Source organism: Microvirga sp. VF16 (assembly GCF_016864375.1).
GTDB lineage: Bacteria > Pseudomonadota > Alphaproteobacteria > Rhizobiales > Beijerinckiaceae > Microvirga.
Genome location: NZ_CP069354.1, coordinates 113987 through 170662, shown reverse-complemented (window position 1 = coordinate 170662; position 56676 = coordinate 113987). Strand labels below are relative to the sequence as shown.

Below are 56676 nucleotides of genomic sequence, written 5' to 3'. Positions count from 1 at the left end.
CACCGCTGTATCGGCGGGAAGCGCTCCGCTCTCAAGAGGGTCCCAGGGCAACTTGGGGCCCTCATGTGCTTCTAATTATACCTAAAGGGTCTTTTCTATAAGCTTGTTTGACTAAAACAGGCTCCAGAAGCATAAAAGCGTCCGAGATACCAAGCTTGTTCGTATTTGGCGTAGGTGCTTCTTTCCTGAGAAGCGAAAATGCACAAAAATCAGATGCTTGAATCAGCAAGCTCTTGGAAGAGTCTCTATAAACTGGATCTTCGATAATTTTCTCAATTGGGATGTTTTTGGCAGTCGATCCGTCATTCCATGTGCCGAGTTTACTAATTATATAATTATGTCTCCTCATGCGACGCACTAGCTTATCATAATTTTTTCCTTCATCTGAGAATATTATACAGGAACTATTTGATTTGCTCATGTTAACATTGATCCTATTGAGCAATCTCTCAAATAAAATCATTTCATCCTTCTTAGAGCCGCAAGCATTAAAGATCTGGACTTGAGGTAACTTAATTATCTCCTCTAAAAATAGGCGGAAAATGCGGGCTCGCGTAATTTTTAGAACAGTATTGTGAGCAATATTTCCGCGCCCACCTATCCAGTCTGTTGCATGCATTTCAATGCTTGAAAATATACCCTCAGATTTGCGGATAGAACGCCGAAATTCAATAAGTTGATTTAGAGCTTGGAGCCAATGATTGGCAGGGATGCATAAAGCGGAAAAGCAACAAAGGACGTTGTCTTTTGAGTCATCGATATAGATGAGATGCATAGATCGGTATTACGCAAAAACACAGATAGTACTATGAAAGAACATTATGCCTGCTTATGTCAAGAAAAAGGGGCGGTTTCAAACCGCCCCTTTTCATTTATTATCTGATTTAGGCTCTTACTCGCCGGCCTGCTTCTGCTGATCGCGCTGGGCGCGCTCGGCTTCACGCTCGGCCTTGAGCTGCTCGGTGATGTCCTCGCCGGTCTCCTGGTTGACGACCTTCATGGAGAGACGGACCTTGCCGCGCTCGTCCATGCCGAGGAACTTCACCTTCACCTTGTCGCCCTCTTTCACGACGTCGGTGACCTTGCCGACGCGGTTCTTGGCGAGCTCGGAGATGTGGACGAGGCCGTCGCGGGAACCGAAGAAGTTCACGAAGGCGCCGAATTCCATCACCTTCACCACCGTGCCCTCGTAGATCGTGTTGACCTCGGGCTCGGCGACGATGGAGCGGATCCAGTTATAGGCGGCCTTGATCGACTTGCCGTCGGCGGACGCGATCTTGATCAGGCCGTCGTCGTTGATGTCGATCTTCGCGCCGGTCTTCTCCACGATCTCGCGGATGACCTTGCCGCCTGAACCGATGACTTCGCGGATCTTGTCGACCGGGATCTGCATGGTCTCGATGCGCGGGGCATGCTCGCCGAGCTCGGCGCGCGGCGCGGTGAGAGCCTTGTTCATCTCGGCGAGGATGTGCGTGCGGCCGGCCTGAGCCTGCTCGAGCGCGACGCGCATGATCTCTTCCGTGATGCCGGCGATCTTGATGTCCATCTGGAGCGAGGTGATGCCCTGCTCCGTTCCGGCCACCTTGAAGTCCATGTCGCCAAGGTGATCCTCGTCGCCGAGAATGTCGGACAGGACCGCGTAGCGCTCACCCTCGAGGATGAGACCCATGGCGATGCCTGCCACCGGGCGGCGCAGAGGAACGCCTGCATCCATCAGCGCCAGCGAGGCGCCGCAGACGGAGGCCATCGATGAGGAGCCGTTCGACTCGGTGATCTCCGACACGACGCGGATCGTGTAGGGGAAGTCGTGAGCGGCCGGCAGCATCGGGTGGATGGCGCGCCAGGCGAGCTTGCCGTGGCCGATTTCGCGGCGGCCGGGCGAGCCCATGCGGCCCGTCTCACCGACGGAATAGGGCGGGAAGTTGTAGTGCAGCAGGAAGGTCTCCTTGCGGGTGCCCTCCAGCTCGTCGATGAACTGCTCGTCCTCGCCGGTGCCGAGCGTGGTCACGACCAGCGCCTGGGTCTCGCCGCGGGTGAACACGGCCGAACCGTGGGTGCGCGGCAGGACGCCGACTTCCGACACGATCGGACGGACGGTCTTGAGGTCGCGACCGTCGATGCGGGTGCCGGTGTCGAGGACGTTCCAGCGCACGACCTTGGCCTGGGCTTCCTTGAACACGGCCTTAACCTTCTCGGCCTCGAAGCGGGCTTCGCCCTCGGCAGGGCAGAGCGCGTCGAACACGCGTGCCTTCACGGCGTCGACGGCAGCATAGCGATCCTGCTTCTTGGTGAGCTTGTAGGCTTCGCGCAGATCCTTCTCGGCGATGTCGAGAACGGCCTTTTCCACCTCGGACACGTCCGCAGGCTGGTAGTCGCGCGGCTCCTTGGCGGCCTTCTCGGCGAGGCGGATGATGGCCTCGATCACCGGCTGGAAATGCTTGTGGCCGAACATCACGGCGCCGAGCATCACGTCCTCGGGCAGCTCCTTCGCCTCGGACTCGACCATGAGCACGGCGTCGGCGGTGCCGGCGACCACGAGGTCGAGGGAGGTCTGGTCCATTTCCTGCAGCGGCGGGTTCAGCTTATACTGGCCGCCGATATAACCGACACGGGCAGCGCCGACCGGTCCCATGAAGGGCACGCCGGAGAGCGTGAGAGCAGCAGAGGCGGCCACCATGCCGACGATGTCAGGATCGTTCTCGAGATCGTGCGAGAGCACGGTCACGACGACCTGCGTGTCGTTCTTGTAGCCCTCGACGAAGAGGGGGCGGATCGGACGGTCGATGAGGCGGGAGACCAGAGTCTCCTTCTCGGTCGGGCGGCCTTCGCGCTTGAAGTAGCCGCCCGGGATGCGGCCGGCGGCATAGGTGCGCTCCTGGTAGTTCACCGTGAGCGGGAAGAAATCGATGCCGGCCTTCGGCTCCTTGGCCGAGACGACGGTGGCGAGAACGGTGGTTTCACCGTAAGTGGCGACGACGGCGCCGTCGGCCTGGCGGGCCATCTTGCCCGTTTCGAGCACGAGCTTGCGCCCGGCCCAGATCAGTTCTTCGCGTTGAATATCGAACATGGCGTGTCTTTCATGACAGCGGGGCGGGGGCTCGATGCCATGAGCAAGACGGCGAGAGGCTCGCGCCGGCGGACAAGCCCGCCTTACAAGCCTCTTGCGATCCTGCCATGGTCATCGTGTCTGCCGCCTCCTTTGAAAACACCGGGACTTGAGTCCTCGCAGTGTCGGAGAAATCCGTCCGGAGCCGGGCTCCGGACGGAAGTTTTTCAAAAAGCTTAGCGGCGGATGCCGAGCTTCTCGATCAGCACCTTGTAGCGGTTCTCGTCCTTCTTCTTCAGATAGTCGAGAAGCGAACGGCGCGACGACACCATCTTCAAAAGGCCACGACGGGAGTGGTTGTCCTTCGTGTGGCTCTTGAAGTGGCCGGTCAGGTTGTTGATCCGCTCGGTCAGAATGGCGACCTGCACCTCGGGGGAGCCGGTATCGCCAGCCTTCTGGGCGAATTCCTTAACAAGCGCGTTCTTGCGCTCAGCCGTAATCGACATCGTCAATCCTTTCAGGTTGGCTTTATCAGGAGACCTTGGCCTTCAGGGCTTCAGGTCGGGGGCATCCGGAAGGGCCGGGCCGGGATGTCGTCCAGCGCGGTCCGAACCCGGACGCGTCTTTTGCGGCATGAGCCGTCAAAAAGATGGCGCACCATACACGAAAAGCGCCCAAGTGCCAGAGAAATCATTTTTCTCAAGCGGAGCAATGGGATGGCTGATCGGTGATGCCCTTCCAGGCTCTTTGCCGTCATGGCCGGGCTTATCCCGGCCATCCACGTTTTATGGCCTAAAGACGTGGATCACCGGAACAAGTCTGGGGATGACGGGTGAGGGTGTGTCAGACCCCCAGATTGAACACTCGGTGGGGCACGAGTTCGCCGCGCTCCACGTCGCCGACGGCAATGAGGATTCCGTTGCAGGTGGCATAAACCTTGCCAGACAAGGGTGCCTCGCGGCCGCGTAGGATGATGGACTGGCCGCGCATGAGGCGGCCGGCCATGTCGCGGCTGACCGTGATAGAGGGGATTTCGCTGAGCGCGATCTCCACCGGGCGCAGGGCCGCCGGATCGATGGCGATGTCGTCGACCATCACGGCGTCATGCTCCGTGAAAGGACCGACGCGGGTGCGCCTGAGCGCCGCGATATGGCCGAGGCAGCCGAGCGCGCGGCCGAGATCGCGGGCGATGGCGCGCACATAGGTGCCCTTGCCGCAATCGGCCTCGATCACCGAGCGGTTGCCCACATGATGGATCAGGGAGAGGCGATCGATCTCCACAGTGCGGGGCTGGAGTTCCACCACCTCGCCGTCGCGGGCGAGATCGTAGGCGCGCTCGCCGGCGATCTTGATGGCCGAGAAGCGCGGCGGCACCTGCTGCACCTGGCCGGTGAAGCGGGGCAGGAATGCCTCGATCTCGGACGGATCCGGCAGCCTGTCCGTCCGCTCGACCACTTCGCCCTCGGTGTCATCGGTCGTGGTCTCCTCACCCCAGGCGACTGTGAAGACGTAGGATTTGCGCCCGTCCATGACGAAGGGCACGGTCTTGGTCGCCTCGCCGAGCGCAATCGGCAGGATGCCGGAGGCAAGCGGGTCGAGAGTGCCGGCGTGCCCCGCTTTCTTGGCGGACAGGCCGCGCTTCACAACAGCAACCGCATGGGTCGAGGTCATGCCAACGCCCTTGTCGAGGATGATCCATCCATTGACGTCGCGTTTCTTCGGGCGGTCTCCGTGAGGCCTCCGCTGCGGGCGTTCTTCGTTCATCGCACTTACTCGCTGTCGTCTTCGGAGGTGTCGGTTGCGGGCTTCACCGTATCGCGGGCGACGCGCTCGGAGCGCAGCAGCGCGTCGATACGTGCGGCCTCGTCGAAACTCTCGTCGCGGCGGAAGCGCAGGTCGGGTGCGAATTTCAGGTTGACCCGCCGGGCCACTTCCTGGCGCAGCAGCTTCTTGTTCTTGTCGAGCGCCTTGAGCACCGCTTCCTCGTCCTTGCCGCCGAGCGGCATGATGTAGGCGGTCGCGAGCTTGAGATCCGGCGACATGCGCACTTCCGGAATGGTGATGACGTTGCGCGTCAGCACATCGTCCTGCAGGTCGCCTCGGGAGAGGACCTCCGCAAGCGCATGGCGAATAAGCTCGGCCACGCGCTGCTGGCGCTGGGAGGGTCCGGTGGTTTGTTCGAAACGTTTAGCCATTTTTACTTCTCCGGGATTGGACCGGACCATCGTGCAAGGCGGCGTGGCAGGTCGCCGGCCACCTCGATTCAGTAGGAACTCTGCCCATTAAAGCGAGATCACCGGGACAAGCCCGGTGATGACGCAATGTTCAGGGTGGGAGTAGCGAAGCGGCTTACAGCGACCGCTTCACCTCTTCCACGCGGTAGCACTCGATCAGATCGCCGACGCGCATGTCCTGGTAGTTCTCGAAGGACATACCGCATTCCTGACCGGACGTGACCTCGCGGGCGTCGTCCTTGAAGCGCTTGAGCTGTGAGAGCTTGCCTTCGTGGATCACCACGTTGTCGCGGATCAGGCGGACATGGGCGCCGCGCTGAACCACGCCGTCGAGGACGCGGCAGCCGGCGATCTTGCCAACCTTCGACACGTTGAACACCTCGAGGATCTGCGCCTCGCCGAGCCGCTCTTCGCGCAGCGTCGGAGCGAGCAATCCGGACATCGCCGCCTTCACGTCATCCACGAGGTCGTAGATGATGTTGTAGTAGCGGATCTCGATACCGGCACGCTCGGCCGCCTCGCGCGCTTCCTTGTGGGCACGCACGTTGAAGGCGAGGATGATGGCGCCCGAGGCTTCCGCCAGGGTGACGTCGGATTCCGAGATGCCGCCGACGCCCGCCTGGACGATGCGGGCCGCAACTTCCTCGTTGCCGACCTTCTCGAGAGCACCCACGATCGCTTCTGCCGAACCTTGGACGTCGGCCCGGACCACGAGCGGGAATTCCTTGCGGCCCGCTCCGGCCTTGAGGTCGCGCATCATGTCGGCGAGCGTGCGTCCGGACGAACCCATGCGGGCCGCCTGACGCTCGCGCTTCTGGCGGGTGCGGTACTCGGTGACCTCGCGGGCGCGGGCCTCGGACTCGACCACCGCAACGCGGTCGCCCGCTTCCGGCGTGCCGTTGAAGCCCAGGACCTCGACCGGGACGGAGGGACCGGCTTCCTTCACATTGGCGCCGAGATCGTTGATCAGGGCACGCACGCGACCCCACTCGGCGCCGGCCACGACGATGTCGCCGGTGCGGAGCGTGCCGCGCTGCACGAGCACGGTCGCCACGGGACCACGGCCGCGATCGAGCTTCGCCTCAATGACGGTGCCTTCCGCCGACCGCTCGGCATTGGCCTTGAGCTCGAGGATTTCGGCCTGGAGCTGAAGACCTTCGAGCAGGGTCTCGAGACCCTGGCCGGTCTTGGCGGAAACCTCGAATTCGAGGGTCTCGCCGCCCATCGACTCGACGACGATGGAATGCTGCAGCAGCTCGGTGCGGACCCGCTGCGGGTTGGCGTCGGGCTTGTCCACCTTGTTGATCGCCACGATCAGCGGCACGCCGGCCGCCTGCGCGTGGTTGATCGCCTCAATGGTCTGCGGCATGACGCCGTCATCGGCCGCCACCACCAGCACGACGATATCCGTCACCTTGGCGCCGCGGGCGCGCATGGCCGTAAAGGCCGCGTGGCCGGGCGTGTCGATGAAGGTGATCTTGCCGCCGAGCGGCGAGGTCACCTGATAGGCGCCGATATGCTGCGTGATGCCGCCGGCTTCGCCGGAGACCACGTTGGTCTTGCGGATCGCGTCAAGCAGCGAGGTCTTGCCGTGGTCGACGTGGCCCATGATGGTCACGACCGGCGGCCGGGTGACGAGGTTCTCGTCCACATCCGGCGTATCGAAGAGGCCTTCCTCGACGTCCGATTCCGCGACGCGCTTCACCGTGTGGCCGAGCTCCTCCGCGACGAGCTGCGCGGTATCGGCATCGATCACGTCGGTGATCTTGTGCATCTCGCCCTGCTTCATCAGGAACTTGATCACGTCCACGGCGCGCTCCGACATGCGGTTGGCGAGTTCCTGGATAGTGATCGTCTCAGGAATAATCACCTCGCGGGCGATCTTTTCCTTCTGTTCCACCTGACGGTGGCCCATGAGACGCTGATTGCGGCGACGGAAGGAGGCGAGCGAGCGGGTCCGCTCATCCTCGCCCGAAGTCGCGTTCGCCAGGGTCAGACGGCCGCGGCGCTTTTCCTCGCCGGGGGCTGCCCGAGGCGTCTTCGGCAGGGCTGCGGGCTTGGCTGCAACGCCAGGACGGCGGATGGTGCGTGCACCCTCGTCGTCATCCATCACCACAGCGCGAGCAGCAACGGGCGGAGTTGTGCGAACATTCGGCTTCGCGGTTTCCGGATCGGGCGCGGCCGGCGCGGCCGGGCGCGCCATATGGTTCAGGCTCGGCGGGCGGCCACCCGTGGTGCCGACGCCGGGGCGAGCATAGCCGCCTGAACGGGGGCCATCCGAACGTGGGCCGGAGGGACGGGGTCCATCGCCGCGTGGGCGATCCGAACGGGCGCCGTCCTGACGCGGAGCGCCGGACCGGGCTGCCGGAGCAGATCCTTGAGCCGGACGCGGCGGAGCGGCCTCTTCGCCCAGACGACGGCGAGCCTCGTCCTCGGCGCGGCGCTTGCGCTCCTCGTCCTGACGGCGACGGTCTTCCTCTTCGCGCTTGCGGGCCTCGGCCGCTTCACGCTCCTTGGCCTCGATGGCCTCGCGCTCGACGCGGCGAACCGCTTCCTCGGCCTGACGGCGACGCTCTTCCTCGTCGCGGCGGCGGGCATCGGCCAGCGCGTTCATGCGTGCATCGCGCTCCTGCTCGGAGAGCGTCTGCAGCACCATGCCACCGGAACGGGGGGTGTTCGGAGCGCTGCGCTGCGGGCGGCCACCTTGAGCCGGGGCAGCCGGCTTCGGAGCCGGAGCGACAGGCTTGGGCGCGCTCGCGGGTGCCGCGGCCTGATGCGTCGCGGGTCTGTCTTCCTTGGCCCCGCCGGGACCGACAGCAGGGCGACGCTTGACCGTCTCCACCACGACCGACTTGGACCGGCCATGGGAGAAGCTTTGGCGCACCGTGCCTTGCTCGACAGGGCGCTTCAGAGAAAGCGTCTTGGACGACACATGAAGAGTCTTGTCGCCCTGGTTTTTCGTATCACTCATTCCGCTAAAGTTCCTGCGGGTTCAAAATCGTGGGTTCGCCGGTCTCGTTTCCGAGGCCAGTTTGATCGGCGCCGAGGCCGCGAAAGACGCGGTAACGATGCCAGCGGTTCAGAAAGCCGTCGCTCCCAGCGCCCGCGACGAGGGCAGCATGTATCACATGTGACCGGCCTAATGCCAAATCCAATTCGTCATTCGACAATTCTTGGATGACCGGAAAGCTAGATATTGCCTCGCCGAGGCGTTTACGCAACTGGTTTGCCAATTTTCTTCGCCCATCTTCGGCCGCCTCTGCGGCATGAATAAGGGCGACGACGGGTTTATCTGCGATGGCCGACTCGACCTTGAAGAAGCCGGTGACCACCGCGCCCGCCTTGTTGGCGAGCGACAGGCCCTGACGGAGATCGTCCCGGAGAAGACGCTCGATATCCTGGGCCAGGGTCTCCGGTGCCCTGGCCTCGGTCTTGAAGGCGCGGGAAAAGAGGCGACGTTTGGCCGCCTCTTCCACCATGTCAAAACGGGCCGTGACCCAGACGCCGCGGCCCGGCAGCTTGTGCCGGAGGTCGGGCACGACCTGGTTGTCGGGCCCGAGGACGAAGCGGATCAGTCCCGCGGGGCTTTGAGCCTCGCGGGTGACGATGCAGGTGCGCTCCGGTTCATGCCGCGGCACGGGTGCTGACCTCGCTCCATCATAGCCGTTTTAAGACGGCTGAGCTTCGGTCTCGGCCTCTTCGGCCGATCCCTCGGTCTCAACGATCTCTTCCGGCTGCTCGATCCAGCCCGCCTTCACGCGGGCGGCCATGATCATGTTCTCGGCGTCCGCACGGGAGACGTCGAAACCGTCGAGCGCACCCTTGTAACGGGTCGCCTCGGCGCCGCGGCCTTCCGTCCAGCCGACGAGATCGTCGGTGGCGCAGCCGGCCAGATCCTCGACATTCTTGATGTCGTTCTCGCCGAAGGCCACCAGCATGGCCGTGGTGACGCCGTCGATCTCCTTCAGATCGTCGGCGACGCCAAGCTCCTTGCGACGCGTCTCGTTCTCGGCCTCGATACGGGCCAGATATTCCTGGGCGCGGCTCTGGATCTCGGCTGCGGTGTCCTCATCGAAGCCCTCGATGGAGGCCACCTCGGCAGCGTCCACATAGGCGATTTCCTCGACCGAGCGGAAGCCTTCGGAGGCAAGGAGCTGGCCCACCACCTCGTCGACGTCGAGCGCATTCATGAACAGCTCGGTGCGCTCGGCGAACTCCTTCTGGCGACGCTCGGATTCCTCAGCCTCGGTGAGAATGTCGATGTCCCAGCCGGTGAGCTGCGAAGCCAGACGCACGTTCTGGCCGCGGCGGCCGATGGCGAGCGACAGCTGATCGTCGGGCACTACCACCTCGATGCGGTCGGCTTCCTCGTCGAGCACCACCTTGACCACTTCAGCCGGCTGCAGCGCGTTGACGATAAAGGTCGCCTGATCCGGGGACCAGGGAATGATGTCGATCTTCTCGCCCTGGAGTTCGCCGACCACCGCCTGGACGCGGGAGCCGCGCATGCCGACGCAGGCGCCGACCGGATCGATGGAGGAATCGCGCGAGGTCACGGCGATCTTGGCGCGGGAGCCCGGATCGCGGGCAACCGCCTGGACCGAGACGATGCCGTCATAGATCTCCGGCACTTCGGAGGCGAAGAGCTTCGCCATGAACTGCGGATGGGTGCGCGACAGGAAGATCTGCGGCCCGCGGGCCTCGCGGCGCACATCGAAGAGATAGGCGCGGATGCGATCGCCCGGACGGAAGGTCTCGCGCGGGATCAGCTCGTCGCGGCGGATGATCGCTTCGCCACGGCCGAGATCGACGATCACGTTGCCGTATTCGACGCGCTTGACCGCACCGTTCACGACCTCGCCGATGCGGTCCTTGTATTCCTGATACTGACGGTCGCGCTCGGCGTCGCGCACCTTCTGCACGATCACCTGCTTGGCCGACTGGGCGGCGATGCGGCCGAAATCGAAGGGCGGCAGGGTATCGGCGATCACGTCGCCGACCTGGGCCGCCGGGTTGTGGCGGGTACGGGCCTCGGCGAGGGTGATCTCGCGGGAATCGTTCTCGACCGCGCCGTCATCGACCACGAGGAGGTGGCGGGCCAGGCGCAGCTCGCCGGTCTTCCCGTTGATCTCGGCATGGATGTCGGTCTCGGCACCGTAGCGGGACCGGGCCGCCTTGGCGATGGCATCCGCCATGGCGTCGAGCACGATCTGCTTGTCGATCACCTTCTCGCGCGCGACCGCATCGGCGATCTGCAAGAGTTCAAGCCTGTTGGCGCTGATAGCCATCGAGGTCGCTCCTTAATTCGGTTTCGTCTTATCGGACGGGTCGCGCGACTCCGGCGCTTCCACCACATCCGTGTCTTCATCAAGGTCGTCCGTGGTCGGCGCCGTTCCGCGGCGCAGCGATTCACGGATCAGCTCATCGGTGAGAACGAGGTGCGCCTCGCCAAGATCCGTCAGGGGCACGCGGGCGATGGGCTCGAGGCCCTCCTTCACGTCCGGCAGCTCGATCACGAGCATCCCGTCCTCCACGCCCCGGAGGAAGCCGCGGAAACGTTTGCGGCCCTCAACCGGCACAGCCATCTCCACCTTGGCCTCGTAGCCGCTCCAGCGTTCGAAATCGCTGGTACGCACGAGCGGGCGATCGATCCCCGGCGAGGAGATTTCCAGGTGATAGGCCGTGGCGATGGGATCCTCAAGATCAAGAACCGGCGAAATCCCCCGGCTCACAGTCTCGCAATCGCTTACCGACATGGTGCCGTCCGGCCTCTCGGCCATGATCTGCACCGTGCATCCATTCTGGCCGGTGACCCGCACCCGCACCAGATTGAAGCCCAGATCCTCGATTACAGGCTCGACGATGGCCGCCACCCGGGCAGCGACGCCGTTCTCCGTAATCAGCCGCTTGTCGCGTTCGTTTGTCATGGCTCTCCGCACGCTCCGGCGTTCAAGCAATAAAAAAGAGCGGACCCCGGGGGGCCCACTCTCGACCAGCAGCTTGACGCTGCAACCAGAGCTGACGTCAGAGATATACCGATTCAAGTCAAAAAATGCAAGGGTCCTGTCAGCATCCCTTGACATGGGACGGATCGTCGGCTCCTCCGGAAAGCTACGCTATCGTGGCCTGTCTTAAGCTATGATAGGCAGGACCTCCTTCGGAGGACCATGCCTTGAAGATGTCGCGCCTCGTTCTTCTCGGGATCGTGCTGTTGGCAGCCGCGGCGGCATATTGGCGCTTCAGCTGGCCGCCGGAGGTCGCCGTCGTTTCTCCGGAGCACGGAGACGTGGCCGAGATCGTCTATGCGACCGGCGTCGTGGAGCCGCGCACCTGGGCCAAGGTGGCGCCTCTCCTGCGGGAGCGCATCGTCGAGCTGTGCAATTGCGAGGGCGAGTCGGTGGAACGGGGAGCTGTCCTTGCCCGCCTCGACAGCCGCCAGCCGGAGGCCACGCTCGCGGAGCTTAATGCGCGGCAGAAGCTGAACACGGCGGATTACGACCGGATCGCCGCTCTGGTGGAACGCCGGGTCGCCAGCGATCAGGCTCTCGACCGCGCCCGCAGCGAACTCGGCCAGATTCAGGCTCTCATCGCCGGCCAGGAAACCCGGCTCGAGTCTTACGTCCTGCGGGCTCCCATGAGCGGGGTCGTCGTGCGCCAGGACGGGGAAGTGGGGGAGGTGGCCGAGCCCGGGACCGTGCTGTTCTGGGTTGGAGAGCCCAAGCCCCTGCAGGTCGAAGCCGACGTAAACGAGGAGGATATCCCGCGCGTTGTGGTCGGCCAGCGCGCCGTTCTCAAGGCCGACGCCTTTCCGGAGCAAGTTCTGGAAGCGAAGGTCGATTCGATCACCCCGAAGGGTGATCCGATCGCCAAGACCTATCGTGTTCATCTCGCCCTGCCGGAGGACACACCCCTGCGCATCGGCATGACCGTGGAGGTAAATGTGATCGTCCGGGTCGAGTCCGGCGCGCTCCTGGTTCCCGCCAATGCCCTGCGTGGCAGCACCCTGTTCGTGCTGGAGGGCGACGTGGCCCGCAAGCGTGACGTGAAGGTCGGGATCCGCGGCGCCCGCAACACGCAGGTTCAGCAGGGCCTTGCCGAGACGGATCGGGTGATTGCCCCCTTCCCGGACGAATTGACCGATGGGGTGAGGGTTCTGGAAAGGAGAGGCTGACATGCGTCTCCTCCTCGAACTCGCCCTGACCCATATCGCCGGACGCGGCCGGCAAACTGTCGTGGCGATTCTCGGTGTCGCTCTCGGCGTCGGCTTCTCCATCGCCATGGCGGCCTTGATGCAGGGCACCGAGAAGGATTTCATCGCCCAACTCGTCGACACCATGCCCCATGTTCAGATCACCGACGAGCACCGCGCCCCGCGCCGGCAGCCCGCGGAGGACCTGTTCGCCGCGGCACAATTCGAGGGTCTGCGCCCGAAGGAGGATCGCCGGGGCATTCTCAATCCCGCCGCCGCCACAGCCTCCTTGCGGACCTGGGTGCCCGGCCGCTTGGCGCAGAGCCTGCGGACACAGGGCGTGGTGCGCTATGCAGGACGGGACGTGGGTGTCACCGTGATCGGCGTCGAGCCGGAGATCGAGGCTCAGGTCTCGTCCGTCGCCGCGGATTTCATCGAAGGCAGCTTCGACGCGCTTCGGGCCGGCGGGAACAACATCATCGTGGGCGACCGCCTTGCGCAGAGACTCGGCGCGTCGACGGGGACGACGATCCAGGTCGTCGCACCAACCGGCCAGTCACGAGGGTTCAGGATCGTCGGACAGTTTCACACCGGTACCAACGCCCGCGACGAAGGCGAGACCTATGTGCTGCTCAAGAACGCACAGATCCTGAGCGAGCGCCCCAATGCCATCAACGACATCCGCCTGCGCCTCGACGACCCGGAGGCCGCCCCCCAGGTCGCCCGTCAGGCGGAAGCCGAGCTCGGCTACAAGGCGGTGCCCTGGCAGGAGGCGAACGAATCCCTTCTGGAGGCCTTGGTGGTGCGCAATGTGGTCATGTACACCGTGGTGGGCGCGATCCTGCTCGTAGCAGGGTTCGGGATCTTCAACATCATCTCCACCATCACCCACGAAAAGGCGCGCGATATCGCGATCCTGAAATCCCTCGGCTTCACGCAAGGCAATATGCGCCGGCTGTTCCTGATCGAGGGACTGGCACTCGGTCTTGCCGGCTCGGTGGTCGGCTGGCTTTTGGGCTTTCTCCTCTGCTTTGCCTTGTCACAGGTCGAGTTCAAGGTCTCCGGCGCAGCCATCGGCCGCGAGATGACCAAGCTCCCCTTGTTCTGGTCGCCCTGGCATTACCTGATCGCGGCGGGCTTCGCCCTCGCGTCGGCGGGTGTCGCGGGCTATCTCCCGGCGCGCCAGGCCGCCCGGCTCAACCCGGTCGACATCATCCGGGGCGCCACATGACGCCGCTCATCGAAGCCGAAGATCTCACCCGCATCCTGCCCGCCACGGTGCCGGTCACCCTGGTGCGGGACGTCTCGCTCACCGTGAGCGAGCGGGAGTTCATCGCCATCACCGGCCCGTCCGGCTCCGGTAAGTCCTCGCTGCTCTACCTGCTCGGTCTTCTCGACCGCCCGACCAGCGGCAGTCTCAAGATCGCCGGTCAGGACACGTCCGTCCTGGACGACAATGCACTCGCGCGACTGCGGCTCGAGATGCTGGGCTTCGTGTTTCAGTTTCATTTCCTGCTGCCGGAATTCACGATTCTTCGAAACGTGGAACTTCCCATGCGCAAGGCGGGCCGTCTGTCGGCCGCGGAAATGCACGATCGCGCAGCGGGGCTTCTGGAGGATCTCGGTCTTGCCGGCCATCTCGACAAGAGGCCGGACCAGCTCTCTGGCGGCCAGCGCCAACGAGTGGCGGTAGCCCGCGCGCTCGCCAACGATCCCCATGTGGTGCTGGCCGACGAGCCAACGGGCAGCCTCGACAGCAAGAGCTCGGAGCAGGTGTTTCAGATCCTGCGGGACCTCGTGCACAAGCGCGGCAAGACGGTCATCGCCGTCACGCACGACATGGAGATCGCGGCACGGGTGGATCGGCGCATCCATCTCGTCGATGGCAGGGTCGTGAGCGGCGAGCATGCGGCCCGGGCTCCCATCTGACGATCAGATCCGCACGAAGGTCAGGTAGCTCGGCACTCGGCCTTCGCGGATGGCCTTGGCCTCGTAGCGAGTGCCCGGCCAGCCCTCATAGGGTTTGCGCCAGTCGTCGGCGCGGGCCGCGGTCCAGCGGAAATGCGGGGAGCGGAGGGCCCGGGCGAGCACCCAGCCGATATAGTCGTCGATGTCGCTGGCAAAGCGCAGCTCCGCACCGGGTTTCATCACGCGCGCGAGCAGATCGAGGGTCTCGTCCGAGACGAGGCGGCGCTTGCGCTGACGGCGCTTCGGCCAGGGATCGGGATAGAGGATGTAAACCCGGTCGAAAGAGTCGTCTGGCAGGGTCGGCAACAGATCGGTGACGTCGTCGTCCCAGACGCGGACATTGTCGAGGTGCTCGTGCTCGATCACGGCCAATAGCTTCGCCATGCCGTTCACGAAGGGCTCGCAGCCGATGAAGTTGACGTCTCGACGTTCGCGGGCCTGAGAGGCGAGATGCTCGCCGCCGCCGAAGCCGATCTCGAGCCAGGTTTCCCGCGCCTCGCGGTTCGGAAACTGGCCCGTGAGATCGCTGCCCGGAACCACGCGGATCGCGGGCAGCAGGTTCTGAACCAGTTCGTCCTGGCCGGCGCGAAGCTTCTTGCCCTTCCGGCGGCCGAAAAAGGCGCCGGCCCGTTCGGAGACGTCACTCATCGGACACATGCTCCTGAAGAAACCACGATCCGGTTCATAGGGATCCGGCACTTCGGCCAGACAATACATTGAGAGCCGGTCCCTTCCGGGGAACCGGCTCTTTTCGGGAAATCCCAATGCCACCGAAGCAGGTCCGGCGGCCGGAGAATTTCTTAGCGGAACGCTGCCTTGAGGCGGTCGGCCAGATCCGTGCGCTCCCAGGAGAAGCCGCCATCGGCCTGCGGCGCGCGGCCGAAATGGCCGTAGGCCGAGGTGCGGGCATAGATCGGCCTGTTGAGGGCGAGATGCGTGCGGATGCCGCGGGGCGAGAGGTCCATGGCGTCCATGAGGACGGCCTCGAGCTTGCCCTCGTCCACCTTGCCGGTGCCGTGGAGATCCACATAGATCGACAGGGGCTTCGCCACGCCGATGGCGTAAGAGAGCTGCAGGGTGCAGTTCTCGGCGAGACCGGCCGCAACCACGTTCTTGGCGAGATAGCGCGCGGCGTAGGCGGCCGAGCGGTCCACCTTGGTCGGATCCTTGCCGGAGAAGGCGCCGCCGCCATGGGGAGCAGCACCGCCATAGGTGTCGACGATGATCTTGCGGCCGGTCAGGCCGCAGTCGCCGTCCGGACCGCCGATCACGAACTTGCCGGTGGGGTTCACGTGCCAGATGGTCTGAGCCGAGATCCAGCCCTCGGGCAGGGTCTGGCGGATGTAAGGCTCGACGATGGCGCGAACGTCGTCGGAGGAGAGGTTCTCGTCCAGGTGCTGGGTCGAGAGAACGATCTGGGTCGCCGCGACGGGCTTGCCGTTCTCGTAGCGCACAGTGACCTGGCTCTTGGCATCCGGGCCAAGCTTGGCCGCATCGCCGACCTTCGCTTTACGGGCAGCGGTCAGGTTCTCGAGGATCTTGTGGGCGTAGTAGATCGGTGCCGGCATCAGCTCGGGCGTCTCGTTGCAGGCGTAGCCGAACATGATGCCCTGGTCGCCCGCGCCTTCATCCTTGTTGCCGGCGGCATCGACGCCCTGGGCGATATGCGCCGACTGAGCATGGAGATAGACCGAGACGTCGGCGTTCTTCCAGTGGAAGCCTTCCTGCTCGTAGCCGATGTCCTTGATGGCATCGCGGGCGAGCTCGATCACCTTGTCCTTGGTGATGGAGTCAGGGCCGCGCACTTCGCCGGCGATGACGACGCGGTTGGTGGTGGCGAGCGTTTCGCAGGCCACGCGGGCTTCCGGCTCAGCGGCCAGATAAGCGTCGACGACGGCATCGGAAATCCGGTCGCAGACCTTGTCCGGATGACCTTCGGAAACCGACTCGCTCGTGAAAAGGTAGCTCGAACGCCGCACGATAGAATTCCTTCAGGCAATAGAAATTGGGTGCCCGCAGTCAGCTACAGGCTTCAAAACATGCTCATGCCGCAGGCTTAAAGAAAGGTCAAGCGAACGTGTTCTTTATGACGAACGCTCTACCTCTTCTTGGGCGGCAAGCGCGCCGACAAGCTGAACAATGCTTTTACGGACCTTTGGACTCTTGATGCTGGCGAAAGTTCGGACGAGCTGCAGGCCTTCGGGCGTCGACATCATGTCGGCCACATAGGGAGGGGCGCCGGGTTCGGCGAAGCCTGGCTCGGCCTTTCCGCCCTTGAGGCCATCAAAGAAGAAATCGATCTCGACATTGAGGATCTTGGCAATTTCAACGAGACGGGCGACGCTGATCCGGTTCATGCCCTTTTCGTATTTCTGAACCTGCTGGAAGGTCAGACCAAGCATATCGCCAAGCTTTTCTTGGCTCATCCCAATAGAAATCCGGCGCATACGCACCCTGCTTCCGATTTCCTTATCGATAGACCCCGTCGATTTCTTCATTATGGCCTGTCCCCTCGCCAATACTGACGTAACGTCAAGGCATGATTTACTTAAGGAAAGGATGATTGGCGCCTTTGACGTACAATCAAGACCATTAAGCAGATCATAAGCGTGGCCGTCAAAGAAAACCTACCCCACTTCCTATAAAGAGTACTGGGTTCCGCAACTGGAAGAGATGAGTCGATGATACCTTCAACTCCCAATGGAAGGTTATCCACGATTCGGCCAAAAGGATCGACCACGGCCGAAATCCCGGTATTGGCGGCTCTGACCAGAGGCAGGCCTTCCTCCACCGCCCGCAGGCGGGCCTGGGCGAAGTGCTGATAGGGTCCTGGCGTCTGCCCGAACCAAGCGTCGTTGGTCACGTTGAGGATCAGGTCGGGACGTGGGCCCTCGGCCAGGATCTCGCCAGGAAAGATCGCCTCGTAGCAGATCGTTGCGGCGACCGGCGGCAGACCCGGGATGGACAGCGTGGTGCGCTTCTCGCTCGGCTCGAACCCGCCAGGAATGTGCACGAACTGACGCAGTCCTGCGGCCCGGATCAGGGCGTCGAGGAATTTCGGCACGTATTCCCCGAAGGGCACCAGGTGAACCTTGTCATAGGCGCCGAGGATCGTGCCCTTCTCGTCGATCACCTGGATGGCGTTATAGAACTTGCCGACCGCCTCGCCTGGCAAAGGGTCGTCCATGCGGGCGGCGCCCGTGACCAGAACGGAGCCAGGATCGAGGAGCGTGGCGATCTGCGCGAGCGAACCGGGATCGCGATGAAGCAGGAAGGGAAAAGCCGATTCCGGCCAGATGATGTGAGTTGGTGCAGCGATACTGCCGTCCCGGCCTGGGCTTGCGCTCAGGGTCAGGTAGCGCCGCATGATGGCGTCGCGGTTACGCGGGTTGAACTTGGCGTCCTGCGGCAGGTTGGGCTGCATGATGCGCAGGCGCACGTTCTCGACCGTGCGTGAGGCCTCGGAGGGGATGCGCCAGAAGCCGAAGACGGCAAGGCCGAGAAGCAGTGCGGCCGCGATGCCCGGAGCCGTCCAGCGCGCGCGCGTCCTCTTTCCCGTGAGCAGAACCGCGGGTGCGGCGCCGATCATGAGGCTCAGGAATGTGAGGCCATAGAGGCCGACGAGCGAGGCTGACTGCATCAGCCAGAGGTTCTGGCCGAGCGCCAGCCCAGGATTGTTCCAGGGAAAACCGGTGAAGAGATGGCCGCGCAAGAATTCGCTGACGGTCATACCGAAGGCGAAGGCAATGATCCGCCAGGCATCGGGCAGCCAGAACAGGCGGGCCAGCGCAAAGCCGGAAGCGGGAAAGAAGGCGAGCAGGGCGGGCAGGCCCAGCACCCCGAAGGGCATGGCCCACGCAAATTGGTCGGCCTCCACGAGAAAGGCTGCACCGAGCCACCAGAGCCCGGCGACGAAATAACCAAGACCCCAGAACCAGCCGACGAGCGCCGCAGACTTGAAAGGGGCCCAGCGGGATGGACCGTCCTTGACGGTCCCGTCCAGGAGCCAGATCGCGGGAGTCAAGGAGAGAACGAGGGCGGGCAGGAACCCGAAAGGCGGCATGGCCAGGGCGCCGATGGCCCCAACTGCAAAGGCCAGCAACCAGCGGCGCCATCCTCGGGCGAGGATGACGCGGTCGCCCAGGCGCCTCATTCCGCGGCAGCGCTTTCAGGGCGCGGGGCAGTCGCTTGGCTTTCTCCGGTCTCGGTCTCGAGAGCGAAGGTACGGCGATGGACGCGCAATCGCTTCACGCGCCGCGGATCGGCATCGAGAACCTCGAATTCCAGGCCCGAGGGGCCCTCGATCACTTCGCTGCGGGAGGGCACGCGCCCGGCGAGCGTCACGATGAAGCCACCGATCGTGTCGATGTCCTCGGCACCTTCTTCATCGGTGAGGTCGAGGCCCAGCACGTCCTTGACCTCGTCGAGGCTCGCGCGAGCGTCGGCGATATAGGTGCCGTCGGCCGCCGGCACGATGGTCAGCGTCGAGTCCTCGTCGTGCTCATCCTCAATGTCGCCCACGACCATCTCGACCAGATCCTCGATGGAAACGAGGCCATCGGTGCCGCCATACTCATCGATGACGAGGGCCATATGCGTGCGGGTCGCCTGCATACGCACCAGAAGGTCGATGGCCGGCATGGAGCGCGGCACGAACAGGACTGGCCGCAGGATGTTGGCGGAGGAGAGCGCCATGGACAGGTCGATCTGGCCGAGACTCGGCAGGGGAGCCTCGTCGCTCGAACCCGATTCCGAAGCACCGCCATCGGCCCGCATGGCGATGAAATCGAGAAAGTCGCGAATATGGACCATCCCCTTGGGATCATCCAGCGTCTCGCCATAGACAGGCAGACGGGAATGGCCAGCCGTGCGGAAGAGGCTCAAAAGCTCGCCGAGATTGGTGTCGGCGGCAACCGCCACGATGTCGGCGCGGGGCACCATCACGTCCTCCACCCGGATCCGGTGGAAGGAGAGCACGTTCTTGAGCATCGCCCGCTCCTGGGGCGAAAAGTCGGTGTCCTCGACAGTTTCTGCGAGGACATCCTCAAGATCGTGGCGGATGGATTCGCGGGGTTTCAGGCCGAGACGGGTCAGAACCCGGTCGTACCAATGGTCGCGTGTGTCGTCTGTCTCGGTGAGGGGGCGGACAGGTCGGTCGCTACGACTTCGATCTTCGTTCATTGCAGTGGGTTTTCAGCCTAAACGTCAGCCGTTCAAGCTGCCATATCGCGATAGGGATCGGCGATGCCAAGAGTGGCGAGCGCCTTGACCTCAAGACCTTCCATGATTTCCGCCTCCGCCTCGACCTCGTGGTCGTAGCCGAGGAGATGCAGAACTCCATGGACGATCAAATGGGCAAAATGATGCGCGAGTTCCTTGGATTCCTCTTCGGATTCGCTCACCAGGGTCTCGTACGCTAAAGCAATATCGCCCAAATGGCGAGGGCCTGTCGCACCCGGTTGCTCGGGCGCCGGGAAGGAGAGCACGTTGGTGGGCTTGTCCTTAGCCCGCCAGGTGCGGTTCAGTTCCTGGATCTCGGCATCGTCGGTGAGCATGACGCACGCTTCGTATTCGCCCTCGGCCTCGTAAGTGACGGCAAGCGCGGCCTCGGCGGCCTTCTGGGCCAGGGCCTCTGCGTCCTTGAGGCGGTCCCAGTCGCCCGCCTCGATCATGATGTCGAGTGTGATCACGGCCTGCGGTCCCGGTAATCCTGGCGCGGCGGTTCCGGCGGCGCCTCGCGGGCGGCCTTGTCATAGGCGGTCACGATGCGGCGCACGAGATCGTGGCGCACCACGTCGGCTTCCTTGAAGGTGACGCGGGCGATGCCCTCGACGCCCTGAAGGATGCGTATCGCCTCGACGAGACCCGACTTCTGGCCCGGCGGCAGGTCGATCTGCGTCGGGTCGCCGGTAATGATCATCCGCGAGCCTTCGCCGAGGCGGGTCAGAAACATCTTCATCTGCATCGATGTGGTGTTCTGCGCCTCGTCGAGCAGCACCAGAGAGTTGGTGAGCGTGCGCCCGCGCATGAACGCGAGCGGCGCGATCTCGATCATGCCGGTCTGCAGGCCCCGGTCCACGTGTCGGGCTTCCATGAAATCGTAGAGCGCGTCGTAGATCGGCCGAAGATAAGGATCGACCTTCTCGCGCATGTCGCCGGGCAGGAAGCCGAGGCGCTCGCCCGCTTCCACGGCGGGACGGGAGATGATCAGGCGGTCCACCTGCCCCTGTTCCAGGAGCGAGACTGCGTAGCCCACGGCGAGCCAGGTCTTGCCGGTGCCGGCAGGGCCCTCGGCAAAGACGAGCTCGTTCGTCTTGATCGCCTTGATATAGGCATTCTGCGCCGCATTGCGGGCACGTACCGGACCGCGCCGGCGGGTGGAGATCTGGTCAAAGGCAGTAAGTCCAGGAACGGAAGCTTCTTCGGCGGCGGGGAAGAGACTGCCCTGCAGCGTGCTTTCCTCGATGGCACCGTCGACGTCACCCGGCCCGAGCGCTCCGCCCTGGCGGGCGCGCTCATAGAGCCCTTCCAGCACCCGGCGCGCCATCTCGGAGGCTTCGGGCGTGCCCTTCACGGTGACTCGATTGCCGTTAGCGATCGCGGTCACGTTCAGGCGCCGCTCCAGATGGGCGAGGTTCTGGTCGTATTGTCCGAAGACGAGGCTGGCGAGGCGGTTGTCGTCGAAAGTGAGGATGATTTCGGCCTCTTCGACGACGCCGGGATGCAAGCTGTTGGCGCTTCGTCCCTTCTGTGCTCGTGCGGTCGCATTGTCCGCTGGACTCAAATGCCTCTCCTTTGATGATCCGCCGCAAATGTTGCGACGGACGAATATGGGGTCTCGCCGGACAAGGATCTAGGCCGCGGCTTGGCTGCCGGGTCCGACCCATTCTCCGAACAGGCTGTTAGAACCGGCCTGCGTGATCCGCACCGTGACGATCTCGCCGACGGCGTGGCGGTCGCTCTCGATCTGCACCGCCTGCAGATAGGGCGACTTGCCCGCCATCTGGCCCGGATGACGACCCGGCTTCTCCAAGAGAACGTCGAGGGTCTGCCCCACGGTTCCGTGATTGAAGGCCTGGCGCTGCGTTTCCAGCAGATTCTGCAGCCGCGCCAGACGCTCGGCCTTCACGGCCTCGGATACTTGGGCTTCGATCTCCGCTGCCGGCGTGCCGGGGCGGGGGCTGTACTTGAACGAGAAGGAGCTGGCGAAGCCCACATCGGACACGAGCCGCATGGTCTCCTCGAATTCCGCATCCGTCTCGCCAGGGAAGCCGACGATGAAATCGGAGGAGAGCGCGAGATTGGGTTGGGCCTTGCGGATGCGCTCGATCAGGCGGCGATATTCATCGCCCGTGTGCTTGCGGTTCATCACATCGAGAATGCGGTCGGAGCCGGATTGCACCGGCAGGTGCAGGTAAGGCATCACGGCCGGCAGATCGCGATGGGCGGCGATCAGCTCGTCGTCCATGTCGCGCGGGTGGCTGGTGGTGTAGCGAAGCCGTGCGATGCCGGGCACTTCCGCCAGACGATGAAGCAGGCGCCCAAGGGACCAGACCGAGCCGTCCGGTCCCTCGCCGTGATAGGCATTCACGTTCTGCCCGATCAGCGTCAGCTCGCGCACGCCGGCATCGGCGAGGCGCAGGGCCTCGTCGAGGATTTTTGCGACCGGACGCGAGATCTCCGCGCCGCGGGTATAGGGCACGACGCAGAAGGTGCAGAACTTGTCGCAACCTTCCTGGATGGTGAGGAAGGCCGACACGCCGCGGCTCTGGGTCTTGGCCTTGCTTGGTGCGGGCAGGTGGTCGAACTTGTCCTCGATCGGGAATTCCGTGTCGACGACGCGCTCTGCACGCGACTTTTTCAGAAGCTGTGGCAGGTTGTGATAGTTCTGCGGACCGACCACAACGTCGACAGCGGGCGCCCGGCGCAGGATCTCCTTGCCCTCGGCCTGGGCGACGCAGCCGGCGACCACGACTCTTGTCTCCTGGCCGTGAGCCTCACGCTCCTTTTTCAATTCGCGTACGCGGCCGAGCTCGGAATAGACCTTTTCGGCGGCCTTCTCACGGATGTGGCAGGTGTTGAGGATGACGAGATCCGCCTCCTCCATCGTCTTGGTTTCGCTGTAGCCTTCGGTCGCCAGCATGTCTGCCATGCGCTCGGCATCGTAGACGTTCATCTGGCAGCCATAGGATTTGACGAAGACTTTTTTCACGAGGTCGGCCTGTTCTGCTTGCAATCGGGCGGAGGAAGATCGAGCGCCCTTTTATGCCTTTTATGCGTGCAAGAGAATAGCGGCCGTTTGGCTCAAGGATTTTGCGGGATTTGACGTCATCCCGGGGCTATGCAGCAGAACCCGGGATCGTAGGACGAGTATGGCGTCTTATCCTGAATGCGATCCCGGATCGGCCTCGCCGTCCGGGATGGCAGCCGTCGTTGGGATCACTCCCGAAACGCTTCCTCCACGGGAGCTGACAATTCCGCATCGGCGGCAAGGATTTCAGAAACGACCTTTGCAAAAGCCGGACGCGCGCTGAGCCGCGCGTACCAAGCGGCAAGGGCATCGTAGCCCCGCAGCGATGGCCCACCGAGGCGGCGGGACCAGAACACGGCCATGAAGACCGCGATGTCGGCGGCCGAGAAGGCGCCGCAGAGATAATCCTTGCCCTGGAGCGCCCGGTCGAGCTCGGCGAAATGGCCGGCGAGAACCGGTTCGGCCTCCCTGGCTTTCAGCTCCTTCGCTTCCCAGCCTGTCAGGTCGTCGGGCTTCGGTTCTGTGCGATGCATCAGGAAGCGCAGCGGGGCCAGCATGATCTCGTCGCCGAACACGTCGAAGAGCCGGGAGCGGGCGCGCTCCGCCGGCGTCTTCGGATAGAGCGCCGGTTCGGGGTAGGCGTCTTCGAGGTATTCGAGAATCACCGTCGAATCGTAGAGGGACAGGTCCCCATCGACGAGGACCGGGACCTGTCCCTTGGGATTGATGGCCAGCACATCCGGATTCTTGGGGCTGTAGCCGTTCGTCTGCGTGAACGGCACCAGGATCTGTTCGAAAGGGAGTCCCTTTTCATGAAGCGCGATCTCGACCTTGCGGGAAAACAGGCTTACCGGACCAGAATAGAGCTTCATCAGGGTGCCTTTCGGGAATTCATCGGCTGAACGCGGAGGGAAGGTGATCCTGCCAGGAGGCGGCATTCAAACCCTCCACGTCGGCCCGTGACAACCCGATATCGGCGAGCGCCCGATCGTCCATCGTGTACAACTCCTTCGAGGTTCCGCGCCGGTCGAGCCATGACTCGAACCGCAGAAGCATCTCGAGCATGGTGTTCCGGCGCTCGCGGCGGGCGGCGTGAAGCCCAAGATTTGCTGAGGCATATCCGATCGCCATGGCGGGTCTCCTTCAATGGCGTTTCATTGAAGAGAAATGTGCTCCTGTGATAGGTTATAAGCAAACGAGAAGTTCTTGAGTTTCACCCAAGTAAAACTTGGTCAATGTATCCGGATCTGCCATGTCCCGCCGTCGTCTCCCGCCGCTCAATGCCTTGCGCGCCTTCGAGGCCGCGGCCCGTCACCTGAATTTCGAAAAGGCCGGTGACGAGATCGCCGTCACGGCAAGCGCCGTTGGCCAGCAGGTGAAATCCTTGGAGGCCTGGCTCGGGCGGCCTCTCTTCGTGCGCCAGCCGAGCCGGGGCGTCGCGCTGACCCCGCTGGGCGAACATTACGCCGCCTCGCTCTCCGATATCCTCGACCGGCTCGACAATGCGACGGCGCAGGCCCTGCGCTCCGACCGGTCCAAGGTGATCACGGTCAGCTCCATGCCGAGTTTCGCAGCCGGCTGGCTCATTCCTCGGCTCGGCTCGCTCAAGGCGCAGCATCCCGACCTGGAAGTCCGAGTCTCGGTCGATACGCGGCTGACGGATTTCGCTCGCGAGGACGTGGACGTGGCGATCCGCTTCGGCCGGGGGAATTATCCGGGCCTGCGCTCGGACCTGTTGATGGATGAGTTCTTCTTCGCCGTCTGCAGCGCATCCCTGCTGAACGATCCCGAACGGCCCCTGAAGGAGCTGTCGGATCTGCGCCATCACACCCTGCTGCACGAGGCGGTGGAGAGCATTCCCGACTACACCACCTGGGATCGCTGGCTCGCGACTTTGGGCGTCACGAGCGTCGATACCTCCCGCGGTCCGCGCTTCACCCACACCTATCTCTGCCTCCAGGCCGCGGCTTCCGGACAGGGCGTGGCGCTCGCGACCAACGTCCTGATCGGCGACTACCTCCAAGCCGGTCGCCTGATTCAGCCCTTTCCTCAGCAGGTGAAAGGGTCCTACCAGTATTACGTCGTCTGCCCGGAAGCGACGGCGGACCGCCCGGCGCTTGCCGCCTTCCGGGCCTGGCTTTTGGAAGAGGCGAAGGCGCATGTGGCTGAGGTGGCACGGGTGTGAGCCTGCCGCCGATAGGGGCTCACTTAGAATTCGGTAAAGGCCAATTCAGATTCCAGCCTTGCTGGGTTCGGTCTGCACTCGTCATCGATTCTTGCGTTGCTCCGTTTTCCTTATCGAAAGTCACCTTGAATTTGATGCGGTCATCGCCATCCCATTCGATGAATTCCCAACGTTCATTGAGGATTTTTTCGGGGATGCGATAGCGGAACACTTGTTTCGGTTTGTCCGGAGCAGTGGACCAAATCGCCACGGCATATTCGCTGCCTTCGTACGGATTGGGGTCGATAGACGCGAACCACCGACCGCTTGGCGAAAAATGAGGCAAGGAGGGCAAGGTTATAGAAGCTCCCGTCTTACTGCTGATAATCAGAGAGCCGCTTTCCTCATATCCTCTCCATTGCACAACATAGACATACTGAGCAGGTCGATAGGCTCGCAGGTTAAGACGCAGACACTTCTCTCCGTCATCTTCCTCGCAAGCTTGGCGGTCCTCCTTGAAGGCTTCCGCCGCGCCATTTTCAAATCTTAAGTACAGGATATTCCCTTTGCGGGTGACAATGCTCTTGAGCTCGCTAAGGCAATCAGCTTCCCGCTCGCATTGAACCATGCCCTTCTTTGGGGAAATATTTTGAGCGAGAGCAGGACACCCAATCAGTACGGCAAACACGATGCCAAAGCGCCACATGCCGTTTCCTATCGCCATGACCGGATATGTTATCTAGAAACATAGCGGGCTTGGATGAGTTTCCAAGGATCGATGACATATTCCGTGAGTTACGCCGCCTTCAGCGCCCGGCGGATCTCGGCCTCGGCTGACGCCGTCGCCTGTTTTCGGTTGCCGTTGAAAAGAATCGGTTCGCCCCAGGTCACGACGACGTCGAGCGGCACGCCGCGCACGAACATGTTCAGATGCGGCGCAAGATCCATATCGCCGTACCAGGCGATGAAGGGGCGCTCGCGCCGGGTCACGGGCAGGCCGTTGCGGTGGGTATAGGCAATGGCGAGCGGCTGCAGAAAAACCCGCTCGACGCTGTCATGCATGAGTGCGGCCTGAGCCCCGCCGACGAGCGAGGAGCGGAAGGGCAGGAGGCGGTTGCCATCGCTGGTGGTGCCTTCCGCAAACAGCACGATCGCCTCGCCCTTCACCAGCCGGTGCGCGAGCGCATCGTTGACCTCGGCGGTGGCCTTGCGGCGCTGACGGTCGATGAAGACGGAGCGCTGGAGTTTCGCGCAAAGGCCAACCACGGGCCAACCTTCGACCTCCGATTTGGCAATGAACGAGAGCGGATGCAGCGATCCGATCACCGGGATATCGAGCCAGGAGACATGGTTGGACAAAACAATGGTGGGCGCGTCAGTCGGCGGCGTTCCCCGCTCGATCACACGCACGTTGAACAGTCTCAGCAGGATCCTGTGAAACCACACCGGCAGGACGTGCAGCATCGACGACCAGCCGAAGCGCAGGGCCAGCATCTGCAGCGGCACGAGCACGACGCTGCACAGGCCGAGCACCAGGAGCCGTAAGGCGACGCCAATTCTTGTCACGCGTCGTCCTTGTCGAGCGGCACCGCGTAGAGTTCGAGCCGGTGATAGACGACCTTGTAGCCGAGCCGCTTGGCGATCTCGTTCTGCAGCGCCTCGATCTCCTCGGAGCGGAATTCGATCACGTCGCCGGTCTCGAGATTGATGAGGTGGTCATGGTGCTCCCGCGTGGCCTGCTCGTAGCGCGAGCGTCCGTCGCGGAAATCGTGCCGCTCCAGAATACCTTCGGTCTCGAACAGTTTGACCGTGCGGTAGACGGTGGAGAGCGAAATACGGTCGTCCACCTCCGCCGCGCGCCGGTGCAATTCCACCACGTCCGGGTGATCCTCGGCAGCATCGAGAATCTGGGCGATGATCCGGCGCTGGCCCGTCATGCGCAGGCCCTTGTTGCGGCAGGCGCGCTCGATGGCGTCCGACCGGCGCGGTTTGGCGGATGTGCTGTTCCGTGTAACCAAGGCTGACTCACTCCTTGGGCATCGGCCCCACAATTGGAAGGCACTTTGGGCGCCCATCCGATGCTCATTCCTTAATTGTGCATCGTTCGGCGTGGCCCTCCGCGTCCGCACGATGCAACTGCCCAGGCTTATAAGCGAGGGAAGCGAGGCGGGCTATAGGTCCAAAGCCATGGTCAGCGCGGCAGTCTTCGTCCCGTCGGCCTTCTGATAGTATCCCTCGCGCCGTCCGATGTCCCGAAAATGCAGGCGGCGATAGAGGGCTAGGGCCGGCGCATTGCCCTCCTCGACCTCTAGATGCACGCGTCCCACGCCCCGGCGCGAGAGCTGGTCGAGATGATGGGAGAGCAGCGGCCGGGCATGGCCCTTGCCGCGCGCCTCCGAGGCGATCGCGACCGTGATGATCTCCGCCTCGTCGAGCACGATCCGTGATAGGACGAAACCGGCAGGCTTCATGGTGCGTCCGAGAAAGAGCCCATCCGCCAAGACGCCGCGCTCGCCGAGCAGGCGCTCGAAATCGAGCGTGCTCCAGGCCCGCGCAAAGGCGGAGGCATGGATGGCGGCAAGCCGGGCGGCGGCCTCGGTTCCGACGGCTTCGATGCGCGGAGCTGGCGGGTGGATGAAGCGGTCGAGAATACTCATTGCCTGGCGATTCGGGCCCCGTCCTGCGGCTTGGCATCGGGCTCGCGCAGGTAAAGCGGCTTCGGCAGCGCCTGATTCGGATCGGCAAGCACTCCGAGTCTTGCCACCCAGGTGATGTCGGGGAAGCCTGACACATCGCTGATATGGGCTTCCACTCCTTGAGCGCGGGCCTCCGCGGCGAGCATGGCCGAGGCCGATCCGGCAATGAGGATCGGCCCGGAGCCGAGAAGCCGGATAGCGTCGCGATAGGTCATGAGCCCCGGCGGAATGATGGTCCGTCCGCCCGGCGCGATGGCCTGAATGTAGATATGGCCGTGCTTGGCATCGATGGCAGCGGTGAAGAGACCGCGCTTGTCGCTGACCATCAGCGGCGCCAGGAAGGCAGAGAGGGTTGCAACGCCTACGACTGGAATCTCGGCTGCAAGCCCGATGCCGCGGGCGGCGCTGATGCCGACGCGCAGGCCGGTATAGCTGCCGGGCCCGACCGTGACGGCCACTCGGTCAAGGCTCTCGAAGCCGCCCTCGACCTGTGCGGAGAGCCGGTCGAGCAGCGGCATCAGGGCCTCGGCATGGCCGCGGTCCATGGGAATGGTCTCGGCAGCCAGCGGCACGGTCTCCCCGGCCTCAATGATGCAGGCCGAGCAGGCGCCGAGGGCAGTATCGATGGCAAGGACGCGCAACATTCGTCTCCGTCAGATCTTCCTGTTTCTTTAGAGCAAGACACCGAGAGGAGGGAACCCGGAATCAGAGGCGCAGGGGCGGAGTGATGGATTGTATCGGATCTTCGCCCTGCTCCGTCCGGGATGATGTCTCAACAGGCATATCAAAGAGCCAGCACCGTGGGGCCCGCAGCTTGCGCTGCGAGCCTGAATGGTGATCGAGGGTGGCGCGACAGGCAGCCCGGCTCGATATGCGCTGGTGTGGGATGGAAGAGCCGGAGTGCCTCTTCGCGCACGGCTTCTTGAGGCGGACAGGCGAGGCCAGCTCAGTCAACCGCCGCAGGCGGTGACCGCTTGCTCAGCGGCGGCCTGCGACCGATCCCGACGACCGACCCACATCCTGGGCCTCCCGTCACCCGCACCTGCGTTCAGTGCGTGCACGGGACCGTGCCTGCTCCCACACTGCGACGCCTCGCGAGCGCGCCCCTCTCAGGAGCAGATCTACGCAATGATATAGCCAAGATTGGGACAATTGTCAAGAACAAAAGATGAACATAACATTGCTCTGCTCTGCCGGTCCTCTCCTCGACGTCATGGCCGGCCTCGTGCCGGCCATCCACGTTTCAGGATCCGTGCAAAAAGCGTGGATCCCCGGGACAAGCCCGGGGATGACGGCGGAGGGTGTGGGATGAAGGGTGTGGGATACGGTGTCATTCCCGGCCGGAGCGTCAGTGGAGGGGGAGGGAATCTACTTGCATGCGCAGTCCTGTGGATCCCCTTCCCTCACAACGCTCGCCGGGGATGACACGGAAGAATGGGCGACGCGAAAGCTGTCGAGCGTGCATCAAACTCCAATCTGCTGCAGAGTGCCCGCCCCGTATTGGGCTGCGAACTCGGCACTCGGCGGGATCGGCTTGATTATGTCGATCAGCACGCCGTTGGGATCCCTGGTGATGAAGTGGCGCTGGCCGAAGGGCTCGTCTCTCAGGGGGATGAGAATTGGCAGTCCCGCTTCTTGGACCTCATGGTAGAGGGTCTCCGGATCCTCGATCTCGAAGTTGAGGATCAGCCCGGAGGCAGGCTGACGGGCTTCGGCGGGAATTGTGTCGTGCCGGCTGTCCAGGATGGCCAGATTGACCGAAGGATCGCCGCCGAACTGCAGATGCACGTACCAGTCGCTGCTGAAAACCGGTCGGAAGCCGAAATGCCCGGTATAGAAGGCGACCGTGCCGGCCACGTCGCGGGTCAGGATCACCGGATAGTAGCTTGTGATCTTCATCTCTGTTCAACCTCCGCCATTTGACATACAGTCTGCCTGTTTCTGATCAATAACATACAGGCTGTATGTATGCAATCGAGGCGGACCAATCCGGAACGGGCCGAGGCCACCAGGGCAGCCCTGCTCGACGCGGCGCGGGCGCTGTTCATCGAGAAGGGCTATGCCGAGACCTCAACCCCGGAGATCGTCGATGCGGCCAAGGTGACTCGCGGCGCGCTCTATCACCACTTCGACGACAAGCGGGATCTCTTCCGGGCCGTGCTGGAACGGGAGGCTCGGGCCGTAGCCGCAGAGATCGAGGCATCGACCTCTTCGATGCTGCCGCCTCGGGATGCGCTGCTGAAAGGAAGCATGGCCTATCTCGACGCGATGTCCGTCCCAGGCCGCACGCGCCTTCTGCTTGTCGACGGCCCCGCCGTCCTCGGAGCAGGCGATATCGCGGCCATCGACGAGGCCCACGCGGCGCGAACCCTGCGCGAGGGGCTGGAAGCCGCACTCGGATCGCCCAAGCCGGACTTTTCGCTCCCCGCCATGACCGCGCTTCTGTCCGCTGCCTTCGACCGGGCGGCGCTCGCTATCGAGGCAGGTTCTGACCCGGCAGCCTTCAGGTCGGCCGTGATCGGCTTTATCGAGCGGATCGTGTCGCCGACCCGAGGCTGACCCTCATGCGATGGCGCAGAATTCCTCGAGAGCGAGACGCGGCTGGCGCGGATGGAGTTTTTCGGGGATGCCGTAGCCGAGATTGATCAGGAAGTTCGACTTCAACTTGCCGTTCGGGAAGAAGGTCTCATCCACGCCCTTGCGGTCGAATCCGCCCATAGGTCCGCAATCGAGCCCAAGCGCGCGGGCGGCCATGATGAGATAGGCGCCCTGAAGGCAGGAGCCCTGGAAGCCCGTTCTCTCGATGGCATCCGGCTTGCCGGCGAACCAGCTGCGTGCACCGGGGTTGTTCGGCGCGAGGGTGGAGAGCTTCTCGTAGAACTCCGTGTCATAGGCCACAATCACGGTCGCGGGCGCGCTCGTGGCCTGGCGCACATTACCCTCGTCGAGATGCGGCTTGAGCCTCTCCTTGGCTTCCCGAGACACCACGAAGACGAAGCGGCCGGGCGAGGAATTGGCGCTGGTCGGGCCCAGCTTGGCGAGTTCGGCGATGCTGCGCAGGGTCTCTTCCGGGATCGGGCGGTCCTGCCACCAGCGATGGGTGCGCGCTTCGTGGAAAAGCTGATCCAGGGCGATATCGGATAAGGCGGGCAACATGAAACTCCCAACAAAAAGCGCGGCTCGAAAGGCCGCGCTTCGATAACCGAATTCCTAAAATCAGATCAAACCGTCGCCGATTTAAAAATGATCATCGGATTGATCCCAAAAGTGCCCTCCACTTTTGGGTCCGATGCTCTAGACCGCCTGCACCTCGCGCACATCCGGCAGGAAGTGGCGCAGCAGGTTCTGGATGCCGTGGCGCAGGGTGGCGGTCGAAGACGGGCAGCCCGAGCAGGCGCCCTTCATGACGAGATAGACGGTGCCGTCCTTGAAACCGCGGAAGGTGATGTCGCCGCCATCGCCCGCCACCGCCGGGCGGATGCGGGTCTCGAGCAGTTCCTTGATGGTCTCCACCGTGGCGGCATCCGCATCGTCGAAGAATTCCTCGCCATCATCCTCCGTCGCACCGTAGCCGTTGGCGAAGAGCGGCGCGCCGGTCATGAAATGCTCCATGATCGCGCCGAGGATGGCGGGCTTCAGATGTTGCCACTCGCCGTCCGCCTTGGTGACAGTGACGAAGTCATAGCCGAAGAACACAGCCGTGACGCCCGGCACGGCGAAGAGCCGCTGGGCGAGGGGAGAGACTTCGCCGGCTTCAGGGGTCTTCGCCTCGAACGTACCCTCGGGCATGACCACGCGGCCGGGCAGGAACTTCAGGGTGGCAGGATTGGGGGTCGCTTCAGTCTGGATAAACATCGCTTCTTTCGTCCTCTGCGCCGGTTCAAGGCCGGCCGAGTGTGGGTGTTAGAATCGTTCTAACAGGTTCCGACCTCAATGTGGAATGGATCGGAGTGGATTCCAAGGGGAGAATATAGCCCCGCAAGGCATCGCGGGGCTGCATAGCAGAACCCGGGATTGTTCGACGAGAGTAGCGATTTATCCTGAGAGCGATCTCCCGGATCTCCGCAGACGCTCCGTCCGGGATGACGTCTCCCTAACCGGCTAGCGCGTCGATCTCCTCGTCCGTCAGGCCTCCCGGGACGATCACGATAGGGATTGGAAAGGAGGCGGCGGAGCGGCCAGCGAGGGTCGAGACCAGGGGGCCAGGACCTTCCTTGGCGCTGCCGGCGGCGAGCACGAGGAAGGAGATATCCTCGTCCTCGTTGATGAGCTTCATGATCTCGTCGGCCCGGTTGCCGACGCGGATCACCTGCTCGGGCTCGACGCCTGCGGCGCTGCGCGCCTCGCGGGCGGCGGCATCGAGCTGCTTCTGGGCTTCCTCGCTCGCCTCCTCGATCATGGCCTCGCCGACGCCGAGCCATTCGAAATTGTCGGGCGGGTCCACGACTGCGAGCATGATCATGCTCGCGCCGGTACGGGCGGTTCGCCGCGAGGCGAAGTGGACCGCGCGGGCGCATTCCGGGGTCTGGTCGACCACCACCATGAATTTCGGCCGGTGGCCGGATTCGTAGGATCGGCGCTTGCCGCTCACAGCACGTTCTCCTGAGATCACGAAAGATGCTGCCCTGCCGTCGCGACAAGAGCAAGCCCAGGCATCCGCCGTAAGGTCGGGGATCAGCGTGCCCGCACGAAGCCGACGATGTCCTTCACCGCATCCATGGTTACGGAGGCCAGCGCACGGGCTCGTGCCGAGCCATCGGCCAGGACGGCGTCTATATGGCCGGGATCGGCCATAAGGCGACGCATCTCGTCCGCGACGGGCGAGAGCTTCGTCACGGCGACATCCACGAGGGCGGCCTTGAAGCCTGAGAATTGCGAGCCGCCATGCTGACGCAGCACGTCTTCCGGCGTGGTGTCCATGAGGGCCGCGTAGATCGCTACCAGGTTCTCGGCCTCGGGACGGGCCTTCAGGCCGTCGACCTCGCTCGGCAAAGGCTCGGGATCGGTCTTCGCCTTACGGACCTTCTGGGCGATGGTATCGGCATCGTCCGTCAGGTTGATGCGCGAGTAATCGGACGGGTCCGACTTCGACATCTTCTTCGAGCCGTCGCGCAGCGACATGACACGGGTGGCCGGGCCTTGGATCATCGGCTCGGTCAGCGGGAAGAAGGCATCGCCGAAGCCATGGGCGGCAATCGATTCGGCCCAGTCGTTGTTGAACTTCTGGGCGATGTCGCGGGTCAGTTCGAGATGCTGCTTCTGGTCCTCGCCCACCGGAACGTGCGTGGCGCGGTAGACCAGGATGTCGGCGGCCATCAGGTCCGGATAGGCGTAGAGGCCGACTGAGGCGTTCTCCCGGTCCTTGCCCGCCTTGTCCTTGAACTGGGTCATCCGGTTGAGCCAGCCGAGGCGTGCAACGCAGTTGAACACCCAGGCGAGCTCCGCATGCTGCGGGACCTGGCTCTGGTTGAAGACGATATGGCGCTTCGGGTCGATGCCGGCGGCGATGAAGGCGGCCGTCACCTCGCGGATCTGGCGGGTGAGGTCGGTCGGGTTCTGCGGCACGGTGATCGCGTGCATATCCACGACGCAATAGATGCAGTCGTAGTTCTCCTGCATGGCGACGAAGCGCTTGATGGCGCCGAGATAATTCCCGAGATGGAGATTGCCGGTGGGCTGAACGCCCGAGAACACCAGCTCCTTGAACTGCGCCATCGTCTTGAACTCCCACAGGGTGCATGCGCAAGGCTGAACCGCCAACCGCCCCAGATTGCCTTATGATCGCATTGTTTCGCAGCGAACCGGAGGCCGCTTAGCTCGACAATGCTCCATTGAGGCGCGCGTTATGACAGGGCCGCGCCACGATGCAAGGGTTCTCACGATTTTTTCGTGAGAACGGCCCAATCGTCGCGGGTCACCGCGCCGGTGGCCCAGGCCGCAAGCGCATAAATCGCCAAGCCGCCGAGGCAGAGAGCCGCGAGGGAGAGGGCGCCCCCCTGTGCGATGGCGCTCATGATGGTGCTCATGGCAGCTAAGAGTGCGAGGCTCATGGCGAGAACAGCAACGACGATCCGCATCAGGCGGGCCGTCAGCGCCCGGTCCGGCGACCAGAGGCCGAATCGGCGGAGGCCGATCGCCACGGCGCCCGCATGGCCGAGGCACCCGATGCTGACCCCGAGCGCGATCCCGGTCGGGCCGAGAGGCCAGGCGAGCAGGAGGGAGGCGGCCAGGGTCAGAACAAGGCCGAGGACCGCCGCCATCAGCGCCGCTCTCAAAGAGCCTCGGGCGAACAGGGTCTGGCTCAACACCTTGGCGGCGGTCGCGAAAGGCAGGCCGACGCTCAGGGCCATGAGAACGAGAGCAGTGCCCTCCGCGTCGGAGGATTGAAACGCGCCGCGCTCGAACAGCACGCTGGTCATGGGACGGGCTATAATGAACAGCGCTGCGCTCGCCGGCAGAGCGAGCAGCAGCGCCACTTCCAGCGCCCGGTTCTGTGCCGCCACGATGGCCTGCGTGTCGCCTGATTGGTGGCGGCGGGCGAGTTCGGGCAGGAGCAGGCTCGAGCCGAGAGCAGCCATCAGCCCGAGCGGCAGCTGCATGACCCTCTCAGCATAGTAAAGCCAGGACACGCCGGAGGGCCAGAAAGAGGCGATCTGGGTCGCGGCCAGGATGAAGAGCTGCACGGCGCCGCTCGCCACCAGCACGGGAAACCCGGCGAGCAGGAGACTTTTCAAAAGCGGCGACCAGCGCGGCTTGCGGAAGCGCACGAGCGGGATCTCACTATTCCACAGAGCCGCGGCGATGAAGGCGAGTTGGATCAGCCCGGCGAGGCTCGACGAGGCGGCGAGCCATGCCGCCTTCTGCGCGAGCGGTAGGGAAAGGCCGGCTTCCAGGACGACAAGCGCCAGGATCAGCCCGCCATTGACGGCAAGCGGCGCCAGCGCCGTCGCGGCAAAGCGCCCGCGCATGTTCAGGATCGCGGCCCCGATGGAGGCAAGCGTCACGCATAAGACGATGGGAAAGGACAGGCGGGTATAGAGCGCGACCAGCGCCAGTGTCTCGCTATCGTCGTGCAGGCCCGGCGCGAGAATAAGGGCGAGCAGTCCCGCGCCGATCTCCACAAGGGCGGTCAGCCCGAGCAGCGTTAGTCCAAAGACCGCCAGCACATCGCCGGCCGTCTTTGCAGCCTCGTCAGGTTCCAGAGCACCGAGAGCCGGAACGAGCGCCGGATTGAGCCCGCCCTCGCCGACGATGCGCCGCACCAGATTCGGCACGCGGAAGGCCGCGAGAAATGCATCCGCCACGGGCCCCGCTCCCAGAGCCTGCGCGAACAGCACGTCCCGGACGAAGCCGAGAACACGCGAGGCCATCGAGCCGAGGCCGACCAGAAGCGAGGAGCGGATAAGCGACATGCCCTTTGGGGCTTAGCCGGTCCCGGGGAGAATGTCTAAGGGGACAGCTTGGATGGGTGTTACCGCTGTCATTCCGGGGCCGCGCAGCGGAGCCCGGAAGCCATAGCCGCTGACGCTGCAGAATGGGCGTGACGCTGATTATCCTCTTCTGACACGTCGTGTTTATGGATTCCGGGCTCGGCTCTGACGAGCCGCCCCGGAATGACAGGGAGGCGTTAACCCCTCGCCCGCGCGATCGCCTCGCGCTTCTGCTCCAGGCTCATGCCACCGATATAGGCCTCCGTGCCGATCAGGAAGGACGGGGTCGCGACGAGGCCGAGATCGTTGCCGGTGGCGAACGCATCCTTCATCCACTGGGTCGTCTTCTCGCTGTCGGCGATCTCGGCCATGCGCTTGGGATCGCCGCCGAGACGCTCGGCCTCGGCCAGCGCCCGCGGGCCGTCGACCGTGCCGCGTAAGGCGAACAGAGCAAGATGCAGCGGCAGATAGCGCTCAGGCCCATAGAGCTGCAGATAGGCCAGGGCCGCTCGCGTGGCAGCAACCGATTGCGGGCTCAGCACGGCGAAATTCACCAGGACATAGGTCAGCTCGGGCTCGGCCTTCAGCAGATTTGGCAGGGCTTGCGCCGAGCGTTTGCACCAGGGGCAATTGTAGTCGAAATACTCCACCATGATCACATCGCCATGCTTGTGGCCGAGGCGCACGATGGAGGGCAGGTTCAGCGCGTTATCGATCAGCTCCACCGGGATCATCTGCGGCTCCGGCGCCGATTGCGCAAAGACGGGAGCTTTCGTGCCGGCAAGAGCAAGACCGGCGAGAACGACGCGGCGAGACAGGATCATGAACGGAACTCTCGTAAGGAGAATCTCTCGTGCCGGTCGATCGTGGCGATGGCAAGGCCAAGGTTGTTTTTCTCGCGGAGTCGTGACGGGGGAGGTATCCGCCGAGCGACTGCGATCACATCCCGACCCACAACGTGACAAAGGACGGCACGTTCTCGGCGGGCATGGGACGCCCGAAATGGTATCCCTGCACGAGATCGCAGCTCATGCGTTGCAGAAGGGTCGCCTGAAAGGCGCTCTCGACGCCTTCGGCCACCACTTCGATGCCAAGATTGCGGCCGAGATTCAGCAGAGCCCTGACAATGGCGGCGTCGTCCGCATCGGTCTCCAGGCCGCTCACGAAGGTCCGGTCGATCTTGATCGCGTCGACCGGAAAGCGCTTGAGATGCGACAGCGAGGCATAGCCGGTGCCGAAATCGTCGAGCGCGATCGTCACGCCCTCCGCACATAACGTACGCAATGCTCGCTCCACGTACTCGGCTCCGGAGCCGAGAAAGACGCTCTCGGTCACTTCCACTTCGAGGCAGCGGGCGGGCACATCCATCCGCCTCAAATCGTCGAGCACGCGCTCGGCATAGTTGTCGCGCCGGAATTCGGCGGCCGACGCATTGATGGCGATGCGGCCGACGGAAAGCCCGGCATCGAGCCAGCCGCGGATATCCCTGAAAATACACGATCGCATGCGCTCGCCGATGGCCGTGCCGAGCTCGGTGTCGTCGAAAGCCGGAGCGATCTGTTCCGGCGACTGGATTCCGTTGTGGGGGTGACGCCAGCGCAGAAGCGCTTCGAATCCGCCGAGCGCTCCTGAGGCCAGCACCACCTTGGGCTGGTAGAACGGCACGATCCAATCGGACGTGACAGCTCGTGCCGCCACCTCCAGGGCCGAGGCCGTCTTTTGCGACTCCTCCCGCATGGTCGGGACGAACATCTTGAACGAGCCCCGTCCGGTGGTCTTGCTGCGATAGAGCGCGAGGTCGGCCTGCTTCTGAAGCTCCTCGGGACTCATGCTGAAGCCGGCAGCAATGGCCCCGCCGATGCTGGTGCGGCAGTCCAGCAGCCTGCCGTCCCGCTTCAACGGCTCCTGCATGCGGGCCAGAATGGAATCGGCCATCGCGACGACATCGCTCTCTCCCGCGATCTCGGGCAGGAGGACGGCGAATTCGTCGCCACCCAGCCGGGCGACGGTGTCGGCGGGGCGCACGACACTGCGCAGCCGCTGTGCGAATTCCTTCAGGAGATCGTCGCCGGCATCATGACCGAACCGGTCGTTGATCTGCTTGAGATGATCGAGATCCATGACCAGCAGACCAGCGGCCGGATGCGCGTCGGATATCCCGTCGAGCGCCTGCTGAAGGCGCTCGCGGAAAAGTCTGCGATTGGCGAGACCCGTGAGATCGTCATGGTGGGCGGCCCAGCGGAGGGTTTCCTCCGTGAGCTTCCGGTCGTGGATGTCCTCGGCAGCTCCGTACCAACGAATGACAGTGCCGTCGTCGCTGCGGCGGGCCGCGGCGCGGGAGCGGAACCAGCGATAGGTACCATCGGCCATGCGCAGGCGATAATCCACATCGAGATCCTCGCCGGTCGCCACGGAGTGGGACCATCGCTCGATAACGAGTGCCGAGTCATCGGGATGAAGTGCTTCGGCCCAGCCGGAACCCAGCGAGTCTTCCGGTCGCTTGCCGGTGCGATCGTACCAGCGCGAGGAGACGTCGAGGATGTTGCCCTGCGGATCGGCCGTCCAGGAGATTTGAGGATTGAGCTCGACCGAGTGGCGGTGATGCTCTTCGCTCTCGCGCAAGGTCGCATCGTCCCGCTGCCGCTCGATGGCCAGCGCCGCCAGATGGAGCAGGGCTTCCATGCGCATCATTTCGTCGCCGGCCGGGGCGCGGGGCTCGCCATAATAGAGGGCGAGAGTGCCGAGGACTTCGCTGGAGCGCGAGAAGACCGGCTTCGACCAGCAGGCCCGCAGGCCGTGACCGAGCGCAAGGTCGCGCCAATCGGCCCATAATGGGTCGGATGCAATGTCGGTGACGATGACGCTGCTGCGCGTATGGGCAGCCGTGCCGCATGAACCTGCTTTAGGCCCGACAGACGCCCCGTCGATGGCGGCACAATAGGCGGCGGGAAGGCTGGGCGCCGCGCCGTGCCGAAGCCGTCCGCCCTGGGGGTCGTGCAGCAGGATCGAACACCAAGCACCTGGGATACGTTCCTCGGTCAGTCTGCAGAGAGCGGCGAGGATCTCGCCCACGGGCTGACCGGCGGCGACCATTTCCAGGACGCGGGCATGATCATGGAGGGTCTGTTCTGCCTCTTTCCGGTCGTGAATGTCTTCCGTCGTACCGTACCAGAAGATGATTGTGCCGGCTTCATCACGACGGGCGGCCGAGCTGGACCGGCACCAGCGGTAGCTGCCGTCAGCCGTCTTGATCCTATATTCGCATTGATAGGGCGTCCCGGTCGCCAGACTTGCGCGCCTCGACTGAATCAGACGAGGCAGGTCGTCGGGATGGACCAGTTTTACCCAGCCGTTGCCGACCAGCTCTTCAGGCGGCTGGCCGATCCATTCGGCCCAGCCGGGTCCGATCTGAACGACCTTTCCATCCGCATCGGCAAGCCACGGGATCTGTCGGCTCAGTTCGAATGCGTAATGATACAGACTTTCACTAATTGGCAAACCATTCCCTTTGGGCATGAGCAGATCTTCGTGAGATAAGCCGTGCGCCGGACCAAAGGGGAAGTGGTCGTTCCATTGCATATCGCAAACCAGAATGCCGCGAATATAAGATAAATTCTTGGCCTACATTAGGATATCTGTCCATTAGGATGAATGGACTAAGTTGGCCTTATTTGGAGGCCGAAGAGACCGTTTTTTACTGATGATTTATTAGTAAGGTTAAGTGGCCTTCGAAACGTCGAGCCCTGATGTCACGCTTCAGGGCTGAGATTACCGGCCCGATTTTCGAGAGACGTGCCAGCTGGTGCACTCCATTCCTGCCAGATTCGGAGGAGGGGCACCAATAGGTTTGATCCAGGTTTGCCAGATCTTTGGAAGAGGGCGCTTAGCGCATCGGACCCAAAAGTGGATTTGCACTTTTGGGATCGATCCGATGCTCAATCCCTTAAGCAGCGTATCGTTCGGTGCGGACCCGGAGGTCCGCACGATGCGCTAGCCCTCTTCACCTGTCACGCCGGCGGCATCCTGGGCTTTGAGCACCTCGGGGCGCGGCATCGAGATGATGTTGTAGCCGGAATCCACGTAGTGGATCTCGCCTGTCACGCCGTTGGAGAGGTCGGAGAGCAGGTAGAGGGCCGAGCCGCCGATATCCTCGATGGTCACCGTACGGCGAAGGGGAGCATGCGCCTTCTGGTAGGTGAACATGAGGCGGGCATCCGAGATGCCGGCACCGGCCAGCGTACGCACGGGCCCCGCCGAGATGGCATTGCAGCGGATTCCTTTAGGCCCGAGATCGGATGCGATATAGCGCATGGAGGCTTCCAGCGCCGCCTTCGCCACACCCATCACGTTGTAGTTCGGCATGACTCGGGTGGAGCCGCCATAGGTGAGGGTGAGGAGCGAGCCGCCGTTCTTCATGCGCTTGGCCGCGCGCTGTGCGATCTCCGTGAAGGAGAAGCAGGAGATCACCATGGTGCGCGAAAAGTTCTCGCGGGTGGTGACGTCCACGTAAGAGCCCTTGAGCTGCGACTTGTCGGAGAAGCCGATGGCGTGAACCACGAAGTCGAGGCCATCCCAGGTCCTGTCGAGGGTGTCGAATACCGCATCGACCGAGGCGATGTCCTCCACGTCGCAAGGGAGAACGAGGCTGGAGCCGAGCGATTGAGCTAGAGGAGTGACGCGCTTGCCCAGAGCCTCGCCCTGATAGGTGAAGGCGAGTTCAGCTCCATGCTCCGCCAGGGTCTTGGCGATGCCCCAGGCGATGGAGTGGTCGTTGGCGACGCCCATGATGAGGCCGCGCTTTCCTTGCATCAGACCGGTCACTTGGGTCCCCCTATGCATCGGCTCCATGGTGCGACGCCAATTGTTATGAAAGTGTGCATCGCGAGCCGGAAGAATGGTGTCGGTGAGCGTGTCCATGCGAGGTCCCCTTTGATCGACCGGGGCTTCGCATGGACCTGTCTCAGGTTTATGACGGTGTCTTATCCGTTATAGCGGCTGAAGACGAGTGTGGCATTCGTGCCGCCGAAGCCGAAGGAGTTCGACAGGACGGTGTCGATCTTGGCGTCGTCGATGCGCTTACGGACGATGTTCATGTCGGCGAATTCCGGGTCGATTTCGTCGATATGGGCGCTCTCGCAGATGAAGCGGTTGTTCATCATCAGGAGCGAATAGATCGCCTCCTGCACGCCGGTGGCACCGAGCGAATGGCCGGTGAGCGATTTCGTCGCGGAGATCGGCGGGCACTTGTCGCCAGAGCCGAAGACCTCGCGGATCGCCTCGATCTCCTTCTGGTCGCCGACCGGGGTCGAGGTGGCGTGCGGGTTGATGTAATCGACTGGATTGTGCACGTCCTTGAGGGCCATGCGCATGCAGCGAATCGCGCCCTCGCCCGAGGGCGCCACCATGTCGTAGCCGTCCGAGGTCAGGCCGTAGCCGACGATCTCGCCATAGATGCGGGCGCCGCGCGCCTTGGCATGCTCCAGTTCCTCCAGCACCAGCACGCCCGCGCCGCCGGCGATGACGAAGCCGTCGCGGTTGGCGTCATAGGCACGGGAGGCGCGGGATGGGGTGTCATTGTACTTGGTGGACATGGCGCCCATGGCGTCGAAGAGGTTGGACATGGTCCAGTCCAGGTCCTCGCAGCCGCCGGCGAACATCATGTCCTGCTTGCCGTACTGAATCATCTCGTAGGCGTTGCCGACACAGTGGTTCGAGGTCGCGCAGGCGGACGAGATCGAATAGTTCACGCCCTTGATCTTGAACCAGGTGGCGAGCGTCGCGGAAGCCGTGGAGGACATCGCCTTGGGCACGGCAAACGGGCCGATGCGCTTGGGGCCTTTTTCGCGGGTGATGTCGCCGGCTTCCAAGATGATGCGGGTGGAGGGACCGCCCGAACCCATGATGATGCCGGTGCGCTCGTTGGAGATATCGTTCTCCTCAAGACCCGCATCCCGGATCGCCTGGTCCATGGCGACATGGTTCCAGGCCGTGCCCTTGGCGTGGAAGCGCATGGCGCGCCGGTCGACGATCTCTTCCGGGTTCAGGCTCGGAGCGCCATGAACCTGGCACCGGAAGCCGTATTTCGTGTAATCCTCGGCCTTGCTGATGCCGGATTTCGCTTCACGCAGAGAGGCCAGCACCTCCTGCGTGTTGTTGCCGATGGACGACACGATGCCCATTCCGGTGACGACGACGCGCCTCATAGCCTACCTCTTCAAAGGATCTTCACTGCCAGCCTTAACGATTCAACACGTAAGGCCGACGATGCGCATTCTCAACAGTGAGCCATGCGAATGGGATGAAAGCGTGATCCCGAACATGGACGGCCCCGCCGTCGAGCAGCGAGGCCGGTTCTTTAAAAAAGAATACTCTTTGTCAATACGATGGGACAGCCGCTGACGTTTGGTCAGCGCCAAAAGGCCTAGCCGCCTGCCGGCGTGTCCGCCTGGAAAAGGCCGACCCGCATGTCCTTGGCCTCATAGATCCGGCGTCCGTCGGCCTCGAGCCAGCCGTCGGCGATGCCGAGCACCAGCTTCGAGCGGAAGACGCGCTTGAGATCGACGCCGTAGACCACTTTCTTGACCGTGGGCAGCACCTGATCGGAGAACTTCACCTCGCCGACGCCGAGCGCCCGGCCACGGCCCGGAGACCCGCCCCAGCCGAGGAAGAAGCCGGTCATCTGCCAGAGAGCATCCAGCCCGAGGCAGCCCGGCATCACCGGGTCACCCTGGAAGTGGCAGGGGAAGAACCAGAGATCCGGCCGCACGTCGAGTTCTGCCAGCACATGGCCCTTGCCGTAGGCGCCGCCATCCTCGCCGATGGAGGTGATGCGGTCGAACATCAGCATGGGCGGAAGCGGCAATTGCGCATTGCCGGGGCCGAACAATTCTCCGCGCCCGCAGGCAAGGAGCTCTTCATAAGTAAAGCTGGACTGGCGGGCCATTCCGGATGCCGATCCTTTCATCGCGACTTCAAAAAGCGGCCTCGAGAAAATCTCGGGACCTGGGTGCGGGCTCTGGTAGCACAGGCTTGGCCATCCATCAAAGGGACCTGAGCCGGGATTCTTTCGCTGTCTTAAGGATCATTCCGGCCGCCATCGCAGGGCAGCCTTGCAGTAACCCTCTCGCTTTCCTATGATTGTGATGTTAGAAGCGCCCATTCGTCCATTCAGTTCCGCCGATGACCGATCCTTTGTCCGCCTATATCGAGTCCACCACCGCTTCGCATCGGAAGGGCTGCCCCGTATCCGAATTGCGGGACAAGCTGCGTCGCGTGGGCCTGCGCCCGACCCGGCAGCGCGTGTCTCTGGGCTGGCTCCTGTTCGGCAAGGGCGACCGGCATATCACGGCTGAAATGCTCTTCGACGAGGCATCCCGCGCCCGCGTCCCGGTCTCGCTGGCGACCGTCTACAACACCCTGCACCAGTTCACGGAAGCCGGCCTCCTGCGCCAGCTCGCGGTGGATGGGGCCAAGGCCTATTTCGACACCAACCCGACCGAGCACCACCACTTCTTCCTGGAGGAAGAGGGCGAACTCGTCGACATGCCCTCCTCGGGTCTGAGCGTGGCTGACCTGCCCGAGCCGCCGGAAGGCATGGAAGTGGCGGGCGTCGAGGTCATCGTGCGCCTGCGCCGCAAGACCGCCTGATCCGCATTCCCTTTCGTGAGAGCGGCGGTTCCGTTCCCCAATGCCGCTCAGCCATAGCCTCGTCGCTCTTCTCGTCACGACCATCTGGGGCCTGAGCTTCGTCGTCATCAAGCTTGGGGTCGGCACCATGCCGCCCCTGCTGCTCGCTGCGCTCCGCTTCCTCTTCGCAGCCCTTCCCGCCGTGTTCTTCGTCCCGCGGCCGAAGACCGGTTGGCGCAAGATCGTCGCCTACGGCTTCTTCCTCGGTGTCGCTCAGTTCGGGCTGCTCTTTGCGGCGCTTGCCATCGGCATGCCGGCAAGCCTCGCCTCCGTGGTCATGCAGGCGCAGGTCTTCTTCACGATCCTCTTCGCGACGCTGTTCATGGGCGAACGGCCTGGGCCGCATCAGGTCATCGGCGGTCTTGTCGCCAGTCTCGGCCTCGTCCTGATCGCCTGGCCGCGCATGACCGGGGGAGGGGCCGTCCCCTTCCTGATGACGGTCGTTGCCGCCGCCTCATGGGGTGTGGCGAACATCGTCTCGAAACGCGCCGGCCGGATCGACATGCTGGGCTTCATTGTCTGGTCGAGCCTCGTCGCGCCGCTGCCGCTCTTCGGTCTGTCTCTCTGGCTCGATGGTCCCACGCAGGTCTTCGCAGCGCTCAGGCACATCGATGGCGGGACGCTCGCGGCGGTGGCCTATCTCGCCTATCCAACCACGATCTTCGCCTTCGGGATCTGGGCCTATCTCCTCTCCCGCCACCCGGCGGCGACCGTGACGCCCTTCGCTCTGTTCGTCCCCGTCGCGGGCATCCTGGGTTCCGCTCTCATTCTCGGCGAGGCCATGCACCCGATCGAGGCCATCGGCGGCGGCGTGATTGTTCTGGGTCTCGCCTTCAACATCTTCGGCCAGCGGCTGATGCGACGGGTGGTCTAAATCTCGCCGTCATTCCGGGGCGCATCTCTGGTGCAAGCCCGGAATGACAGTGAGGGAGTCAGCGGATGAAGCCGTAGCCGACGAGCCCGTAGGCGATGAGGAAGATCGCCACGAAGATGTTCAGGAAGCGCGGAATGAAAATTGAGGCGGCGCCGAGGGCGATGGCGAGGATCGGAAGAAGTTTGAAGCTCAGGTTCAAGGACATGGCAGGCTTTCCGGTAACGGGAAACGATGTTGCCTTCTACCGGCCGAATGCTTGATAAATCGGAAAAGGCCTATTCGACCGCCTCATTGGGATAGACGCCCCACAACTTTTCCTGCTGGATGTAGCCGTCTACGTCGCGGGCTCCGTCCATCACGATCATCACGCGGCACCATTTACCGTCGCAGCCCTTGATGTTGGTGATCACGCCCGGCTGCAGATTAGCCACCACGCCGGCCTTATCCTCCGCGCGGTCCAAAAGGCTGATCGGGGGCTGATTGCCCTTGGCCCAGGGCATCACGAGAGCCGTGCGCCGACCCGACAGCAGGGAGTGGAGAACCCAGCCTTCCGTGCCTTCCGAATCGCGGATCCGCCGCCAGGTCTCGTATTCGGCGATGATCTCCACGGGGAGCCCGGCGCGCTGGAACACCCAGGCGGTCCTGTGATCCTTGGAGGGGCCCTCGCGCAGATTCACCCGATCCGTCTTGAGGCTGACATAGCGCGGCACCGGCAGGCCGGTTCCCAGGCGACCGCCCGGGGGCTGCTGCGCCAGCGCCGATGCAGCGCTCAGGCTGACAAGAGCAAGGGCAAGGACGATCTTGCGCATGGTTCCCCCGGATAGTGGCTTTGTCTTGGGTTGAGGCTCTGGTAGAGAAGCTTGACGGAGACCGCCACGCGGCGGGTCGTCACCTTTGATCGCCGAAGCAGAGTTAAGAGAGCGTGAAACTCTTTATAATTCGCAGGCTTTTCAGTGCTGGGGACGCTTGAAGTCGATGAAAAAGAGACCTGTCGTCGTTGTCACCCGCCGCCTGCCCGACGTGATCGAAACGCGCCTGCGCGAATTGTTCGACACGCGCCTGAACCTCGAGGACAGGCCGCTCTCGGCCGAAGAACTCTCCGAAGCCGTCAAGACCGCCGATGTGCTCGTGCCGACCATCACGGACGAGATCGATGCTGCGGTGCTGGAGCAGGCCGGTCCCAACCTGAAGCTCATCGCCAATTTCGGCAACGGCGTCGACAATATCGACGTGTCGGCCGCAGTGGCGAAGGGCATCACCGTCACCAACACGCCCGGCGTGCTGACCGAGGACACGGCGGACATGACCATGGCGCTGATTCTGGCGGTCGCCCGCCGCATCCCGGAAGGGGCGCGGGTGATCCCGGATGGAAACTGGGCCGGTTGGTCGCCGACCTGGATGCTGGGGCGGCGCATCACGGGAAAACGCCTCGGCATCGTCGGCATGGGCCGCATCGGCCAGGCCCTGGCCCGGCGCGCCAGGGCCTTCGGCCTGTCGATCCACTACCACAACCGCCGCCACGTGCCGCCGAGGATCGAGACCGAACTCGAGGCGACCTATTGGGAATCCCTCGACCAGATGCTGGCCCGTATGGACATCGTATCCGTCAACTGCCCGCATACGCCGGCGACCTATCACCTGCTCTCGGCACGGCGCCTGAAGCTCATGAAGCCCGATGCGATCCTGGTGAACACCGCCCGCGGCGAGATTATCGACGAGGCTGCGCTCACCAAGCTCATCGAAGCCGGCGCCATCGCGGGCGCGGGCCTCGACGTGTTCGAGGAGGAGCCGGCGGTCAATCCGCGCCTCGTCAGGCTCGCCAAGCAGGGCAAGGTGGTGCTGCTGCCGCATATGGGCTCGGCGACCCATGAGGGACGCGTCGCCATGGGCGAGAAGGTCATCGTCAACATCCGGGCCTTCGTCGACGGTCACAAGCCGCCCGACCGCGTTCTGCCCAGCATGCTCTGATCCTTGTTTTCCAGTGGGCACCATGCTTCGACCGGCGAGCCATCGCCGACAATGCCGGACCCCAAAAGTGGACCTGCACTTTTGGGATTCAATCCGATGCTCTACTCTTTGAAGAGCGTATCGTTGGACGCGGAACCGGAGGGCCGCACGATGCTCTAGGGCACATTTTTTCCTTGCTCTAACGTAACGATAACATAAGTTAATTTATGTGATTCGCGTTGTTCGGCCTGCGTAACCCTCCCCATCCTGCGGCGAGCGCCCCCGATCTGATGAACGGCCCGACGATTTCCTTGCGCCCTGTCGTGCTCCTCGTGGAGGACGAGCCCTTTATCCGCATGGCGACGGCCGATGCCCTTGAGGATGCCGGTTTCGAGGTAGTCGAGACCGCCAACGCCCAGGCGGCGCAGGAGGTTCTTCTGCACCGAGCGGATATCCGGGTTCTGTTCACCGACGTGAAGATGCCCGGCCCCATGAACGGTCTTGAGCTCGCTTCCCTCGTTCGCAGCCGCTGGCCGCACATCTCCGTCGTCATCACCTCCGGCCATCTGGAGCCGGGCAACGGCTTGCTGCCGCGAGAGGCCATCTTCATCGCCAAACCCTATGGCGAACACGCTCCCGCCAGGGCGATACGGGCTCTTCTGGACTGACGTTCCGAGTCTACAGGACGACTCCGGCGCACTCCCTCATCGATGGATCAACCGAATCTTCGGCCTCGTTGCGAATCTGAAGATGTGGGTCGCGGTCCCATGCAACCAAAATCCATCTTGAGCATAAACATATGTGAGTGCGGCTAAGAGTGGAGTTTGACCAGAACAGGAGTGTCCCTACCCCTATGGCCTTGATGACCAATTCCCTCATTCTAAAGCTTGAGAAGTACGACGGGCTCTCCGACGCAGAAAAAGGAGCTCTCGAGAACGCGATTGCACGTATTCGCGTCGTCGAAGCCGATGAGGACCTCGTGCGGGAAGGCGACCGCCCAACGGAAAGCTCGCTTCTTCTTGAGGGCTTTGCAGCTCGCTACAAGATCGTCTCGAATGGTCGGCGACAGATCTCGGCCATCCATGTTGCAGGTGATTTCATCGACCTGCACAGTTTCCTTCTGAAGACGATGGACCACGGGGTTCTGGCGCTCACCAATTGCCGCATCGCTCTCGTTCCGCATGCGACGCTTGAGAAGATCACCGATGAATTCCCTCATCTCACACGGCTGCTCTGGCTCAGCACCCTGATCGACGGCGCCATTCACCGGGAATGGCTGACGACCATGGGGCGCCTTTCCGCCACGGCGCACATGGCTCATCTGATCTGCGAGCTTTTCCTACGTCTTAAGGTAATCGGCCGGGTTGAGGGTGACACGATCCAATTACCGATCACTCAGGCAGAGCTCGGTGATACCTTGGGACTTTCAACCGTTCATGTGAACCGGGTGCTGCAGGAATTGCGCAAGGAAGGGTTGATCCGTTTTCAGGGTGATGCGTTGACCATTCTCGATTGGGAGCGGCTGAAGAAGGTGGGCGAATTCACCTCGACCTATCTCAGCATTCAGAACGAACACCGATAGCGCTGACTTGCGGAAACGAGATGCACGACATTACTCTCAAACCGATGCCCGTTATGGCCGACGGCGGCCGTCATGAGGGACAGCTGGTCCTCGTGGATGGGCAGCTGATCGCCGTCTTTACCTGGGTGACGCCGGAAGAAACCGTCGGCGGTCGGGGGCAGGCCGGAGGCTGGTTTCTGGAAGCTGGCTTCGGCCCCTGCAGCGGTCTCATCAGTGTGACGCCTCCCGTTCTTGCCACGCTCGACGAGGCCGTCACCTGGGTGCGCGCCCAGCTGGATACTGGCTTGTCTCAGCCCTGAACGCCGTCAGCGTAGTTTAGCGACAATCTCTCCGGCCGCTCTCTCGCCTTCCTCCCAGGCTCCTCCGGCCGTGCCCCACTGGGCACGCGAGAGCGCTTCGCCGGCAAACCAGATCCGCTCTCCAACCGGCATCTTCAGGATATCGCGGATGGCATAAAGTCCCGGCGGCACCACGGCCCAGGAGGCGCGCGACCAGGGATCATGCCGCCAGGCGGTGCTGTGCAAGGCGGAGAGATTGCGGACCGCCCGATGGCCGAACTGCTCCGACAGTACAGCACGTGCATAACGATAGGGCGCATGAATGTCCCGCCGGTCGAAACTGGCAGCTCTGGGCTGATCGAGCTCGAAGAAATGAAACGGTGTGCCGTCGATGCGGGTCAGGAGACCCGGCGGCTGCAAGCGAGTCCCCGTCAGGCTCGCCAGCCGGTCCGCGCCGTGGAAGGGCGAATCCGGCCAGTGCAGGACCACATGTTCGTAGACGCCTTGCGTGAAGCCGTGAACGGCTTCCGCGATGGTGTTGGGCAAAGCGGGTGCGAAGCGGATCGCACCCTGCTGCAGCACCGCCATGGGTGTGGTGACGATCACGGCCCTGGCCTGAAGCGTCCCGGCAGAGGTATCGATCCTCACGCTTTGCCCCGACCAGTCGATGGCACGGACGGCGGTGCCGAGCCGTACCGGCAAATCCTGGCCGAGGCGGCGCACATAGGCGCCGAGGCCGCCGGCGATGAAGAGATTGTCCGAATATTCCATGCTCGGGAAATCATGCAGGCTCACTTCGTCGAGAGGCCGGCCTGAGACGAGACTATGAATGGCAGCGACGCGCTTCCCTTGAGGTCCCATGGGAGGCAGCGTTTTGGCAGCCGGTTGATCTTCGCGGGCTTTCGCGGCCTGGGTCATCGCCCGGTCGGCCATGTCGAAGGCGCGGTCGAGGGCGGCGCGCGCGGCTCCGCTGCCCGGCCGGCCGCGGATGAAGAAATGTCCGTTCACGGGAGCCCGGCGTAAGGGTTCACCTCGCGTCCGTCCGAGCTTCACCAAGGGGTTGATCGGCCCCGCATGAAGCCAATGGGCGCCAAGATCGAGCGGATGACCCTTGAACATACGGGTAACGGTGCGCCCGCCGATGCGATCCCGGGCCTCCAGCACCGTCACCGTCAATCCCGACGCCAGCAGGCGCCGTGCCGCGGCGATTCCGGCGCTCCCCGCGCCGATAATCGCCACGTCCGGATTCGTAGGCAAGCTCGTCCACGTTGCATCTTCCATCGGCACGATGATCTCCACCCCTCGCTTTGCGGCGGGTTCGTTCATAAGTAAGGTCCGCCTCCTGCATCAAGGGATGCTGAATGAAGGACACGAACGACAGATGCTGATCCAATCGGTTTTCGCGGCGGCCCGCGAGATCTTCTCGCCCGCCCTGCGGCACATTCTCTGGAAATCGATCGGATTGACGGTGGCGCTGCTTATCCTGGTCTGGCTCGGCCTGACCAAGCTGTTCGACATCTTCCTCACGAACCACGATCTGAGCGCCAGCTATCCTATCATCGACAGCTTCGCGTTCTTCCTGGCGGGCTTCGGCCTCTTCGTTGCGTTGATCTATCTGCTGCCGGCGATCTCCGCCATCGTGGCGGGCTATTTCCTCGACGACGTGGCCGAGGTGGTGGAGCGCAAGGACTATCCGGCCGATCCGCCGGGACAGGCGCTGCCCTTCGGCAAGTCCCTTCTCTACGGTCTTCGCTTCGCCGGCCTGTCGCTGCTTGTGAACCTCATCGCCCTGCTCCTGTTCTTCATCCCCGGTATCAATATCGGCGTGTTTTTCGTCGCCAATGCCTATCTGCTCGGCCGGGAATATTTTGAACTGGCGGCGGGCCGCTTCTGGCCGGCTGAGGATGTGGCGCGCCTGCGCACCGAGCACCGGGGCACGGTGCTGGCCGCTGGTGCCGTCGTGGCGGGCCTCGTTCTCGTGCCGGTGCTGAACCTGATCACGCCGATCTTCGGCGCGACGCTGATGGTTCACCTGCACAAGAAGCTCGCGCAGAATTCGGCGAAGCGGATGCCGCTTCGCCGTGAAGAGCCCGCACCCATCGAGAAATATTGAAGGGCTTGCTTCTAGAGCATCGGACCCAAAAGTGGACCCACTTTTGGGGTCGCTTCCGATGCTCCTTCTCTTGGCTGGCGCATCGTTCAGCGCGGAAAACCGGATCCACTTTTCCGCACGATGCGCTAGCCCTTCAGTGGCCTGTCGACGGCGCGTTGCGCTTGAGGTCGAACTGGCCGGTCTTGCGGAAGCGCAGGAGGTAGCTCGGCACGATCGCCTCGATGGTGGTGGGCGTGAGGCCGAGTCCCTGGAGCGTCCGGCCCTCGCGGATGGCGCTTTCCGAGACCACGTTGTCCGTCTCCAGCAGGATTGCCTGGTCGCGGGTGGTGACGATCTCGTCGGGCAGAAGGCCGAGCGTCAGCCAGTCGAGGGTCCCAAGGACGCTGCCTTGAGTCCGCGCCAGGGAGTTCGGCACCGGGATGATGACGCGCTTGCGCTCGGTGACCTCGAACACGAATTCCATCATCTGGCGCATGGTGCGGATCTCGGGTCCGCCGAGCTCATAAGTGCGCCCGCCCGGCACCGCACCGTCCACCGCCCGCACGATGGCCTCGGCCACGTCGCCGGCATAGACCGGCTGGAAGCGGGTCTCGGCGCCTGGCAGCGGCAGCACGGGGAGCATGCGCGCGAGCGTGGCGAAGCGGTTGAACGAGCTGTCGCCCGGCCCGAACATCAGCGAAGGACGCAGGATCGTCGCATCCGGCCGCGCCTCGAGCAGGGCCGTCTCGCCCTCGGCCTTGGTGCGGGCATAGGTCGATTCGGAACCCGCATCGGCCCCGATGGCCGAGACATGGGTGAAGGACACGGCCTTCCTGGCCAGGCGCGCGATCATGGCCGGCGCCTTGGCCTGGAGCGTGTCGAAGCGCTGGCGGCCGGTCTCCTGCAGGATGCCGACGAGGTTGACCACATGGTCCGCCCGCGCCACCGCATGGGCGATGGAATCCTCGTTGCGCAGGTTGGCATGGATCGGGTTGATCTGACCCACCTTGCCCAGGGGCAGGAAGTTCGCGAGGTTCGGCTGGCGGGTCGGCACGAGGACGCGATAGCCGCGCTCGGCCAGACGGCTCACCACGTAGCGGCCGAGAAAGCCCGATCCGCCGAAAACGGTGACGGTTTGTTGCTCAGGCGTGCGAAGGGCACCGATCATGAAACTCTCCTGCCCGGTGAAGGGCCCGTATGGAGCTTGGGGCGAAATTTAAAACGTCTCTAGTCAAACGCCGCCCCCCTGTGAAGAGGTGCGACAGCAAGAAACCGCATGGGACGCATTTTCGGCGATTGACGCGGCCCCAGAAGCACCGTAAACGAAGCCTCGCCGACAAGGCATGCCCAGGTGGCGGAATTGGTAGACGCACTGCTTTCAGGTAGCAGCGGGTAACACCGTGGAGGTTCGAGTCCTCTCCTGGGCACCATCTTTCCTGATGGTTTTCTAAGCTTTCTCAAGAGGTTAAGTTAGATAATCGGTTGCTCGTGGTCACACACGAGGTCACACTGGTGTCAGTTTTAACCCTTCAGATTGGCTCTCTAAAAATCACCGTGAAGTACACTGTCCTGAAGCGTGGTGTCTGGTTCTACCGGAGACGTATTCCGAAGGAACTGCAACACCATTACCCGCAGCCCTATCGCTATGAGAGCCTGAAAACACAGGACCCTCATCAAGCGGCGAAGTTGGCTGCGGCTTTGGCTGCGAAAGACGATGCCTTCTGGCAATCCCTACGCTCTCCTGAGGGACAAGCTTCGGGCCTTACAACCCGTGAGAACACAGAAGGCGCTAATGCGCTCCTGAAGTCTCTAGGGCTTGCCCCTGGCGATTTGAACCGTGATGCAAGCCAAACGGTGGACGCGCTAGACGCTTATATGTCACGGCGCTATGGCACGGCGTATCTTGAGTCCCGCCACGATCCTCATGTGTCTCAGGTTCGCCCCGTAGATAGCTTTTACACGCCCGTGGAGGCCGAAGCTGTTCGCCTCCTGAGTGAAGGGACTACCAAACACCGTCCTCACTTGAGCGAAGCCGTAGAGGCGTATCTGAAGCAGCACGCCAAAGGCAAACAGAAGAAGTTCATTGAGAACACCAAGCGGGCTGTTGGGCATCTAGAGAGTGTGGCAGGAGACCTCCCGTTAGACCTCTATAATCGTGCCCATGGTCGGGCTGTGATCGAAGTTCTATCGGCTAAGGGCAACAAGACAGCCACTATCCGCCGCCGCATCGCTGTACTTAGCGCGGTGTTCAACATAGCGATTGACGAGCTTGAACTACGTGGCTTGGACAACCCGTTTAGGCGGCTCAAAATCCCTAACTTGGGGCTGGATAAGCAGCGGCGTGTGTCCTTCACAAAGGAAGAACTTACGACGATTGCTAAGGATTGCGTGGAAAGGGATGACGATATTCGCCATCTGGTTGCTGCTCTGTCCGATACAGGCGCTCGGTTAAGTGAGATTGCCGGATTGCGGCTTGAGGACGTTTTCTTAGACCACGCTGTTCCGCATATCTGGATACGAACTCACCTGAAGCACGGTCGATCCCTCAAGGAAGAGACAACGGAACGTAAGGTCCCCTTGGTTGGCATGGCCCTTTGGGGAGTCACAAGAGCCGTCAAGCAATCCAAGGCACTCAAGCGCAGAGATGGATGGCTCTTTCCCCGCTATGCCAATGATGAAGGCGTTAACGGCACTGCGGCATCCAACGCCATCAAGAAGTGGCTTCGGAATTCCCTTGAAATCAGCAAGACATCTCATTCATTCCGCCACGCGATGAAGGACCGCTTGAGATTAGCCAAGATACCTGAGGAGGCTCACAACCGCATAGGTGGATGGGGGAGATTCACGATTCCTCAGGGCTATGGCGAGGGGCACGAACTCAAGCAGCTTCAGGGTTATCTAGAAGAGGTTGTAATTTACAGGCCCGAATAGTCGGCGCATGTTTATAATGTTGCATAATTGCAACACAATACTCCAGAGTTGAGGCTCCCATGTGCTGGTGACACACGGTGACACACGAAACAGGCTAAACACTAATGAACGGGGCCTCCCCGATGCTTAAGGTCCTTGAACTCCTTAGAAACAAAGGATTTCTCGTGTCTCGCACATCGGGGTGACTCCTAGCGATTACGCTCAAATATCGAGCGTCTCACCCACCTTATAGCCTTTGGGAAGCTCCCAGAACCTCCCCTGTTTCGTCCGAACCCTTGTGAACCCTAAGGCCCCCAGGTCCTGCGTCATTTGATTGTTCGGAGGTCTCTTGTACGACCCCGTGAACTCCAAAGAGGCTTCTATCAGCGGGATGGTTGTGAGCCCTCTCGCGTTAGAGACCTCAGGCACCTCACGACGCTCAAGCATCCCTGCCACCTGCACGTAGAACGGGGAGCGACTATCCTCAATCAGACTGCGCTTGTGTTCCGTCTCAGGAGGTCTTGCGAACGGCTGGAATCTTCCGGTTCGCTCGATCTCCTTCATACGATCTTCAAACCACCGCCTAAGGCTTCCAAGCGCTCCCATGTGAGGCAAGCGTGTCTCAGGATGCTTGAGATACTTCCACCTATCAGACCACCACTCCGCAGGCATGGCGTCCCGCTGTGGGCTCTCAAAGGTGAACCACCGCCTATCCTCCTCATCAAGAACGATAGCTGATGATCGGTTGGAGAAAGCTAAGAAGTGAATCATGTTACGGGTGTTCTGTTGTGGCCCGTACTTGATGTTCACGAACTGGCTTTCCTCACTCTGCCAAGTCTTGAGATTATCAGCGAATCCATAGTCGCCTTGCTCATAAAGCTCGTTAACGACTGCGAGCGTGGTTCCCATCACGAACGATTGGAAGCCCCCTTTCAGTGTGCCTGAGGTGATGTTCTTATAGTTCCTAGTTCCCACCATGTACTTAAGAGCCTCCGCAATGAAGCCCTTACCGGCACCTGTTAGGCTGGACACAAGCAATACCGAAACAGGCATCTTCACATCTGGTCGGCATATGAGATGTGTGCACCAATCTAGGAAGTAATCACGCTCCGTCTCGTGATCCCCAAAGAACCTCTCCACCACATCAAGGAACCACCTAGGCTCCTGATATCCCTTGGTCCTGATAGGTTTGACCTCAGGAGGGCTCCACAGGTTCCAGACCTTAGCTCTCTCAGGAAGCACAACGATACTCTCTTTGCCCGGGTAGGTGTCCATGAAGTCCACCACCATGCGGTGTAGGGCCGTAAAACCCTGCTCATCGACCTTGAGATAACTCCCAAGCGTCTTGTGCAGTATCGGGCTAGAAACCTCAGATAGTTGAGGGGCTTCATAGGAAAGCCTCACCTTCCCATCGTTCCTTCCATAAGAGAGCACAGGCTTCTCAGAGGAAAAGTCGAGATCAACCTTCATCTGTGCCGCGTTATCCCTGAGTGGCGTCCTATCGGCTCCGAGACTCCGATAAAACCACGCATTGGCCGTAACGACGAAGATAAGGTTCCTCGCTACAGCCTCCCAAAGGCTTGCCATCATCCTGTGGTGCTCAGACGTTCCAGACCTAACAGCCTCTCCCGCCTTAAGAAGTCTACTCGCCTCCTCCGCTGAGATTAGCTTTGAGTCTCTTGGCATAATTGTTTGACGCCTCCTGCGTCCCTCACAAGTTCTTCTTTGTGTCGCATGGACACGGCGATTGCTGCGTTCACGAGTCTGCTCAGAGACAGCCCATGAACTCCCGTTATTTCTCCAAGCCTGTCGAGATACTCAGGGTTGATATAGACCCTCACAGGTACGGTCTCTCTTTGAGTGGTTTTCCCTCTCAATGGAGCCTCCCTTTGAACTCAAGGAGCCATTCTTCAGGTACAGCACCCTTACCAGCCCATGTGAATCCGTTGGCGTCCGCCCACTCAGCGTAAGTGGTTGTGTCATCACGTGAGAGCGCTTGGTTCTCGCGTTGAAACACAATGCGGAGGTCAATTTCTGGGTGCTGCTGCTGGACGAGAAGGAGCTTTCGGCTGTCCCGATCTGGATTCACGAACCTCCCCTTGATTTCGAGGAATGTGCTCGGACCCAGCTTGAAATCAGGAGTGTAGTTGTGGACCTTCCTGCCCATGATGTAGGGCAACACCTCACCCTCATAAACAAACGGAATCTCAGCTTCCGTGAGTTGCCGTGAGACCTTCCACTCAAGATCAGAGCGGTACTCCGTTCTCGTGAGATTCCTAGACTTCCTTTTGCGTATCTTACCCTTAGCCATTTCCGGCTTCCCTCAGGTACGCCTTGAGTAGCTCATCGAGCAGGATGGGATTGCTTGGTGTGGCTCCTAGCCGCTTGGCGGCAATCTCGTGTGCCTTTCTGAAGAGTTCTCGGCTCTCACCTGAGAGCCGCACATAAAGCCCATAGAACGGAGTTTCCTCCGAGAGGCCCCTTGGTTCGTTGAATCGACGCGTAATCATCGTTGTTGTCCTGTCTGAAAATGCGAAAGGACCCCCATCGCTGGAGGTCCTCTCTTGATTGACCCTAAGCGCCCTTAGGCGCTCTCTTGGTTTGTCTTGGTGCTTTCCGCTATTTGCCCCTGAACAGGGAGCCAATGCTGCCGATGATCGAGCCAGCCGTGGACATTGCCGAAGGTTGTGCCTCAGTCTTGGAGGTTGAGAAGCCTTCGCTACCCCAAAGCTTGTTGCCTACGATGTTGTAGAACTTATCAAGGAGCGACTGCCTGCGCGTGTCCTTGTACTCGTACTTCTGCATGGCGTTATCGAGCTTGGACTGTTTGTCACCCTTGAGAAGCTCGGCAATCGATGACTGAAGACCCAGAACACCAGCCTCATTCGCTAAGGCATCATTCATCATGGTGCTGCCCCTTGCGACTGTATCTCTGGCAAGATCGCCGCGCCCCCCATCGCCCATCAGACTCTTAAGAATGCTCTGCTGATCGCCCTGGCTCATCTTCAGCCCCGTACTCCACGCATCACCACGCATGGTCGCTGATGTGTCACCGGCGAAGTCAGCGACTCCACGTTGAGCAATACCAGCCGCCACGCCCGCACGAGTGCTATTAGTGTTACCAGTGGTCGCGGCGTTCTGGTTGATGCCTCGAATGGTGTCCTCATTGAAGGTCCGTTGAGCATCACGAGTAGAAGCCTCCACCATCGCATCCATGAACGGGTTGTTAGAGTACCGTCCCGCGTTATCGATGTGCGTTGCGGTCCAATCCTTCGCCGCAAAGTCCTCAAGGCTTCTATCGACCTCAGTGAGGGCCTGAGAGCCCCGAGAGAACAAGTCCTGACCACCAGCAGCCTGCGTATCGATGATCCCTTGGCCTGTAGTACCCGCCCAATCACGGACTGCCCTCATGCCTGAGATATCTTGAGGCTCGTAACTAGCAACGTGGTTTCCAGAGTACCCGTTGGAATCCTTCTTGCTGTTGTAGATCTGTTGGGCCTCAGCAAACGCATCCTTCAGATATGGCTGTTGACCGGCCCAAGGGTCAGTTTTCTGATATTCTGTGGTTTTCTGTGATCCGCCACCCATTCGTTATTCCTTTCCGTGGCAAGTGTCTGTGTCTTCATGACAACAAAAAAGAGCCCCGCCATGAAGGCGAGGCCCTGAGAGTTCGGAGAGAGGGGAGAGCCCCTTTCCATAAGATGTTCCTGGAGAGATGCATGATGCCGCTCATGGAAGGCACACACTTCCCCTAAAGCGTCCCATTTCTGCGGGTCTGATGGATCGCATGAGCGGTGCGTTCTCCTTAAGGCTGGCAAGAATGCTTGGAGAGGCTCCCCTTAAAGGGCACAAAAGTGCACGCCCCTCCTTAGGGGCCACAAAAGTGAGTGCTCTCTCCTTAAGGGAGACAAAAATGCAGCCTCTCCTTAAGGGGGACAAAAGTGCGGCATCTCCTAAAGCGTTCCAAAAGCATTAGGAGGTTCCGCGTGTCCCCTTAAGACTGGTAAAAACGCATCTAGGCGCTCTCTCCTTAACTGTGCCAAAAATGCGCGCGCTTGAGAGGTGCTCTCCCTAAGGTGTCCAAAGACGCATTGGTCCAAAATATCTCTTGTGAAATTTGTAAACGGTCATATACTGATTTCACAGACGAGGTTACAACCATGGCTGACGGAAACTTTGTGGCTTATTACAGGACCTCAACCCGCACTCAGGACTTGGGTATCGAGGCACAGAAGGCCACTGTCATTTCCTGGCTCAATGGTGGGAAGCACCAAGTCATCGGAGAGTTTGAGGAACACGAGAGCGGTAAGAACGATGAGCGTAAGCAGC

57 protein-coding genes and 1 tRNA gene (1 of these 58 running past the window's edge) are annotated in these 56676 nt (G+C 62.4%); 15 read left to right on the top strand and 43 right to left on the bottom strand.

Annotation, left to right across the window (positions count from 1 at the left end):
• Positions 1-61: 61 nt before the first annotated feature.
• The 9 genes from JO965_RS00830 to rimP all read right to left on the bottom strand — a co-directional run bounded on the left by JO965_RS00830 (position 62) and on the right by rimP (position 11207).
• A complete protein-coding gene (locus JO965_RS00830; protein ID WP_203441843.1) occupies positions 62-775 on the bottom strand; it encodes a DUF3800 domain-containing protein in 714 nt (237 codons plus the stop codon).
• A gap of 117 nt (positions 776-892) precedes the next feature.
• The gene (pnp, locus tag JO965_RS00825; RefSeq protein WP_203441842.1) at positions 893-3067 is read right to left on the bottom strand and encodes a polyribonucleotide nucleotidyltransferase; all 2175 of its coding nucleotides are present in this window, start codon (positions 3065-3067) and stop codon (positions 893-895) included.
• A gap of 215 nt (positions 3068-3282) precedes the next feature.
• A complete protein-coding gene (rpsO, locus tag JO965_RS00820; protein ID WP_203441841.1) occupies positions 3283-3552 on the bottom strand; it encodes a 30S ribosomal protein S15 in 270 nt (89 codons plus the stop codon).
• Positions 3553-3889: 337 nt separating this feature from the next.
• A complete protein-coding gene (truB, locus tag JO965_RS00815) occupies positions 3890-4810 on the bottom strand; it encodes a tRNA pseudouridine(55) synthase TruB (RefSeq protein WP_203441840.1) in 921 nt (306 codons plus the stop codon).
• A gap of 5 nt (positions 4811-4815) precedes the next feature.
• Positions 4816-5241, bottom strand: a complete 426-nt coding sequence (gene rbfA / locus JO965_RS00810) for a 30S ribosome-binding factor RbfA (protein ID WP_203441839.1) — start codon at positions 5239-5241, stop codon at positions 4816-4818.
• A gap of 154 nt (positions 5242-5395) precedes the next feature.
• A complete protein-coding gene (gene infB / locus JO965_RS00805) occupies positions 5396-8251 on the bottom strand; it encodes a translation initiation factor IF-2 (RefSeq protein WP_203441838.1) in 2856 nt (951 codons plus the stop codon).
• A gap of 4 nt (positions 8252-8255) precedes the next feature.
• On the bottom strand, positions 8256-8918 hold the full coding sequence (locus JO965_RS00800; RefSeq protein WP_203441837.1) for an RNA-binding protein: 663 nt from the start codon (positions 8916-8918) through the stop codon (positions 8256-8258).
• Between the two features lie 30 nt (positions 8919-8948).
• The gene (gene nusA, locus JO965_RS00795; RefSeq protein WP_203441836.1) at positions 8949-10568 is read right to left on the bottom strand and encodes a transcription termination factor NusA; all 1620 of its coding nucleotides are present in this window, start codon (positions 10566-10568) and stop codon (positions 8949-8951) included.
• Positions 10569-10580: 12 nt separating this feature from the next.
• Positions 10581-11207 (bottom strand): ribosome maturation factor RimP, encoded by a 627-nt coding sequence (gene rimP / locus JO965_RS00790; RefSeq protein ID WP_203441835.1) that lies wholly within the window; start codon positions 11205-11207, stop codon positions 10581-10583.
• Between the two features lie 251 nt (positions 11208-11458).
• Here rimP and JO965_RS00785 point away from each other — a divergent pair, with 251 nt between their 5' ends.
• The 3 genes from JO965_RS00785 to JO965_RS00775 are packed head-to-tail and all read left to right on the top strand — an operon-like array spanning position 11459 to position 14398.
• On the top strand, positions 11459-12451 hold the full coding sequence (locus JO965_RS00785; protein WP_203444008.1) for an efflux RND transporter periplasmic adaptor subunit: 993 nt from the start codon (positions 11459-11461) through the stop codon (positions 12449-12451).
• A 1-nt stretch (position 12452) separates the two neighbouring features.
• Positions 12453-13700, top strand: a complete 1248-nt coding sequence (locus JO965_RS00780; protein ID WP_203441834.1) for an ABC transporter permease — start codon at positions 12453-12455, stop codon at positions 13698-13700.
• Positions 13697-14398 (top strand): ABC transporter ATP-binding protein, encoded by a 702-nt coding sequence (locus JO965_RS00775; protein ID WP_203441833.1) that lies wholly within the window; start codon positions 13697-13699, stop codon positions 14396-14398. The genes JO965_RS00780 and JO965_RS00775 overlap by 4 nt, the downstream gene beginning before the upstream one ends.
• 3 nt (positions 14399-14401) lie before the next feature.
• Here JO965_RS00775 and JO965_RS00770 read toward each other — a convergent pair whose 3' ends face one another.
• The 10 genes from JO965_RS00770 to JO965_RS00725 form a co-directional block, all read right to left on the bottom strand.
• The gene (locus JO965_RS00770) at positions 14402-15085 is read right to left on the bottom strand and encodes a tRNA (guanosine(46)-N(7))-methyltransferase TrmB (RefSeq protein WP_203441832.1); all 684 of its coding nucleotides are present in this window, start codon (positions 15083-15085) and stop codon (positions 14402-14404) included.
• A gap of 152 nt (positions 15086-15237) precedes the next feature.
• Positions 15238-16416 carry a methionine adenosyltransferase gene (gene metK / locus JO965_RS00765; RefSeq protein WP_203441831.1) on the bottom strand — a complete coding sequence of 393 codons (1179 nt, stop codon included), beginning with the start codon at positions 16414-16416 and terminating at the stop codon, positions 15238-15240.
• A gap of 105 nt (positions 16417-16521) precedes the next feature.
• The gene (locus JO965_RS00760) at positions 16522-16935 is read right to left on the bottom strand and encodes a helix-turn-helix domain-containing protein (RefSeq protein ID WP_203444007.1); all 414 of its coding nucleotides are present in this window, start codon (positions 16933-16935) and stop codon (positions 16522-16524) included.
• Positions 16936-16985: 50 nt separating this feature from the next.
• Positions 16986-18590, bottom strand: a complete 1605-nt coding sequence (gene lnt / locus JO965_RS00755) for an apolipoprotein N-acyltransferase (protein WP_203441830.1) — start codon at positions 18588-18590, stop codon at positions 16986-16988.
• Positions 18587-19618, bottom strand: a complete 1032-nt coding sequence (locus tag JO965_RS00750; RefSeq protein WP_203441829.1) for a hemolysin family protein — start codon at positions 19616-19618, stop codon at positions 18587-18589. The genes lnt and JO965_RS00750 overlap by 4 nt, the downstream gene beginning before the upstream one ends.
• A gap of 32 nt (positions 19619-19650) precedes the next feature.
• Positions 19651-20109: an rRNA maturation RNase YbeY gene (gene ybeY, locus JO965_RS00745; RefSeq protein ID WP_203444006.1), complete on the bottom strand. Its 459-nt coding sequence runs from the start codon at positions 20107-20109 to the stop codon at positions 19651-19653.
• Between the two features lie 14 nt (positions 20110-20123).
• Entirely contained in the window at positions 20124-21221 is a 1098-nt protein-coding gene (locus JO965_RS00740; protein WP_203441828.1) for a PhoH family protein, read from the bottom strand.
• Positions 21222-21290: 69 nt separating this feature from the next.
• Positions 21291-22649 (bottom strand): tRNA (N6-isopentenyl adenosine(37)-C2)-methylthiotransferase MiaB, encoded by a 1359-nt coding sequence (gene miaB / locus JO965_RS00735; protein WP_203441827.1) that lies wholly within the window; start codon positions 22647-22649, stop codon positions 21291-21293.
• Positions 22650-22876: 227 nt separating this feature from the next.
• Positions 22877-23626 (bottom strand): glutathione S-transferase family protein, encoded by a 750-nt coding sequence (locus JO965_RS00730; RefSeq protein WP_246776699.1) that lies wholly within the window; start codon positions 23624-23626, stop codon positions 22877-22879.
• On the bottom strand, positions 23580-23819 hold the full coding sequence (locus tag JO965_RS00725; RefSeq protein WP_246776698.1) for a DUF1127 domain-containing protein: 240 nt from the start codon (positions 23817-23819) through the stop codon (positions 23580-23582). The genes JO965_RS00730 and JO965_RS00725 overlap by 47 nt, the downstream gene beginning before the upstream one ends.
• Before the next feature lie 121 nt (positions 23820-23940).
• Between JO965_RS00725 and gcvA the strand changes: the two genes are divergently transcribed.
• Entirely contained in the window at positions 23941-24873 is a 933-nt protein-coding gene (gcvA, locus tag JO965_RS00720) for a transcriptional regulator GcvA (RefSeq protein WP_203441826.1), read from the top strand.
• A gap of 19 nt (positions 24874-24892) precedes the next feature.
• On the opposite strand, the gene JO965_RS00715 is transcribed toward gcvA, so the two are convergent.
• The 6 genes from JO965_RS00715 to JO965_RS00690 all read right to left on the bottom strand — a co-directional run bounded on the left by JO965_RS00715 (position 24893) and on the right by JO965_RS00690 (position 29447).
• Entirely contained in the window at positions 24893-25558 is a 666-nt protein-coding gene (locus JO965_RS00715) for a hypothetical protein (protein WP_203441825.1), read from the bottom strand.
• 89 nt (positions 25559-25647) lie between these two features.
• Positions 25648-26418: a 1-acyl-sn-glycerol-3-phosphate acyltransferase gene (locus JO965_RS00710; RefSeq protein WP_203441824.1), complete on the bottom strand. Its 771-nt coding sequence runs from the start codon at positions 26416-26418 to the stop codon at positions 25648-25650.
• Positions 26415-26870: a Fur family transcriptional regulator gene (locus tag JO965_RS00705; protein WP_203441823.1), complete on the bottom strand. Its 456-nt coding sequence runs from the start codon at positions 26868-26870 to the stop codon at positions 26415-26417. Before JO965_RS00705 ends, JO965_RS00710 begins: the two co-directional genes overlap by 4 nt.
• A gap of 153 nt (positions 26871-27023) precedes the next feature.
• Positions 27024-27509 carry a GNAT family N-acetyltransferase gene (locus JO965_RS00700; protein WP_203441822.1) on the bottom strand — a complete coding sequence of 162 codons (486 nt, stop codon included), beginning with the start codon at positions 27507-27509 and terminating at the stop codon, positions 27024-27026.
• On the bottom strand, positions 27506-28189 hold the full coding sequence (gene tsaB, locus JO965_RS00695) for a tRNA (adenosine(37)-N6)-threonylcarbamoyltransferase complex dimerization subunit type 1 TsaB (protein WP_203444003.1): 684 nt from the start codon (positions 28187-28189) through the stop codon (positions 27506-27508). The genes JO965_RS00700 and tsaB overlap by 4 nt, the downstream gene beginning before the upstream one ends.
• A gap of 823 nt (positions 28190-29012) precedes the next feature.
• Complete coding sequence (locus tag JO965_RS00690) at positions 29013-29447, bottom strand: VOC family protein (RefSeq protein WP_203441821.1); 435 nt, start codon at positions 29445-29447, stop codon at positions 29013-29015.
• A gap of 69 nt (positions 29448-29516) precedes the next feature.
• Between JO965_RS00690 and JO965_RS00685 the strand changes: the two genes are divergently transcribed.
• Positions 29517-30107 (top strand): TetR/AcrR family transcriptional regulator, encoded by a 591-nt coding sequence (locus JO965_RS00685; protein ID WP_203441820.1) that lies wholly within the window; start codon positions 29517-29519, stop codon positions 30105-30107.
• A 3-nt stretch (positions 30108-30110) separates the two neighbouring features.
• Here the strand turns inward: JO965_RS00685 and JO965_RS00680 are convergent, their stop codons facing one another.
• The 10 genes from JO965_RS00680 to fabA all read right to left on the bottom strand — a co-directional run bounded on the left by JO965_RS00680 (position 30111) and on the right by fabA (position 41921).
• Positions 30111-30704: a malonic semialdehyde reductase gene (locus tag JO965_RS00680; RefSeq protein ID WP_203441819.1), complete on the bottom strand. Its 594-nt coding sequence runs from the start codon at positions 30702-30704 to the stop codon at positions 30111-30113.
• A gap of 138 nt (positions 30705-30842) precedes the next feature.
• Entirely contained in the window at positions 30843-31403 is a 561-nt protein-coding gene (locus tag JO965_RS00675) for a NifU family protein (protein ID WP_203441818.1), read from the bottom strand.
• Positions 31404-31641: 238 nt separating this feature from the next.
• Positions 31642-32139: a universal stress protein gene (locus tag JO965_RS00670; protein WP_203441817.1), complete on the bottom strand. Its 498-nt coding sequence runs from the start codon at positions 32137-32139 to the stop codon at positions 31642-31644.
• 83 nt (positions 32140-32222) lie between these two features.
• Positions 32223-33263: a tryptophan--tRNA ligase gene (gene trpS, locus JO965_RS00665; protein ID WP_203441816.1), complete on the bottom strand. Its 1041-nt coding sequence runs from the start codon at positions 33261-33263 to the stop codon at positions 32223-32225.
• 161 nt (positions 33264-33424) lie between these two features.
• Positions 33425-34960, bottom strand: coding sequence for a murein biosynthesis integral membrane protein MurJ (gene murJ / locus JO965_RS00660; RefSeq protein ID WP_203441815.1), 1536 nt, complete (start codon positions 34958-34960; stop codon positions 33425-33427).
• Positions 34961-35175: 215 nt separating this feature from the next.
• The gene (locus JO965_RS00655) at positions 35176-35802 is read right to left on the bottom strand and encodes a thioredoxin domain-containing protein (protein WP_203441814.1); all 627 of its coding nucleotides are present in this window, start codon (positions 35800-35802) and stop codon (positions 35176-35178) included.
• 115 nt (positions 35803-35917) lie between these two features.
• Complete coding sequence (locus tag JO965_RS00650) at positions 35918-38494, bottom strand: GGDEF domain-containing phosphodiesterase (RefSeq protein WP_203441813.1); 2577 nt, start codon at positions 38492-38494, stop codon at positions 35918-35920.
• Between the two features lie 474 nt (positions 38495-38968).
• Entirely contained in the window at positions 38969-39799 is an 831-nt protein-coding gene (gene fabI, locus JO965_RS00645; RefSeq protein ID WP_305846599.1) for an enoyl-ACP reductase FabI, read from the bottom strand.
• A gap of 158 nt (positions 39800-39957) precedes the next feature.
• A complete protein-coding gene (gene fabB, locus JO965_RS00640; RefSeq protein WP_203441812.1) occupies positions 39958-41181 on the bottom strand; it encodes a beta-ketoacyl-ACP synthase I in 1224 nt (407 codons plus the stop codon).
• Positions 41182-41399: 218 nt separating this feature from the next.
• Positions 41400-41921, bottom strand: coding sequence for a 3-hydroxyacyl-[acyl-carrier-protein] dehydratase FabA (gene fabA / locus JO965_RS00635; protein WP_203441811.1), 522 nt, complete (start codon positions 41919-41921; stop codon positions 41400-41402).
• A gap of 236 nt (positions 41922-42157) precedes the next feature.
• On the opposite strand from fabA, the gene irr reads away from it, so the two are divergent.
• Together irr and JO965_RS00625 are read left to right on the top strand one after the other, a co-directional pair.
• On the top strand, positions 42158-42625 hold the full coding sequence (gene irr, locus JO965_RS00630) for a Fur family transcriptional regulator Irr (RefSeq protein WP_246776697.1): 468 nt from the start codon (positions 42158-42160) through the stop codon (positions 42623-42625).
• Positions 42626-42665: 40 nt separating this feature from the next.
• The gene (locus tag JO965_RS00625; protein WP_203441810.1) at positions 42666-43538 is read left to right on the top strand and encodes an EamA family transporter; all 873 of its coding nucleotides are present in this window, start codon (positions 42666-42668) and stop codon (positions 43536-43538) included.
• A 58-nt stretch (positions 43539-43596) separates the two neighbouring features.
• On the opposite strand, the gene JO965_RS00620 is transcribed toward JO965_RS00625, so the two are convergent.
• Both JO965_RS00620 and JO965_RS00615 read right to left on the bottom strand, forming a co-directional pair.
• Entirely contained in the window at positions 43597-43743 is a 147-nt protein-coding gene (locus JO965_RS00620) for a DUF3096 domain-containing protein (RefSeq protein ID WP_203441809.1), read from the bottom strand.
• A 70-nt stretch (positions 43744-43813) separates the two neighbouring features.
• A complete protein-coding gene (locus JO965_RS00615; RefSeq protein WP_203441808.1) occupies positions 43814-44347 on the bottom strand; it encodes an SH3 domain-containing protein in 534 nt (177 codons plus the stop codon).
• A 166-nt stretch (positions 44348-44513) separates the two neighbouring features.
• Between JO965_RS00615 and JO965_RS00610 the strand changes: the two genes are divergently transcribed.
• The 4 genes from JO965_RS00610 (at position 44514) to JO965_RS00595 (ending at position 47366) form a co-directional block, all read left to right on the top strand.
• Positions 44514-45506 carry a D-glycerate dehydrogenase gene (locus tag JO965_RS00610; protein WP_203441807.1) on the top strand — a complete coding sequence of 331 codons (993 nt, stop codon included), beginning with the start codon at positions 44514-44516 and terminating at the stop codon, positions 45504-45506.
• Between the two features lie 218 nt (positions 45507-45724).
• The gene (locus JO965_RS00605; RefSeq protein WP_246776696.1) at positions 45725-46153 is read left to right on the top strand and encodes a response regulator transcription factor; all 429 of its coding nucleotides are present in this window, start codon (positions 45725-45727) and stop codon (positions 46151-46153) included.
• 194 nt (positions 46154-46347) lie between these two features.
• Positions 46348-47067: a Crp/Fnr family transcriptional regulator gene (locus JO965_RS00600; protein WP_371826899.1), complete on the top strand. Its 720-nt coding sequence runs from the start codon at positions 46348-46350 to the stop codon at positions 47065-47067.
• A gap of 20 nt (positions 47068-47087) precedes the next feature.
• Positions 47088-47366 (top strand): hypothetical protein, encoded by a 279-nt coding sequence (locus JO965_RS00595; RefSeq protein WP_203441805.1) that lies wholly within the window; start codon positions 47088-47090, stop codon positions 47364-47366.
• A 6-nt stretch (positions 47367-47372) separates the two neighbouring features.
• Here the strand turns inward: JO965_RS00595 and JO965_RS00590 are convergent, their stop codons facing one another.
• Positions 47373-48626 carry an NAD(P)/FAD-dependent oxidoreductase gene (locus JO965_RS00590; protein ID WP_246776933.1) on the bottom strand — a complete coding sequence of 418 codons (1254 nt, stop codon included), beginning with the start codon at positions 48624-48626 and terminating at the stop codon, positions 47373-47375.
• 100 nt (positions 48627-48726) lie between these two features.
• On the opposite strand from JO965_RS00590, the gene JO965_RS00585 reads away from it, so the two are divergent.
• Positions 48727-49458 (top strand): sulfate transporter family protein, encoded by a 732-nt coding sequence (locus tag JO965_RS00585; protein WP_203441803.1) that lies wholly within the window; start codon positions 48727-48729, stop codon positions 49456-49458.
• 133 nt (positions 49459-49591) lie between these two features.
• On the opposite strand, the gene JO965_RS00580 is transcribed toward JO965_RS00585, so the two are convergent.
• On the bottom strand, positions 49592-50605 hold the full coding sequence (locus tag JO965_RS00580; protein WP_203441802.1) for a complex I NDUFA9 subunit family protein: 1014 nt from the start codon (positions 50603-50605) through the stop codon (positions 49592-49594).
• Positions 50606-50782: 177 nt separating this feature from the next.
• On the opposite strand from JO965_RS00580, the gene JO965_RS00575 reads away from it, so the two are divergent.
• Both JO965_RS00575 and JO965_RS00570 read left to right on the top strand, forming a co-directional pair.
• Positions 50783-50867: transfer RNA gene (locus tag JO965_RS00575), tRNA-Leu, on the top strand.
• A gap of 82 nt (positions 50868-50949) precedes the next feature.
• On the top strand, positions 50950-52368 hold the full coding sequence (locus JO965_RS00570) for a DUF6538 domain-containing protein (RefSeq protein WP_203441801.1): 1419 nt from the start codon (positions 50950-50952) through the stop codon (positions 52366-52368).
• Positions 52369-52569: 201 nt separating this feature from the next.
• Here the strand turns inward: JO965_RS00570 and JO965_RS00565 are convergent, their stop codons facing one another.
• The 4 genes from JO965_RS00565 to JO965_RS00550 form a co-directional block, all read right to left on the bottom strand.
• Positions 52570-54033 (bottom strand): primase-helicase family protein, encoded by a 1464-nt coding sequence (locus JO965_RS00565; RefSeq protein ID WP_203441800.1) that lies wholly within the window; start codon positions 54031-54033, stop codon positions 52570-52572.
• 187 nt (positions 54034-54220) lie between these two features.
• Positions 54221-54658 (bottom strand): hypothetical protein, encoded by a 438-nt coding sequence (locus JO965_RS00560; RefSeq protein ID WP_203441799.1) that lies wholly within the window; start codon positions 54656-54658, stop codon positions 54221-54223.
• The gene (locus tag JO965_RS00555) at positions 54651-54857 is read right to left on the bottom strand and encodes a hypothetical protein (protein ID WP_203441798.1); all 207 of its coding nucleotides are present in this window, start codon (positions 54855-54857) and stop codon (positions 54651-54653) included. Before JO965_RS00555 ends, JO965_RS00560 begins: the two co-directional genes overlap by 8 nt.
• A 109-nt stretch (positions 54858-54966) precedes the next feature.
• The gene (locus tag JO965_RS00550; protein WP_203441797.1) at positions 54967-55935 is read right to left on the bottom strand and encodes a hypothetical protein; all 969 of its coding nucleotides are present in this window, start codon (positions 55933-55935) and stop codon (positions 54967-54969) included.
• Between the two features lie 572 nt (positions 55936-56507).
• Between JO965_RS00550 and JO965_RS00545 the strand changes: the two genes are divergently transcribed.
• On the top strand, positions 56508-56676 hold the 5' end (the start) of the coding sequence (locus JO965_RS00545; RefSeq protein ID WP_203441796.1) for a recombinase family protein. It continues 488 nt past the right edge of the window; the window shows 169 of its 657 coding nt (coding positions 1-169); its start codon is at positions 56508-56510; the stop codon falls past the right edge of the window.

Coding starts and splice junctions, on each gene's coding strand:
- JO965_RS00830 (WP_203441843.1), bottom strand. CDS start 775: ATGCATCTCATCTATATCGATGACTCAAAAGACAACGTCCTTTGTTGC.
- pnp (WP_203441842.1), bottom strand. CDS start 3,067: ATGTTCGATATTCAACGCGAAGAACTGATCTGGGCCGGGCGCAAGCTC.
- rpsO (WP_203441841.1), bottom strand. CDS start 3,552: ATGTCGATTACGGCTGAGCGCAAGAACGCGCTTGTTAAGGAATTCGCC.
- truB (WP_203441840.1), bottom strand. CDS start 4,810: ATGAACGAAGAACGCCCGCAGCGGAGGCCTCACGGAGACCGCCCGAAG.
- rbfA (WP_203441839.1), bottom strand. CDS start 5,241: ATGGCTAAACGTTTCGAACAAACCACCGGACCCTCCCAGCGCCAGCAG.
- infB (WP_203441838.1), bottom strand. CDS start 8,251: ATGAGTGATACGAAAAACCAGGGCGACAAGACTCTTCATGTGTCGTCC.
- nusA (WP_203441836.1), bottom strand. CDS start 10,568: ATGGCTATCAGCGCCAACAGGCTTGAACTCTTGCAGATCGCCGATGCG.
- rimP (WP_203441835.1), bottom strand. CDS start 11,207: ATGACAAACGAACGCGACAAGCGGCTGATTACGGAGAACGGCGTCGCT.
- JO965_RS00785 (WP_203444008.1), top strand. CDS start 11,459: ATGTCGCGCCTCGTTCTTCTCGGGATCGTGCTGTTGGCAGCCGCGGCG.
- JO965_RS00780 (WP_203441834.1), top strand. CDS start 12,453: ATGCGTCTCCTCCTCGAACTCGCCCTGACCCATATCGCCGGACGCGGC.
- JO965_RS00775 (WP_203441833.1), top strand. CDS start 13,697: ATGACGCCGCTCATCGAAGCCGAAGATCTCACCCGCATCCTGCCCGCC.
- JO965_RS00770 (WP_203441832.1), bottom strand. CDS start 15,085: ATGAGTGACGTCTCCGAACGGGCCGGCGCCTTTTTCGGCCGCCGGAAG.
- JO965_RS00760 (WP_203444007.1), bottom strand. CDS start 16,935: ATGAAGAAATCGACGGGGTCTATCGATAAGGAAATCGGAAGCAGGGTG.
- lnt (WP_203441830.1), bottom strand. CDS start 18,590: ATGAGGCGCCTGGGCGACCGCGTCATCCTCGCCCGAGGATGGCGCCGC.
- JO965_RS00750 (WP_203441829.1), bottom strand. CDS start 19,618: ATGAACGAAGATCGAAGTCGTAGCGACCGACCTGTCCGCCCCCTCACC.
- ybeY (WP_203444006.1), bottom strand. CDS start 20,109: ATGATCGAGGCGGGCGACTGGGACCGCCTCAAGGACGCAGAGGCCCTG.
- JO965_RS00730 (WP_246776699.1), bottom strand. CDS start 23,626: ATGCCGCCTCCTGGCAGGATCACCTTCCCTCCGCGTTCAGCCGATGAA.
- JO965_RS00725 (WP_246776698.1), bottom strand. CDS start 23,819: ATGGCGATCGGATATGCCTCAGCAAATCTTGGGCTTCACGCCGCCCGC.
- gcvA (WP_203441826.1), top strand. CDS start 23,941: ATGTCCCGCCGTCGTCTCCCGCCGCTCAATGCCTTGCGCGCCTTCGAG.
- JO965_RS00715 (WP_203441825.1), bottom strand. CDS start 25,558: ATGTGGCGCTTTGGCATCGTGTTTGCCGTACTGATTGGGTGTCCTGCT.
- JO965_RS00700 (WP_203441822.1), bottom strand. CDS start 27,509: ATGAGTATTCTCGACCGCTTCATCCACCCGCCAGCTCCGCGCATCGAA.
- JO965_RS00690 (WP_203441821.1), bottom strand. CDS start 29,447: ATGAAGATCACAAGCTACTATCCGGTGATCCTGACCCGCGACGTGGCC.
- JO965_RS00685 (WP_203441820.1), top strand. CDS start 29,517: ATGCAATCGAGGCGGACCAATCCGGAACGGGCCGAGGCCACCAGGGCA.
- JO965_RS00680 (WP_203441819.1), bottom strand. CDS start 30,704: ATGTTGCCCGCCTTATCCGATATCGCCCTGGATCAGCTTTTCCACGAA.
- JO965_RS00675 (WP_203441818.1), bottom strand. CDS start 31,403: ATGTTTATCCAGACTGAAGCGACCCCCAATCCTGCCACCCTGAAGTTC.
- trpS (WP_203441816.1), bottom strand. CDS start 33,263: ATGGCGCAGTTCAAGGAGCTGGTGTTCTCGGGCGTTCAGCCCACCGGC.
- murJ (WP_203441815.1), bottom strand. CDS start 34,960: ATGTCGCTTATCCGCTCCTCGCTTCTGGTCGGCCTCGGCTCGATGGCC.
- JO965_RS00655 (WP_203441814.1), bottom strand. CDS start 35,802: ATGATCCTGTCTCGCCGCGTCGTTCTCGCCGGTCTTGCTCTTGCCGGC.
- JO965_RS00650 (WP_203441813.1), bottom strand. CDS start 38,494: ATGCCCAAAGGGAATGGTTTGCCAATTAGTGAAAGTCTGTATCATTAC.
- fabB (WP_203441812.1), bottom strand. CDS start 41,181: ATGAGGCGCGTCGTCGTCACCGGAATGGGCATCGTGTCGTCCATCGGC.
- fabA (WP_203441811.1), bottom strand. CDS start 41,921: ATGGCCCGCCAGTCCAGCTTTACTTATGAAGAGCTCCTTGCCTGCGGG.
- irr (WP_246776697.1), top strand. CDS start 42,158: ATGACCGATCCTTTGTCCGCCTATATCGAGTCCACCACCGCTTCGCAT.
- JO965_RS00625 (WP_203441810.1), top strand. CDS start 42,666: ATGCCGCTCAGCCATAGCCTCGTCGCTCTTCTCGTCACGACCATCTGG.
- JO965_RS00620 (WP_203441809.1), bottom strand. CDS start 43,743: ATGTCCTTGAACCTGAGCTTCAAACTTCTTCCGATCCTCGCCATCGCC.
- JO965_RS00615 (WP_203441808.1), bottom strand. CDS start 44,347: ATGCGCAAGATCGTCCTTGCCCTTGCTCTTGTCAGCCTGAGCGCTGCA.
- JO965_RS00610 (WP_203441807.1), top strand. CDS start 44,514: ATGAAAAAGAGACCTGTCGTCGTTGTCACCCGCCGCCTGCCCGACGTG.
- JO965_RS00600 (WP_371826899.1), top strand. CDS start 46,348: ATGACCAATTCCCTCATTCTAAAGCTTGAGAAGTACGACGGGCTCTCC.
- JO965_RS00595 (WP_203441805.1), top strand. CDS start 47,088: ATGCACGACATTACTCTCAAACCGATGCCCGTTATGGCCGACGGCGGC.
- JO965_RS00590 (WP_246776933.1), bottom strand. CDS start 48,626: ATGGAAGATGCAACGTGGACGAGCTTGCCTACGAATCCGGACGTGGCG.
- JO965_RS00585 (WP_203441803.1), top strand. CDS start 48,727: ATGCTGATCCAATCGGTTTTCGCGGCGGCCCGCGAGATCTTCTCGCCC.
- JO965_RS00580 (WP_203441802.1), bottom strand. CDS start 50,605: ATGATCGGTGCCCTTCGCACGCCTGAGCAACAAACCGTCACCGTTTTC.
- JO965_RS00565 (WP_203441800.1), bottom strand. CDS start 54,033: ATGCCAAGAGACTCAAAGCTAATCTCAGCGGAGGAGGCGAGTAGACTT.
- JO965_RS00560 (WP_203441799.1), bottom strand. CDS start 54,658: ATGGCTAAGGGTAAGATACGCAAAAGGAAGTCTAGGAATCTCACGAGA.
- JO965_RS00555 (WP_203441798.1), bottom strand. CDS start 54,857: ATGATTACGCGTCGATTCAACGAACCAAGGGGCCTCTCGGAGGAAACT.
- JO965_RS00550 (WP_203441797.1), bottom strand. CDS start 55,935: ATGGGTGGCGGATCACAGAAAACCACAGAATATCAGAAAACTGACCCT.